The organism is Streptomyces sp. ICBB 8177 (genome assembly GCF_003144095.1).
Taxonomy (GTDB): domain Bacteria; phylum Actinomycetota; class Actinomycetes; order Streptomycetales; family Streptomycetaceae; genus Streptantibioticus_D.
Map to the genome: position 1 here is coordinate 246325 of NZ_NSKH01000024.1, position 56503 is coordinate 302827.

Annotated in this window: 47 protein-coding genes, 5 tRNA genes, 1 other RNA gene and 3 pseudogenes (1 of these 56 cut by a window edge); 31 read left to right on the forward strand and 25 right to left on the reverse strand. The window is 73.1% G+C overall.

The window, feature by feature from the left end; translation table 11 throughout:
• Window positions 1-56: 56 nt before the first annotated feature.
• The 4 genes from CK485_RS27370 to CK485_RS27385 form a co-directional block, all read right to left on the reverse strand.
• A complete protein-coding gene (locus tag CK485_RS27370; RefSeq protein ID WP_241968669.1) occupies window positions 57-848 on the reverse strand; it encodes a hypothetical protein in 792 nt (263 codons plus the stop codon).
• 360 nt (window positions 849-1208) lie between these two features.
• Window positions 1209-1568 carry a hypothetical protein gene (locus CK485_RS27375; RefSeq protein ID WP_109454610.1) on the reverse strand — a complete coding sequence of 120 codons (360 nt, stop codon included), beginning with the start codon at window positions 1566-1568 and terminating at the stop codon, window positions 1209-1211.
• 131 nt (window positions 1569-1699) lie between these two features.
• Window positions 1700-2542 carry a glycosyltransferase gene (locus CK485_RS27380; protein WP_109454611.1) on the reverse strand — a complete coding sequence of 281 codons (843 nt, stop codon included), beginning with the start codon at window positions 2540-2542 and terminating at the stop codon, window positions 1700-1702.
• A gap of 227 nt (window positions 2543-2769) precedes the next feature.
• Window positions 2770-3480 carry a TioE family transcriptional regulator gene (locus tag CK485_RS27385; protein WP_109454612.1) on the reverse strand — a complete coding sequence of 237 codons (711 nt, stop codon included), beginning with the start codon at window positions 3478-3480 and terminating at the stop codon, window positions 2770-2772.
• A 59-nt stretch (window positions 3481-3539) separates the two neighbouring features.
• Here CK485_RS27385 and CK485_RS27390 point away from each other — a divergent pair, with 59 nt between their 5' ends.
• Complete coding sequence (locus CK485_RS27390; protein WP_109454613.1) at window positions 3540-4748, forward strand: erythromycin esterase family protein; 1209 nt, start codon at window positions 3540-3542, stop codon at window positions 4746-4748.
• Between the two features lie 122 nt (window positions 4749-4870).
• Here CK485_RS27390 and CK485_RS27395 read toward each other — a convergent pair whose 3' ends face one another.
• On the reverse strand, window positions 4871-5452 hold the full coding sequence (locus CK485_RS27395; protein WP_109454614.1) for a TetR/AcrR family transcriptional regulator: 582 nt from the start codon (window positions 5450-5452) through the stop codon (window positions 4871-4873).
• An 84-nt stretch (window positions 5453-5536) separates the two neighbouring features.
• On the opposite strand from CK485_RS27395, the gene CK485_RS27400 reads away from it, so the two are divergent.
• The gene (locus CK485_RS27400; RefSeq protein WP_109454615.1) at window positions 5537-6418 is read left to right on the forward strand and encodes an SDR family oxidoreductase; all 882 of its coding nucleotides are present in this window, start codon (window positions 5537-5539) and stop codon (window positions 6416-6418) included.
• 158 nt (window positions 6419-6576) lie between these two features.
• Here the strand turns inward: CK485_RS27400 and CK485_RS27405 are convergent, their stop codons facing one another.
• From CK485_RS27405 to CK485_RS27420, 3 genes and pseudogenes are all read right to left on the reverse strand, one after another.
• Window positions 6577-8544, reverse strand: coding sequence for a hypothetical protein (locus CK485_RS27405; protein ID WP_109454616.1), 1968 nt, complete (start codon window positions 8542-8544; stop codon window positions 6577-6579).
• 1239 nt (window positions 8545-9783) lie between these two features.
• Window positions 9784-10261, reverse strand: a pseudogene (locus CK485_RS29920) (hypothetical protein); the annotation flags it as partial.
• A 352-nt stretch (window positions 10262-10613) separates the two neighbouring features.
• Window positions 10614-10701 (reverse strand) — tRNA-Ser (locus tag CK485_RS27420).
• 75 nt (window positions 10702-10776) lie between these two features.
• Here CK485_RS27420 and ffs point away from each other — a divergent pair.
• From ffs to CK485_RS27435, 3 genes are all read left to right on the forward strand, one after another.
• An RNA gene (gene ffs / locus CK485_RS27425) (signal recognition particle sRNA small type) lies at window positions 10777-10867 on the forward strand.
• A 401-nt stretch (window positions 10868-11268) separates the two neighbouring features.
• Entirely contained in the window at window positions 11269-11565 is a 297-nt protein-coding gene (locus tag CK485_RS27430; protein WP_109454617.1) for a type II toxin-antitoxin system VapB family antitoxin, read from the forward strand.
• A 165-nt stretch (window positions 11566-11730) separates the two neighbouring features.
• Complete coding sequence (locus CK485_RS27435) at window positions 11731-12393, forward strand: LytR C-terminal domain-containing protein (RefSeq protein WP_109454618.1); 663 nt, start codon at window positions 11731-11733, stop codon at window positions 12391-12393.
• A gap of 96 nt (window positions 12394-12489) precedes the next feature.
• Here CK485_RS27435 and upp read toward each other — a convergent pair whose 3' ends face one another.
• Window positions 12490-13125 carry a uracil phosphoribosyltransferase gene (gene upp / locus CK485_RS27440; protein ID WP_109454619.1) on the reverse strand — a complete coding sequence of 212 codons (636 nt, stop codon included), beginning with the start codon at window positions 13123-13125 and terminating at the stop codon, window positions 12490-12492.
• 163 nt (window positions 13126-13288) lie between these two features.
• Here upp and CK485_RS27445 point away from each other — a divergent pair, with 163 nt between their 5' ends.
• From CK485_RS27445 to CK485_RS27480, 8 genes are all read left to right on the forward strand, one after another.
• A complete protein-coding gene (locus tag CK485_RS27445) occupies window positions 13289-13480 on the forward strand; it encodes a hypothetical protein (RefSeq protein WP_109454620.1) in 192 nt (63 codons plus the stop codon).
• Window positions 13481-13925: 445 nt separating this feature from the next.
• Window positions 13926-14468 carry a hypothetical protein gene (locus CK485_RS27455; RefSeq protein ID WP_109454621.1) on the forward strand — a complete coding sequence of 181 codons (543 nt, stop codon included), beginning with the start codon at window positions 13926-13928 and terminating at the stop codon, window positions 14466-14468.
• Window positions 14465-14974: a tRNA adenosine(34) deaminase TadA gene (gene tadA, locus CK485_RS27460; protein WP_241968670.1), complete on the forward strand. Its 510-nt coding sequence runs from the start codon at window positions 14465-14467 to the stop codon at window positions 14972-14974. The genes CK485_RS27455 and tadA overlap by 4 nt, the downstream gene beginning before the upstream one ends.
• Window positions 14975-15044: 70 nt before the next feature.
• A tRNA-Ser gene (locus CK485_RS27465) sits at window positions 15045-15134 on the forward strand.
• 306 nt (window positions 15135-15440) lie between these two features.
• Window positions 15441-15605, forward strand: coding sequence for a hypothetical protein (locus tag CK485_RS29220; RefSeq protein ID WP_199239545.1), 165 nt, complete (start codon window positions 15441-15443; stop codon window positions 15603-15605).
• A 31-nt stretch (window positions 15606-15636) separates the two neighbouring features.
• Window positions 15637-15930, forward strand: a complete 294-nt coding sequence (locus CK485_RS27470) for a Dabb family protein (protein ID WP_109454623.1) — start codon at window positions 15637-15639, stop codon at window positions 15928-15930.
• 647 nt (window positions 15931-16577) lie between these two features.
• Complete coding sequence (locus CK485_RS27475) at window positions 16578-17645, forward strand: RNA polymerase sigma factor SigF (protein ID WP_109454624.1); 1068 nt, start codon at window positions 16578-16580, stop codon at window positions 17643-17645.
• A gap of 173 nt (window positions 17646-17818) precedes the next feature.
• A complete protein-coding gene (locus CK485_RS27480) occupies window positions 17819-18799 on the forward strand; it encodes an RNA polymerase sigma factor SigF (protein WP_199239546.1) in 981 nt (326 codons plus the stop codon).
• Between the two features lie 300 nt (window positions 18800-19099).
• On the opposite strand, the gene CK485_RS27485 is transcribed toward CK485_RS27480, so the two are convergent.
• Together CK485_RS27485 and CK485_RS27490 are read right to left on the reverse strand one after the other, a co-directional pair.
• Complete coding sequence (locus CK485_RS27485; RefSeq protein WP_109454625.1) at window positions 19100-19330, reverse strand: hypothetical protein; 231 nt, start codon at window positions 19328-19330, stop codon at window positions 19100-19102.
• A 53-nt stretch (window positions 19331-19383) separates the two neighbouring features.
• A pseudogene (locus CK485_RS27490) lies at window positions 19384-19644 on the reverse strand (hypothetical protein); the annotation flags it as partial.
• A 47-nt stretch (window positions 19645-19691) separates the two neighbouring features.
• On the opposite strand from CK485_RS27490, the gene CK485_RS27495 reads away from it, so the two are divergent.
• The 5 genes from CK485_RS27495 to CK485_RS27515 all read left to right on the forward strand — a co-directional run bounded on the left by CK485_RS27495 (window position 19692) and on the right by CK485_RS27515 (window position 25512).
• Window positions 19692-20627: an aldo/keto reductase gene (locus tag CK485_RS27495; RefSeq protein WP_109454626.1), complete on the forward strand. Its 936-nt coding sequence runs from the start codon at window positions 19692-19694 to the stop codon at window positions 20625-20627.
• A 169-nt stretch (window positions 20628-20796) separates the two neighbouring features.
• On the forward strand, window positions 20797-21264 hold the full coding sequence (locus CK485_RS27500) for a MarR family transcriptional regulator (RefSeq protein ID WP_109454794.1): 468 nt from the start codon (window positions 20797-20799) through the stop codon (window positions 21262-21264).
• Window positions 21265-21266: 2 nt separating this feature from the next.
• Window positions 21267-23738 (forward strand): MFS transporter, encoded by a 2472-nt coding sequence (locus CK485_RS27505; RefSeq protein ID WP_109454627.1) that lies wholly within the window; start codon window positions 21267-21269, stop codon window positions 23736-23738.
• A 309-nt stretch (window positions 23739-24047) separates the two neighbouring features.
• Entirely contained in the window at window positions 24048-24878 is an 831-nt protein-coding gene (locus CK485_RS27510; protein WP_109454628.1) for a YceI family protein, read from the forward strand.
• 166 nt (window positions 24879-25044) lie between these two features.
• Window positions 25045-25512 carry a PPOX class F420-dependent oxidoreductase gene (locus tag CK485_RS27515; protein WP_109454629.1) on the forward strand — a complete coding sequence of 156 codons (468 nt, stop codon included), beginning with the start codon at window positions 25045-25047 and terminating at the stop codon, window positions 25510-25512.
• Between the two features lie 6 nt (window positions 25513-25518).
• Here the strand turns inward: CK485_RS27515 and CK485_RS27520 are convergent, their stop codons facing one another.
• From CK485_RS27520 to CK485_RS27540, 5 genes are all read right to left on the reverse strand, one after another.
• On the reverse strand, window positions 25519-26292 hold the full coding sequence (locus CK485_RS27520; RefSeq protein ID WP_109454630.1) for a TetR/AcrR family transcriptional regulator: 774 nt from the start codon (window positions 26290-26292) through the stop codon (window positions 25519-25521).
• Window positions 26293-26433: 141 nt separating this feature from the next.
• The gene (locus tag CK485_RS27525; RefSeq protein WP_109454631.1) at window positions 26434-28596 is read right to left on the reverse strand and encodes a glycosyltransferase family 39 protein; all 2163 of its coding nucleotides are present in this window, start codon (window positions 28594-28596) and stop codon (window positions 26434-26436) included.
• On the reverse strand, window positions 28593-29897 hold the full coding sequence (locus CK485_RS27530; RefSeq protein ID WP_109454632.1) for a bifunctional glycosyltransferase family 2/GtrA family protein: 1305 nt from the start codon (window positions 29895-29897) through the stop codon (window positions 28593-28595). The genes CK485_RS27525 and CK485_RS27530 overlap by 4 nt, the downstream gene beginning before the upstream one ends.
• A 27-nt stretch (window positions 29898-29924) precedes the next feature.
• Window positions 29925-31448, reverse strand: coding sequence for a HAMP domain-containing sensor histidine kinase (locus CK485_RS27535; RefSeq protein WP_109454795.1), 1524 nt, complete (start codon window positions 31446-31448; stop codon window positions 29925-29927).
• A 72-nt stretch (window positions 31449-31520) separates the two neighbouring features.
• A complete protein-coding gene (locus CK485_RS27540; protein WP_275124698.1) occupies window positions 31521-32273 on the reverse strand; it encodes a response regulator transcription factor in 753 nt (250 codons plus the stop codon).
• 143 nt (window positions 32274-32416) lie between these two features.
• On the opposite strand from CK485_RS27540, the gene CK485_RS27545 reads away from it, so the two are divergent.
• Window positions 32417-33298, forward strand: coding sequence for a TIGR03620 family F420-dependent LLM class oxidoreductase (locus CK485_RS27545; RefSeq protein ID WP_109454634.1), 882 nt, complete (start codon window positions 32417-32419; stop codon window positions 33296-33298).
• Window positions 33299-33355: 57 nt separating this feature from the next.
• Here the strand turns inward: CK485_RS27545 and CK485_RS27550 are convergent.
• Window positions 33356-33429, reverse strand: a tRNA-Met gene (locus tag CK485_RS27550).
• Window positions 33430-33696: 267 nt separating this feature from the next.
• On the opposite strand from CK485_RS27550, the gene CK485_RS27555 reads away from it, so the two are divergent.
• The 5 genes from CK485_RS27555 to CK485_RS27575 all read left to right on the forward strand — a co-directional run bounded on the left by CK485_RS27555 (window position 33697) and on the right by CK485_RS27575 (window position 38912).
• The gene (locus CK485_RS27555; RefSeq protein WP_109454635.1) at window positions 33697-33897 is read left to right on the forward strand and encodes a hypothetical protein; all 201 of its coding nucleotides are present in this window, start codon (window positions 33697-33699) and stop codon (window positions 33895-33897) included.
• Between the two features lie 513 nt (window positions 33898-34410).
• Window positions 34411-34668, forward strand: a complete 258-nt coding sequence (locus CK485_RS27560; protein ID WP_109454636.1) for a hypothetical protein — start codon at window positions 34411-34413, stop codon at window positions 34666-34668.
• A gap of 493 nt (window positions 34669-35161) precedes the next feature.
• The gene (locus CK485_RS29925; RefSeq protein WP_241968643.1) at window positions 35162-36397 is read left to right on the forward strand and encodes a DUF1906 domain-containing protein; all 1236 of its coding nucleotides are present in this window, start codon (window positions 35162-35164) and stop codon (window positions 36395-36397) included.
• A 155-nt stretch (window positions 36398-36552) separates the two neighbouring features.
• Window positions 36553-37104, forward strand: coding sequence for a SigE family RNA polymerase sigma factor (locus CK485_RS27570; protein WP_109454637.1), 552 nt, complete (start codon window positions 36553-36555; stop codon window positions 37102-37104).
• Between the two features lie 161 nt (window positions 37105-37265).
• Window positions 37266-38912 (forward strand): long-chain fatty acid--CoA ligase, encoded by a 1647-nt coding sequence (locus CK485_RS27575; protein ID WP_109454638.1) that lies wholly within the window; start codon window positions 37266-37268, stop codon window positions 38910-38912.
• A 60-nt stretch (window positions 38913-38972) separates the two neighbouring features.
• Here the strand turns inward: CK485_RS27575 and CK485_RS27580 are convergent, their stop codons facing one another.
• Window positions 38973-42698, reverse strand: a complete 3726-nt coding sequence (locus CK485_RS27580) for a PAS domain-containing protein (RefSeq protein ID WP_109454639.1) — start codon at window positions 42696-42698, stop codon at window positions 38973-38975.
• 217 nt (window positions 42699-42915) lie between these two features.
• Entirely contained in the window at window positions 42916-43419 is a 504-nt protein-coding gene (locus tag CK485_RS27585; RefSeq protein WP_158288257.1) for an SSI family serine proteinase inhibitor, read from the reverse strand.
• Window positions 43420-43743: 324 nt separating this feature from the next.
• On the opposite strand from CK485_RS27585, the gene CK485_RS27590 reads away from it, so the two are divergent.
• Both CK485_RS27590 and CK485_RS27595 read left to right on the forward strand, forming a co-directional pair.
• Window positions 43744-43833, forward strand: a tRNA-Ser gene (locus CK485_RS27590).
• Window positions 43834-44064: 231 nt separating this feature from the next.
• Window positions 44065-44137: transfer RNA gene (locus CK485_RS27595), tRNA-Arg, on the forward strand.
• Window positions 44138-44227: 90 nt separating this feature from the next.
• Here CK485_RS27595 and CK485_RS27600 read toward each other — a convergent pair.
• Window positions 44228-44557 (reverse strand): annotated as a pseudogene (locus CK485_RS27600) (tyrosine-type recombinase/integrase); the annotation flags it as partial.
• A 130-nt stretch (window positions 44558-44687) separates the two neighbouring features.
• On the opposite strand from CK485_RS27600, the gene CK485_RS27605 reads away from it, so the two are divergent.
• Entirely contained in the window at window positions 44688-45026 is a 339-nt protein-coding gene (locus CK485_RS27605) for a hypothetical protein (RefSeq protein ID WP_109454641.1), read from the forward strand.
• A 2-nt stretch (window positions 45027-45028) separates the two neighbouring features.
• On the opposite strand, the gene CK485_RS29930 is transcribed toward CK485_RS27605, so the two are convergent.
• Together CK485_RS29930 and CK485_RS27610 are read right to left on the reverse strand one after the other, a co-directional pair.
• Window positions 45029-45214, reverse strand: coding sequence for a hypothetical protein (locus tag CK485_RS29930; protein ID WP_241968644.1), 186 nt, complete (start codon window positions 45212-45214; stop codon window positions 45029-45031).
• Complete coding sequence (locus CK485_RS27610; protein WP_241968645.1) at window positions 45211-46356, reverse strand: MFS transporter; 1146 nt, start codon at window positions 46354-46356, stop codon at window positions 45211-45213. The genes CK485_RS29930 and CK485_RS27610 overlap by 4 nt, the downstream gene beginning before the upstream one ends.
• A gap of 144 nt (window positions 46357-46500) precedes the next feature.
• Between CK485_RS27610 and CK485_RS27615 the strand changes: the two genes are divergently transcribed.
• Entirely contained in the window at window positions 46501-48369 is a 1869-nt protein-coding gene (locus CK485_RS27615; RefSeq protein WP_109454642.1) for an NHL domain-containing thioredoxin family protein, read from the forward strand.
• Between the two features lie 243 nt (window positions 48370-48612).
• On the opposite strand, the gene CK485_RS27620 is transcribed toward CK485_RS27615, so the two are convergent.
• On the reverse strand, window positions 48613-49896 hold the full coding sequence (locus CK485_RS27620; RefSeq protein ID WP_109454797.1) for a M18 family aminopeptidase: 1284 nt from the start codon (window positions 49894-49896) through the stop codon (window positions 48613-48615).
• 204 nt (window positions 49897-50100) lie between these two features.
• Window positions 50101-51927, reverse strand: a complete 1827-nt coding sequence (locus CK485_RS27625) for an acyl-CoA dehydrogenase (protein WP_109454643.1) — start codon at window positions 51925-51927, stop codon at window positions 50101-50103.
• Between the two features lie 184 nt (window positions 51928-52111).
• Here CK485_RS27625 and CK485_RS27630 point away from each other — a divergent pair, with 184 nt between their 5' ends.
• Complete coding sequence (locus CK485_RS27630; protein ID WP_241968671.1) at window positions 52112-52540, forward strand: SseB family protein; 429 nt, start codon at window positions 52112-52114, stop codon at window positions 52538-52540.
• Between the two features lie 136 nt (window positions 52541-52676).
• On the forward strand, window positions 52677-53636 hold the full coding sequence (locus tag CK485_RS27635) for a pirin family protein (RefSeq protein ID WP_109454645.1): 960 nt from the start codon (window positions 52677-52679) through the stop codon (window positions 53634-53636).
• A 31-nt stretch (window positions 53637-53667) separates the two neighbouring features.
• Here CK485_RS27635 and CK485_RS27640 read toward each other — a convergent pair whose 3' ends face one another.
• On the reverse strand, window positions 53668-55944 hold the full coding sequence (locus CK485_RS27640) for a SpoIIE family protein phosphatase (RefSeq protein ID WP_109454646.1): 2277 nt from the start codon (window positions 55942-55944) through the stop codon (window positions 53668-53670).
• 202 nt (window positions 55945-56146) lie between these two features.
• On the opposite strand from CK485_RS27640, the gene aspS reads away from it, so the two are divergent.
• A protein-coding gene (gene aspS / locus CK485_RS27645; RefSeq protein WP_109454647.1) for an aspartate--tRNA ligase crosses the window boundary here: on the forward strand, window positions 56147-56503 show its start. It continues 1422 nt past the right edge of the window; the window shows 357 of its 1779 coding nt (coding positions 1-357); it begins with the start codon at window positions 56147-56149; its stop codon lies off the right edge, out of view.

The window sequence follows — 56503 nt, forward strand, 5'->3', positions numbered from 1 at the left end:
GCGCCGGGCGGGCCGGGGGGCCGGGCGAGGGCGCAGGACCGGCGGGTTGGCGCTCATCACGCCACCTCGGGCCGCGCCACGTCGGCGCGGGAGACGGCGAGGTGGACCACGAACGCGACGATCGCCACGGCCCAGGCGAGGCTCACCGGCCCGGTGCCCCAGCCCAGCCCGCCGCGTGAGGTGGACACCGCCATCCAGTCGGCGAACGAGGCGCCCAGCGGCCGGGTGACGACGTAGGCGGACCAGAAGGCGGCGACCGGGCCCAGCCCGAGCCGCCGGTGCGCGAGCGCGGGCACCGCGATGACGGCGGCGAACAGGACGCCGGAGGACAGGTAGCCCAGGTGCAGCGTGGTGGCGGTCAGGTCACCGGTGGCGGTGCCGAGCGCGAAGGTGGTGACGACGGTGGCCCAGTAGAACGCCTCCCGGCGCGGGGTGCGCACGCTGTGGACGGACAACGTGCGCTCGCTGGCGTACCACAGCGCCAGGACACCGACGAGCACGAGGGCGAACCCGCAGGTCGACGCCGCGTACGGGACGCCGAGGGCGACGTGCAGGGTGTCGGCGGCCATGGTGCCGAAGACGCTGACCATGACGACGGCCGTCCAGTACACCGCCGCGATGTAGCGCCGCACGCGGAACTGCACCGCGAGCGCGACGGCGAACGCCACGCCCCCGATGCCGACGGCGAGCACGGGATCCATGTGCTGGGCGAGGAAGTCGGAGGTGGCCTCCCCCATGCCGGTGGTCAGCACCTTGGTCACCCAGAAGGCGACGGTCACCTCGGGCACCTTGCTGAGCGCCCCGGCGGCCACGGCGCCACCACCCCGCAGCCGCGGTTCCTCCACCACCCGAGCACCCACGGTCCGCACCACCCTTTCCCACGACACATGGCACACGACAGTGGTGGGAGTCTGCCGACCCCGGCCTAACACCCGCGTAACGCGACATGAGCACGCCACGGGGGCGGCCTCCTTCAGGCGCGGGACGGGGATCGCCCTCAGCTCCCGTCCTCCGACTCCTCGACGATGGGCCGCAGGGCCTGTCGCACCGCGTCGAGTGCGCCCTCGGAGTCCCTGGTGACGGCCGTGCGGCCCGGGCCCGTTCCGCCCACCGCGAGCGGGGCGGCGTGGCGTCATCCCGTCATCGGTGGCGGTGCGTGCGGGGGGCGGTGAACGTCGGGGGGCGTCAGCGGTTGGGAAGGGGTCACTTCACGAGCTGCCGCCGGAGTCATGGGCGATCTTCTGAGCGGCGAACGGCATGTTCGGCCCCTGCCTCCTGGTGTGCCACCACTCCATGACGTTTTCCCTGACCATGAGGGCGAACCACTCGAGCGCGGCACGCGGCGCCCCGTCGAGGGCCGACCGGTGGTCGGCCTCTTCGAAGGACAACGTCACCTTCCACGTCTCGTCACCCTTGGCCCGCGAGACGACCACGACCCCGACCAGCACGAGTCGTCCGTTCCTGAAGTCGAACTCGATCTCACGAAAGCTGATCCTCGGATCCCCGAGGGTTCCTCCGAAGGGCTCTTCAAGGACGTCCCGCAACTCGGATGAGACTCCGATCGCCATGAGGGCCGCCTGGCGATCAGGTGCCGTACCGGAAGGTCGCGGTGACCGGCCAACTCCGGCCCGCACACGCGGGAGAGGCGGTCCGCACACCGAGGCCGGGGCTCCCGCCCGCGCGGCTGGCGCCGGTCTTCTCACCGCTCCCGCAGGGCCGATCGCCTCATGCCAGGGGAATCCTGGTCGGGGATCCGGCTCAGCGGCGTGAATGCGGCGGTGCCGGAGCGCACGAGGGCTTCCGTGCCCGTCCACATCCGCAGGGCCTCCGCGCGCTCCCTGATCAGCGACATCCGCGCTTCCCACTCCGTCCCGCCCGTGTGATCGGGGTGCGCGGTGATCTGACCGCCGTGCTTGCGGTACAGCAGTCCCGTCTCGCCGATGAACCAGCCGTCCGCCAGCGAGTCCAGACCCATCAGCAGCCCCGTGTCGCCCGAGGCGGGCAGCGCCATCCACCCGCCCAGCAACGCCATCAGCGAGCGCCGCACGCACAACGTCGCCGGGTGCACCTGCGGGCGCCGGCGTTCCTTCCAGAAGCGGAAGGCGCTGCCTCGACGCAGCCGCCCGGGGTGCGGATCGCTCCCCTCGAACGAGACCGTGCTGCCGTCCTCGAGGAGGTCGACCACACGGCTGGTGGTCCAGCCCACCGACGGGTGCTCCCGGAGTACCGCGACATCGCGGGCCAGCGCTCCCGGGGTCAGGCGGTCGTCCGCGTCCAGCGTCTTCACGTACGAGCCGGCCGACCGCGCGAACGCCATCGTGCGCGCCACGTGCGGGCCACCGGCCCGCGACGCAGAGATCCGGATGCGCCCGTCGTCGGTGGGAAGCCGGACGGCCGCGCCCACGCCCGCGCCGTCCTCCTGGACACACCATTCCCACGACCACCCCTCGGGCAACTCCTGGGCGAGCAGGGAGGCGTAGGCCTCGGGAAGGAAGCGCACCGCGTCCGCGTGTACGGGCGTCACGACCGATATGACGTTCATGCAGACCTTTCGTGGCTGGTTCGGCGCCGCCGCCCCGATGCGAACCCACCCACGGCTCGGGGTGACCGCGGGAGACCGGACGGCGCGAGGGTCCCCTAGATCATCCAGGCCGAGGGGATCACATCGCACGGCAATAACGCCCAGCCGGCCGGCAGCCCCCGAAGCGGCCGCGGAGCGATCCCGGGAGCGTCCGCGCCGGCCCGCACCACCTCCGGGCCGGCGTTTCCTCACTCCAACTCGCGCAAATAGGCTTCCAGTTCCGCGGCTCCCGCCAGCATCGCCCGCCCCCGGGCGGCCAGCCGTGCCCGCCAGTCGTTCAGCGCGGACCCCAGCGGCTCCAGGCCTCCGGCCGCGCGCACCTGGGCGATCAGCGGGGCGATCCGCCCCAACGGGTAACCACCGCGCCTGAGTTGGTGGGCCAGCATCGCGTCCCTTACGTCGGACGCGTCGTAGACGCGGTAACCGGTCGCGGGGTCGCGGCGCGGGGTGAGCAGGCCCGCGCGTTCCCACTTGCGGAGCGTCGCGGGACGGATCCCCAGTCTTGCGGACAGCGGACCGATGAACGTGCGGCCGGGGTCCGGCGTCGCGGGCTCCAGGCCGCGGAGGGCGTGCTCCACGGCCCGGAGGGTCCCGCGGTCCTCCAGCAACTGCGCGTGGCTCTCGTCGATCAGGCGGAACGCCTCGTCGGCCTCGCCCTCGTTCACCGCCCGCATGACCGCCGTCGCCGCCCGGTGGCCGTGGCCCGGCAGCAGGGCGAGGAACGCCCGCAGCGCCGCCGCGTGCAGCGGCGTGTAGGTGCGGTAACCGTGGGATGTGCGCTCCGAGGCCGGAAGGATGCCGGACTCCTCGTAGTTCCTGACCGCCTGCGTGGACAGGCCGTGCCCGCGTGCCAGGTCGACCGGCCTGAGGCGACCGCCCCTTTGAGACTTTCGCTGCATGTACCCGCTGATGTCGTGTGGAAGCTTCCACCGGAAGTTCAACGATACCGTTGACGGGCATGGCGAACGACATCAAGCACACCCTTCACTCCGTCGAGGCCTCCGCCGTCATGGGACTGCTTCCGGCCCGTCCGCGGCTGCTCGCGCTCGGCGAGCCGACCCACGGCGAGGACGCGCTGCTCCGCCTGCGCAACGAACTCTTCCGGGAACTGGTCGAGAAGGAGGGCTACCACACCATCGCGATCGAGACCGACTGCATGAGGGGCCTGGCCGTGGACGAGTACGTCACCTCGGGCACGGGCGGCGGCACCCTGGACGACGTCATGGAACGGGGCTTCAGCCACGACTGGGGCGCCCACGCGGCCAACCGCGAACTCGTGTGCTGGATGCGCGAGTACAACGACGGCCGACCCGCCGCCGAACGGCTCCACTTCGCCGGGTTCGACGGCCCGTTGGAGTTCACCGGCGCCGCGAGCCCCCGGCAGGCTCTCACCGCGCTCCACGGCTACCTCGCGGCGCATGTGGACGCCGGCCTGCTGCCCTGCACCGCGGAAACGCTCGACGCCGTGACCGGAGCCGACGAACGGTGGACCGACCCCGCCGCGATGACGGACCCGGCGCGGTCCGTGGGGCGATCGGCGCAGGCCCGTGAACTGCGGTCGCTCGCTGACGACTTGACGGCGCTGCTCGAAACGCAGGCGCCCCACCTGTGCGCGACGACGTCACCGGACGACGTGGACCGCGCCCGCCTGTACGGGCGCACCGCGACCGGCCTGCTGCGCTACCACCACGGGATGGCCGACACCTCACCATCCCGCATGAGCCGGCTGGGCGCGCTGCGGGACCTGATGATGGCCGGCAACCTCCTCGCCCTCGCCGAACGGGGACCGGTGCTGGCCCACGCCCACAACGCCCACCTCCAGCGGGAGAAGAGCACGGTGCGGATGTGGGAAGAGAGGGTGGAGTGGTGGGGCGCCGGCGCGCTGGTCAGCGGCCGACTCGGCGCGGACTACGCGTTCGTGGCCACAGCCCTCGGCACGATCCGGCACCGGGGCGTGGACGTCCCGCCCCCGGACACCGTCGAGGGCCTGCTGTACGCGCTCGCGGAGGACCGCTGCGTCGTGGACGTCCAGCGGCTGGCCGCCGCCCTCACCACCGCACCGCCCGCACCGCGCGTGTCGCCCTGGTTCGGCTACGCACCCCTCGACCCGGCCCACCTGGCCGGCAGCGACGGCCTGGTGTTCGTCAAGGACGTCCCGCTGGTCTGAACGCCACGCGGGGCGACTCTCCCCACCCGGCTGAAGGCCCCGGCCATCGAGCTCGGGTTCCAGTGGTCGGGGCGTTCACCGCACCGGACTTCCCGACGGTGTCGTCAACTGGGGCTGCCCGGTCAGTGCAACTGCGCGGCCGCCGCGCGCAGTTCCTCGAACGCGGCGCGCGTGTGGGGCGCCAGTTCGCCCGGGTCCTCGTCGCGGGCGGGGTCGGCCCAGCGGGCGTAGCCGAGCTTGAACGCGAGCACGCCCAGCTCCGCGGCCACCTGGGCCGTGGGTTCCGCGACGCCGCGCCGCCTCAGGGCGTCGACCATCGCCGCGGCCATGCCGATGCTCTTCAGTGCCTCGCGATTGCGCAGTTCCTCGTTCGCCTCGATCGCCGCGCGCAGCAGCGGCCCGAGGTCGCGGTTGAACGACGTCATCTCACCCGACGCGCGCTCCAGGCCGGCCGCGACGGCCGTCATCGGCGACGCGTCCGCCGGAGCGTCGGCGATGCCCTCCGCCAGCAGGCGGCTGAGGACCTCCTGCCCGGCCGTGAGGATCTCCCGCTTGTCCGCGAAGTGGCGGAAGAACGTGCTGCGGGTCAGCCCGGCCCGCTCCGAGATCTGGGCGACCGTCGTGTCGTCGTAGCCCTGCTCGGCGAACAGGCCGAGCGCCGCCACGACCAGGCGCCGACGGGCATCCGGCTTCCATCTGGGCATACGACCAGCCTATCCGATGCGACATGTGTCCCATCGCGGTGTACGGTGATGAGACACATGTCGCATCAGTATGGGGAGTCCGTCATGCGCGTCTTCATCACCGGCGGAACGGGCCTGATCGGCTCGGCCGTCGTCGCCGAACTGCTCACCGCGGGACATTCCGTCACCGCCCTCGCCCGTTCCGACACCTCCGCCGCACACGCCAGGGCCGCCGGCGCCGACGTGCTGCGCGGCGGCCTCGCCGACCTCGCGGTCCTGCGCACCGGCGCGGAGCAGGCGGACGGCGTCATCCACCTCGCCTTCAGCAACGACTTCAGCTCACCCGAGTCGCTCGCGCGCGGCATCGAGGAAGAGGGCGCCGCGCTGGCAGCGGTCGGCGAGGTCCTCGCCGGCACGGACCGGCCGCTCGTCACCGTGTCGGGCACGCCCTGGGTCGCGGGGCGCGCGTCGACCGAGGCCGACCCGCTGCCGACCGAGGGTCCCGTCGCGGGCCGCAGCCGTTCCGTGACCCGTACGCTCGAACTCGCCGCGCGGGGCGTGCGCACCTGCGCCGTACGGATGCCGCGCACGGTCCACAACGAGGGCCGTGGCGGGTTCGCCGGGCTGCTCACCGACATCGCCCGCCGCACCGGCACCGCCGGCTACCCCGGCGACGGCACGCAGCGCTGGCCCGCCGTCCACGCGCTCGACGCCGCCGTGCTGTTCCGGCTCGCCCTGGAGAAGGCTCCGGCCGGAAGCGCGTGGCACGCCGTCGCCGACGAGGGGGACGCGGTGCGCGACATCGCCGCGGTCATCGGGCGGCGGCTCGGGCTGCCCGTCGCGTCGGTCCCGACGGAGAGCTTCGGCGCCCTCGGCCCGGTCTTCGCGGCCGACCAGCCCGCGTCCAGCGCCCACACACGCGCCGCGCTCGACTGGAAGCCGACCCACCCGAGCCTGCTGGAGGACCTGGAGAAGATCGAGCCCTGAGCGGCCGCGACGGGGGTCTGCCGACAGGACGTCGGTTGAACCGGGTGAGCGCTCCTCCCCGCCGGCCTCCAAGGCGTGCCGGTCATGCCGAACGGCCCGGCGCGTGGGTGCGCGCCGGGCCGTTCAGCGATTCAGCGTCTCCGGTGGGAGAACACGGTTCAGTTGGTGATGTTCAGGTACTGCCAGGCACCGTTGTTGGTCGCGTTGACGTCGTCGCCGGACGAGCCCTGCACGTAGACGACGCGGATCCGGGCCTTGATGTTGGCCTGGCCCGCCGCGCCGAGGTTGATCTTCGCGTCCCCGGAGGGCGGAAGCGCGAAGTACTGGGAGTTCGTCGTCCGCCAGCTGCCCCCGGAGTAGACCTGGAAGTCCACGCGCTCCTTTCGGCCCGGGTAGTACATCATCGTGGTGTTGAAGACGGCGTCGCTGTTCTTGTGGAACCACGCGTACTCGGTGGAGCCGATCTTCGCGTTGCGGTACTGGCCGGACAGGCTGCCGGACTCCCACACGCGGGTGTAGACGGTGGACGTCACGGTGCGCGGCGCGGTGCGGTCGTCACCGGCGTAGACGGCGCTGAGGGTGGTGTTGCGGGTCAGCCGCAGGGACACCGACAGATTGCCGCTGGAGTTGACCGTGCCGGACTTCAGCTCCGTGTTCGGCTTGTCACCGCCGTACGGGTTGGCCCAGATCTGCACGACCTTGTTCTTGTACTCCGACCCCAGGTGCGCGGTGAACGTCACCGTGGTGCCGTAGCCGTACTGCTGGTTGTTGTCGTTGAGCGTCAGCGACGGCGTGGTGCGCGAGACGGCCACCTTCGCGGACGTGCTCACAGCGGCCAGCGCGCCGCTGCCCGCGTACGACACCGTGTAGGTGACGGTGCCGCCGGCGGGCGGGGTGTCCGTGAAGGAGTACGTGCCGTCCGAGTTGACGGTCACCGGGGCCAGCGCCTTGCCCTGCGGGCTGTCCAGGTCGGTGCGGGTGACCGCCAGTCGGGTCCCGGCGGGCAGGGCGGTGGCCGCCGAGAGCTTGCCCTTGACGGTCAGGGCCTTGCCGCGCGTGGCGGAGGAGGGCGCGGAGGCGGTCAGGGTCGGGACGGTCTTCGTCGGGTCGGTGAGCACGCGCAGGGTGAACGGGCCGCCCTCCTGGCCCTCCAGCGCGTAGATCCGCGACTCGTCCGGCGCCCAGGCCAGGGACGGGGTGACCGGCGAGGCGGCGTAGGAGCGCAGCGGCACGGACGCGGCCGGCCGGTAGACCGAGATCTCGCCGCCGGCGACCTGCGCGACCGTGCCGTCCGGCGCGACGGCGGCGGACTGCCCCTGCGGGTAGCTGCCGTCGGGGGTGAACTTCCCGTTCGCGTAGGCGTCCCGGTTCGTGCCGTTGATCAGGACCTGCGTGCCGCCGGGCACCAGCTGGATGTCGTCGATGCCGTTGTTGAGCGAGTAGTCGCCGAAGTGGAACGCGACCACCTTCGGGGTGCCGCTGGAGACGTCGAGGACGCCCTCGGAGTCCGTGGACATGCCGCTGTCGGCCATCGCGATCACGCCGGGCTCGGCCGGGTTGGTGCTCATCAGGGCCGGATTCCAGAACCCCTGGTTCGGGTACGGGTCCGTGAACTGGCCCATCGTCACGGCCGTCGGGTCCGACGGGTCCTTGGCCGGGTCGACAGACCCGAGGTTGCTGTCCCACTGGTCGCCGTAGGTGAACCACACCTTGCCACCGGAGAACGCCACGTACTGCGGTCCCTTGGTGGTGGGAACGACGTACCGAGCGGTCACCGTCAGGGTCTTGGCGTCGATGGCCACGATCTCGTTGCCGCCGAACGCCGCGGCGTAGACCGTGGAGCCGTCGTCGGAGACGGCCAGCGAGGTCACGCCGGTGATGCCGGGCACCGTGCCGATGAGGTTGCCCGAGGTGTCGGCCGCCTCGACGCTGTTGTTGGCCTCGTCGCCCACGAAGACCCGGCCCAGCGGCGCGTCGACCGCCAGACCGCCGTCCCGCGTGACCGTCACCGCGCTCGCCGCCGAGGCCGTGCCCGCGGCCGAGGCGGTCAGGACCGACGCGCCCATCGCGACCGCCACCATGGCAGCGGAGACCGTGCGTCTGCGCGCCCGTGTTGTGTTCTTCATGCTGTTGTCGAAACCCCCACATGGAATCCCGGTCTCCCGCCGGGAATCAGGGCTCCCACCTGCTCCGATCCGCGCCCGCCTCTTCGTCATGGCGTGGTCGCGATCCCCCCGGAACGGTGGTTGCTGACCGCAGCGTAGAACACGCCACGGACAGCGGACACACCGATATGCCACTGGAGCGGCGCCGCTCGTTCTCCCGGTGCGGAACACGGCGGCGAGGCGACGCGGCAGCGGTGAGGAACCGCCGCTGAAGGGGGAGGAGGAGGTCGAGCTCAGCCAAGGACGAGGGCGGGCGCGGGGGCGAGGGCGGGGGTCACGCAGCAGCGGGGTACTGGATTGCCCGGCGTCGGACGGGGCTGCGAAGCTCGGCCGCATGTTCTCACGCCGTCATCACCGCACGTCCTCCGCCCAGCCCGCCCGACCCGCCTTCGAAACCGCCGAATGAGCGCTCCGCTCGGCGAGATCGTCGTGGTGGCCGGGCGGGCCGCGCGGGCGGCGGGCTTCGACGACCTGCGCGACGCGGCGACCCGCGGTCATCGAGGCCCCGGAGGACGGGCGCGCCCTCTACGACTTCGGCTACGCGTGCATCGAGCGGGGCGTCGGCTACCTCGCGATCCCGGCGCTGCGCGAGGTCGTGCTGGGCCTGCCGGCGGTGCCCTTCGAACCGGAGCGCGAGGCCACACTCGTCGTGGCCTACGACCTGAAGGAGTTGCTGGAGCCGGAGACGCGCGACGCGGGCGTTGAGGCGCTGCGGGCGCTCCAGGACCGCACCCCCGGCCAGATCCTCCACGAGCACGCCAGTTGCTGGACGGACACCCCGCCGGTCACCGCCGACTCGGTGGGCCTGCTGGCGCAGGCGGTCACTCCGCCGTGGGGCGAGCGGCTGCGGCCCCGCCCCGACCGCTCCGGTGTGGACCGGCTTCCGGTCGACCCCCGCCCTGAGGCGGAGTTGGCCGCGGAGATCGTCATGGCGAGCGCCGAGTCCGACCCCGGTGACGGCGCCACCCCGCCCGACCCGGACGCGACGTTCACGGCCTTCGCCGCCGCCGTGGCCGGCACCTGGCTCCAGGGCCCCCGCGCCCGCGTCCACGCTGTGGGCCCGGTGCCCAGCTCCGCTTCAACTGACCGGGCCCACCCCGAGACGACGAAGGCCCGCACCGGTTTCCCGGTGCGGGCCTTTGCCTGCGGCGGATACGGGATGCTGACTCGTGAGGGATCGCCCCCAGCACGCTTTCCAACTCTCGTGATGGTGACGGTGTCCGGGGTGGTCACCCGACCAGTGTCATGTGCCGCAAGTGCGTCCAGTGAGGCGCACAACACCTCCCACCAGCCGTCCGACAGCTCCGGGGGCTTCGCTCACGATGGCGCGTCCGACAGGAGCCCCCGGCAGAAGCTCAGTTTCATCGGCCCGCCACGTCACCGACTCGTCCGTGTCTCGCCAGACCACACACCCGGGCCACGCGGGCTTGGCAATGCCTTCCGGAGGCGCGGCACTGTCCGTGCCGTTCCACCCCTGAGCGGGGATCTTGTCGAACAAGCGCCGCTCGATCCGTACCCAGGTGTCGCGGACTGTTCCGGCCCCCACGGATCGGTGCTTGCGCACCACCGTGTCCGGGAGCAAGCGCGCTTGCAAAGACCGCTCGACTCGATCAAGAACCTCGTCAACAGGCTCTACCCGTAGATCAACAGCCTTGCCCGTGGAAACCGGGAGCGTCATGAACGCGACCGTAGCAGCGGTACAGCGTGAGGTACCCGGCGCCGAGGCACGGGCGGCAATGGCCGGCGAGAAGCGCGCGATGCCGGGTGATCAGCTCCAACACCGGCAACCCGTCCGGGGGGGCGACCACCTCTCCTCGGCAGATTGCACATCTCTGGTCGGCTTCAGCACAAACGATCTTGGGTGTCTTCTCCGGGCCAGCCATAAACGGCACCCTCCCAGAGCGTTCGGCCGGGCGCGGCCGAGTCGGCCGGGCTCCTCCGGCCCCTGGGCACAGCAACTGCAACCCTCAACGTCGAAGGGCCCCACCGCTCGCGGTGGGGCCCTTCGACGTTGTGCCCGGTGAGAGCACTGGCGGAGGATACGAGATTCGAACTCGTGAGGGGTTGCCCCCAACACGCTTTCCAAGCGTGCGCCCTAGGCCACTAGGCGAATCCTCCGCCGCACACATTACAAGACCGCGGGGGGTGGTTGCGAACTCGATCCCGGGGCCGGGGATCGGGTAGGCTGGGCGCAGCCCCTCACGTGGCGCTATCTCGCTGAACTCCCCCAGGGCCGGAAGGCAGCAAGGGTAGGTGGGCTCTGGCGGGTGCGTGGGGGGTCTTCGCGTCTTTCGGCGCCTCACGAGCCTGGCGGGCCCTCCCGCGACGGAAGTGCCCGCGGCGACGTGCGCCGGCTCTCCGTCCGGCCACTTGCCGCCGACCCGCGCGGAGGTGTGACGAAGGCGACACCGTCGTCAGCGTTCCCCCGAGGCAAACGCCGGCGAGCCCCGGCACCTTCCGACTCGGACCACGAAATCCCGTCAGGACCGAACCCGTCGCGCCGCCGCGCCCCGTACCTACCATTTCAAGCCATATCCGACGCCTCGGCCGGAGTGTCCCCGCCGCGGTGTCAAGGGCTCTACGGGCGCGTACGGGGGCGGAAAGGGGTGCCGAGGGGTCCCCCATCGTGGGCGGGGGCCTTCGGCTGGGCTGCGGCCGCACAGCCTTGGCCGGTAGGCTTTCCGTGTGATCTTCAAGCGCATCGGCAGCAGTCGGCCGTATCCCGACCACGGCCGTACGAGCACCCGCGAATGGGCGGACGTCGCGCCGCGCCCGGTACGCCTCGACCAACTGGTGACCACCAAGGGCCAGCTCGACCTGGAGACACTGCTGGCCGAGGACTCCACGTTCTACGGAGACCTGTTCGCCCACGTCGTGAAGTGGCAGGGCGACCTCTATCTGGAGGACGGCCTGCACCGGGCGGTCCGCGCCGCGCTCCAGCAGCGCCAGGTGCTGCACGCCCGCGTGCTGGAGATGGACTGAGGCGGCAGGCACCCGGCCCGGGCACGGCCGCCTACCCGCCCGGGCGCCCGCACGCCTGCCCCAACTGGTCCGACCGGCGTGTTCGTTGCCTCTTTCGGGTCGGGCGCTAGGCCATTCGTTGATCATCTAGTAGGCCTTGGCCGGATACCGCACTACGCTGCGGCTATGAGCATGCTCACTCCCCCCGGCATGGGCGGGAAGTACCGCGTCACGGGCAAGCACTACCCGCGGATGCGGCGCCCCCGCGGTCATCGGCGACTCGTGCTGTCGGTCGTCTCCGCCGTCGTGGTGCTCGGGCTGATCGGCTGGGGGACGGTGCAGCTCATCCACGTCTTCGGCGGCACCTCGCACGACGCCGCCCAGGGCGGACGCTGCTCCGCCAGGCGCGGTCACGACGTGAGCACGCGTGCGGGCGGTGCTCCGGCAGACGCGCCCGTGCCCAAGCCGTCCACCATCACCGTCAACGTCTACAACGCGACGCCGCGCACCGGTCTCGCCAAGTCGACCGCCGACGAGCTGAAGAAGCGCGGCTTCGTCATCGGCAAGGTCGGCAACGCGTCGGCGCAGTACAACCAGAAGGTGCCGGGCCCGGCCATACTGCTCGGCGGCCCGCAGGCGCAGGCGGCGCTCAAGGTGCTGGGCACGCAGCTGTCGGGCTCCAGCATGAAGACGGACCCCTCGCGTGCCGGGGCGTCCAACGTCGATCTGATCATCGGTTCGGGCTTCGGCTCGCTGACCCCGCAGCAGAACGCCGGCGCCGCCCTGGCCGCGCTCAGCCATCCGGCCCCGGCGGCCTCCGCCTCCGGCGCCGGCAAGAAGGGCTGCTGAGCCCGGCGCGCGCCGCTGAGCCCGCCCCGAACGGCGAACGGGTCCGGCCGCCACGATCACCGTGGTGGCCGGACCCGTCATCCGTCGAAGGGGCCGCTAGCCCGCCGTTCCGTACATCCGGTCGCCCGCGTCGCCCAGGCCCGGAACGATGTAGCCGTTCTCGTTGAGCCGCTCGTCGACCGACGCGGTCACCACCGTGACCGGGGCGCCGCTCAGCTCGCGTTCCATCACCTCGACGCCCTCCGGCGCCGCCAGCAGGCAGATCGCGGTCACGTCGTCGGCGCCGCGCTCGATCAGGGTGTTGATCGCGGCCACCAGCGTGCCGCCGGTCGCCAGCATCGGGTCGAGCACGTAGACCTGGCGGCCGGACAGGTCCTCCGGCATGCGCGTGGCGTACGTGGACGCCTTCAGCGTGTCCTCGTCGCGGACCATGCCCAGGAAGCCGACCTCGGCGGTCGGCAGTAGCCTGACCATGCCGTCCAGCATGCCGAGACCGGCCCGCAGGATCGGCACGACCAGCGGACGCGGGTGCGACAGGCGTACGCCGGTGGTGCGCTGCACCGGGGTCGTGATGTCGACCTGCTCGGTGCGCACGTCGCGGGTGGCCTCGTACGCGAGCAGGGTGACCAGCTCGTCGGCGAGCCGCCGGAAGGTGGGCGAGTCGGTGCGCTCGTCGCGCAGCGTCGTGAGTTTGTGCGCCACCAGCGGGTGGTCGACGACATGGATCCGCATGCCCCCGACATTAACGGAGGTTCCCCGGTCCCCGGCCCGCCCCCGGCCACACCGCGAAACCGGCCGGCACGGCCCCCTGCCCGCTCTGCCTCCCCGCATCATCCGCCGGTGCGGGGGAAGGAGTGACGTACGCCGAACGTAACCGTGCGTAGAGGTGGTAGCCATGGCCGAGCGCCCAGCCCAGCCCGACGAGTCCTCGACCCCGTCCGCACGGGACGCGGAGCGCCGCCGCAGGCGCGCCCTCTTCCTGCGCGAGCTGAACGAGGCCAAGGAACTGCGGGCGCGGGTGCAGCCCCGGCGGGCCAGGGCGGCGCGGATGCGGGAGCAGATGCGGATGCGCACCTTCCGCTGGTAGGACGGGCTCACTGCCGCTGGGCCCTCTACCGCTGGGCTTGCTGCCGCTGGGCTCGTTGCCCCTGGGCTCACTACCGCTGGGCTCGTTGCCCCTGGGCCGCTGCCGCGGGCAGGACGCGGAGCTTCCGCCGGCAAGACGGGCCGCCTCCGCTCGCAGGACCGGTCGCCTCCGCTGGTGGCGCAGGGGCTGCCGCGACGCCGGGGAACCAGCGGTGCAACCCACCCGCCTCACGGACCGTTCCGCCCGTCACCGTACGTAACGCTGTTGGCGGCACCGGTAGCGCTCCTGGCGGTGCGCCAGCCCAAAAAACCCGAAAAAACGTGCACAGCCTGGCACGACGCAGTGCGGAAGAGCCGCCGCAGAGCTTAGGTTTCTGCCACGATGCCGAGTGGGCGGGGCGCATCCCCGTCCGTCCCGGAACACTAAGACCAGTGGGAGAGTCACGGTGTATTTCGCCGCACTGCTCGCGCGCACCGAGGACGGGTGGGAAGCGAGCGACACGGAGCTTGACGATGTGGAGACCCTCGCGGACCTGGCCGATCTGGCCCGGGAGGCGACGGCCGACGACGAGACGGTGCTCGTACTGATCGAGCAGGAGGACGCCTGGTTCGGCGTCGTCCGGGTGGACGGCGAGGACGACCCCCGTATCTATGTGTCGGACGCTTCCGCCGCGGCCCGCAGCTCGTACGGGGAGATCCTGCTCACCGACGAACTGCTGGGGCGCGACCCCGACGACGAACTGGAGGACCTCGACGCCCTCGACCTGGACGGCACCGAGGACGGCGAGGGCGAGACCGGGGAGGACGACGCTCCGCAGGACATCGAGCCGATCCCCTCGGGCCCGGTCGGCGAGGCCACGCTGCTGGCCGACTTCGGGGTGAGCGAGCAGGACCTGCGCTCGCTCAGCGGGGACGGCGTGCCCGGCGAGGCGCTCGGCGAGATCGCGGAGGCCCTCGGCTGCGGCGAACTGCTGGAGGCGGTCCGCTGAGCCCTGACCCGTCCCGCCCCGACGACAGGCCGGCCGGCGACCCGCTGCGCGAGCCGTGGGTCCCGGCCATGCGGCACGCCCTGGACGAGGCGGCGCTCGCCCCTCGCACCGGGGACGTGCCGGTGGGCGCGGTCGTGCTGGCGCCCGACGGCACGGTGATCGGGCGCGGCCACAACGAACGCGAGGCGACCGGCGACCCGACCGCCCACGCCGAGGTGCTGGCGATCCGCGAGGCGGCCCGCGCGGTCGGCGAGTGGCGGCTGACCGGCTGCACGCTCGTCGTCACGCTGGAGCCGTGCACGATGTGCGCGGGCGCGATCGTGCTGTCCCGGCTGGACCGGGTGGTCTACGGCGCCCGCGACGAGAAGGCGGGCGCGGCCGGCTCCCTGTGGGACGTCGTCCGCGACCGCCGCCTCAACCACCGCCCCGAGGTGATCACGGGCGTCCTGGAACCGGAGTGCGCACGCGAGCTGACCGCGTTCTTCCGCGGGCCGCGGACGGCCTGAAGACGGTCCCGCGGCACCGGATCCGTATCCGATTTCGATGCGGGGCCCGGCGTCCGCTAAGCTCTCTCCCGGTAGCGTGTCCGAGCGGCCTAAGGAGCACGCCTCGAAAGCGTGTGAGGGGGCAACTCCTCCGTGGGTTCAAATCCCACCGCTACCGCCATTGAACCGCCCGCGTCCCCCGGGATGCGGGCGGTTTCGTCATACGAGGGCCCCTGCGGCCAGGTCCGCGTACGCGCGCCGCACCCCGCCCCGCCCGCACGCCACTTCACCGCACCGCCTTCGCGGCCCCGCCGCCGCGTCGCGGCCCCACCGCCACGTCGGCGTTCCGCCCGCGCGGCAGGTCACCGCTTCGCCAAATCGCAACGCAACTGCACCCCTTGGCCCTGACATCACCGTGGTTAGACTCACCGCACTGGAGCGCGGGGGGCGGTCCGGAGTTCGAAGACGGTCGGGGAGGCGGACGGACATGGCTCAGGCAAGGAAGATCATGATGTACATCGTCGTGATCTTCGTCCTGTACACGATCATCACCTCCCCCGCGCGGGCCGCGCAGCTGGTCCAGATAGGCTTCGAGGGCATATCCAGCGCCGCGAAAGGCATCGGGCAGTTCATGAGCCAGCTGGTGAAGTAGCCCGCCCCTGACGTCCCCCCGGGAGCACGCGATGATCCGTCACCTCGTCCTGTTCAAGCTCAACGACGGCGTCTCGCGCGACGAGGAGCGCGTCACCGAGGGCGTACGCGCCTTCGAGGCCCTGGGCGGGCAGATCCCGGAGCTGGCCTCCTGGGAGTGCGCCTGGAACATCACCGACCGCCCGATCGCCTACGACTACGCCATCAACTGCACGGTGGCCGACCGCGACGCGCTGGTCCGCTACCTGGAGCACCCGGCCCACCAGGCGGGCGTCGCCCTGTGGCAGCAGTTCGCCACGTGGGTGATCGCGGACTACGAGATCTGATCCCACCGGCACACGAGCCGGAGCCGGGCCGGGGCCCCTGACTACGCGAGCCGGAGCCGACCGGGGTCCCTGACAACGCGGGCGGACCCCGAGCCGGGGTCCCCTGACAACGCGGGCCGGGGCCCCGAGCCGGGTCCCGAACGACGCGGGCACCGCCCTGATCAGGGTCCCCGAGCAGCGCGGGCCGTACCCGAGCCGTACCCCTGACGGCGCGGGCCGACCAACCACCCCGGAGCCCGAACCCGGACAGCCCAGGCCGGCCCCCGCAGAACTCCCGTCGACACGAGGCCGGCGCCCGGCACCACCAACCGCCCGGCTCCAGGCCGCCCGGCACCAACCACCCGGCACTGCCTCCCGGACGCGGGCCGTCCTGCCCGCGCCGCCCTTCCGCGTTCGCCCGCCAGGGTCATCACCCCGTCCGCACGCACACGCCCCGCGTACGGCCCTGCCGCGTGCCTCGCGCGCGCTCCGCGCCCGCCCCTCCCGGTCCCTCGCGGCCGGGCCCGGCTCCCCTCCCGTCCCGCTCCGGTCAACTGACCGTCAACACGGCTCTTTACGGTGCTTGCACACAGTGCACATGTCTTGTGATGCTATGACCGCTTTGACCGCTTTTGACGGGTAGTCGATCAATCGGTGAGGGGTGGTGTATGTCGTTGACGGCCCGCTTCGCGCCCCCTTCCGCGCCCGCGCAGTCCGCCGCGCCCCCCGCGCCCCCTTCGGCCTCCGCGCCCCCCTCCACGTCGGCAACGCCCTCCGCCCCGGCAGCGGCCCCGGCGCAGACCCCGGCCCAGGCCTCGGCCTCGGACGCGACGCCGTCCATGACGCCTTCGGCGCCGCCGCCGGCCGCGGACGTCCCCGGCCCCGCGGCCACCTCCCGCGGCTCCACCCCGCCCAGGACCACCCCCTTCCCGCCGCGCGCCTCCGACTCGCCCGCGGACTCCGCGCGCCGCAGCCGGGCCGCCGACGCGCGGGCGCTGACGCAGGTGCTCTTCGAGGAGTTGTCGGGGCTGGAGCCGGGCACGCCGGAGCACGCCCGCGTACGCGCCGCGCTCATCGAGATCAACCTGCCGCTGGTGCGCTACGCCGCCGCCCGCTTCCGCAGCCGCAACGAGCCGATGGAAGACGTCGTACAGGTCGGCACGATCGGGCTGATCAACGCCATCGACCGGTTCGATCCGCAGCGCGGGGTGCAGTTCCCGACGTTCGCGATGCCGACCGTCGTGGGGGAGATCAAACGTTACTTCAGGGACAACGTGCGCACCGTCCACGTCCCCCGGCGCCTGCACGAGCTGTGGGTCCAGGTGAGCGGGGCGATCGAGGACCTGACGGTGCTGCACGGCCGCTCGCCGACGACCGGCGAGATCGCCGAGCGCCTGAAGCTCACCGAGGAAGAGGTGCTGGCCTGCCTGGAGGCGGGGCGGGCCTACCACGCGACCTCGCTGGAGGCCGCGCAGGAGGGCGACGGCGCGCCCGGGCTGCTGGACCGCCTCGGCTACGAGGACCCGGAGCTGGCGGGCGTGGAGCACCGCGAACTGGTGCGCCATCTGCTCGTGCAACTGCCCGAACGCGAGCGCCGGATCCTCCTGTTGCGGTACTTCGGCAACCTGACGCAGTCGCAGATCAGCGCCGAACTGGGGGTGTCGCAGATGCACGTCTCCCGGTTGCTGTCGCGCAGCTTCGCACGCCTGAGGTCCGCAAACCAGATCGAGGCGTAACCCACGGGAGCGACACCCGTTCGCCATCTCCGGTGCAAATAAGTCGACTTGGCGCTACAGCGTGTTGCCGACATGTGACATTCTGCGGATACCGCGTTTGTGGCGGCCCGGCCTGACGGTATTCAGGTGAAGGAACGTCACGCGCGACCCGTCCGCGACCTCGAGGGGGTGGCATGTCCGTAGAAGTGGGCAGTCCGAAGGAGCTTCAGTTCGACGCGCCCGCCGACACCGGCCACGGTGTGGACACCGGCGTGGGCCCCGGCAGCGGCAACGTCGTGGACTCCGGCACCGGCCATGGCGCGGTCGCCGACACCGGCCCCGCCGTGGACATCGGCCCCGCCGCGGACGTCGCCACCGGCGACGGTGTGGACGCGGGCGTGGACACCGGCGAGGCCATCAACACGCGCACGCTGTCCCGTTCGCTGTTCCTGCGGCTCGCCGAGCTGCCGGACCACAGCCCCGAGCGCGGCTACGTGCGCGACACCCTCATCGAGCTCAACCTCCCCCTGGTGCGCTACGCGGCCGCCCGCTTCCGCAGTCGCAACGAGCCGATGGAGGACATCGTCCAGGTCGGCACGATCGGGCTGATCAAGGCGATCGACCGGTTCGACTGCAACCGCGGGGTGGAGTTCCCGACCTTCGCGATGCCCACGGTGGTCGGCGAGATCAAGCGCTTCTTCCGTGACACCTCCTGGTCGGTGCGGGTGCCGCGCAGGCTCCAGGAACTGCGGCTGGCGCTCACCAAGACCAGCGACGAGCTGTCGCAGCGCCTCGACCGCTCCCCCACCGTCTCCGAACTCGCCGCCGCCCTCGGGGTGTCGGAGGAGGACGTGGTGGACGGCCTCGCGGTGGGCAACGCGTACACCGCCAGCTCCCTGGACTCCCCGCCGCCGGAGGACGAGTCCAACGAGGGCTCGCTCGCGGACCGGCTGGGCTACGAGGACACCGCGCTGGAGGGCGTGGAGTACCGCGAGTCGCTCAAGCCGCTGCTGGCCCAACTCCCGCCCCGGGAACGGCGGATCATCATGCTGCGGTTCTTCGCCAACATGACGCAGTCGCAGATCGGCGAGGAGGTCGGCATCTCGCAGATGCACGTCTCCCGGCTGCTCACGCGGACGCTGGCGCAGCTGCGGGAGGGTCTGACCGCCGAGTGACGGACGGGCGGGAGACGCGGACATCCGGCCGCCGGGCGCGCACCCCACCGCCCCGGCGGCCCGCGTCCCGCATGACAACGGATATGCGGGAGTGCCGCGTTGACCGTCCGGCGCCTTCGGACCGCGCCGGCCGTCACGGCCAGTGAGCGCGACGCGAAGCGCGCGCCCCCGCACGCGCCCGCCGGAACGCCCTCGCGCGCGCCCCGCCTCCGCGCACGCCTGAACGGGCCAGGAGCCGTCCCGCTCCGGGCCCGAGCTTCCGTGCGCGCCGTACGACCGAACGAAGCGGAACGATCCGCCCTACGCGACCGCGTAGACGATCGCCGCGATGATCACGATGGCGGCGACGACCGCCACGATGAGGCCGGTGCGCGAACCGCCGCGGTTCGACGAGCCGTAGGTGGTCGCCGGGCCGCCGGCGGCGGGCCGCTGCCGCGCCGGAGCCGCGCCCTCGTCCACGAAGGCGCGGAACATCTGCGTGCTGCCCGCCGGGTCGTGGTTCTGCTCGGGGGGAGTCTGGTAGTCAGCCATGAGGCAGGACCCTAGCGAAGAGCCCCCGCGCAAGACCAGGAGCCCCGGGCCGGTCAGCCGTTGACGTCGATCACACGAACCGGCTGTCCGGTCCAGCGCCCCGGTTCCGCCGTGGCGGCGAGGGCACTGTCGGGGCGGTCCGGCGCGGGCATTGCCGCGTGGCGGGTGTGGGCGACCGCCCAGGAGTTCTCCCTCGCGACGGCCAGGGCCGCTGGGAGGTCGAGGCCGATGACGACCATCGCGGGGAGACAGGCAATGTGCTCAGCGGTGCCGGGCCTCGCCCTGTCGGCCTCCACCAGCGCGCAGGCCGGGGCGCACGGCACGCGGAATACCAGGCGCCCCGGGGGCGCTGGTCAAGGGCATGGTACGTATCGGCAGTTCGCAACTCGACGTCTTCCCGCTCTGCCTGGGCGGCAACGTGTTCGGCTGGACCGCTGACGAGCGGGAGTCGTTCGCGGTGCTCGACGCCTACGTGGCGGCGGGAGGCAACTTCATCGACACCGCGGACGTGTACTCGGCCTGGGTGCCCGGCAACTCCGGCGGCGAGTCGGAGGCGATCATCGGCCGCTGGCTGGCCTCGCGGGGCAACCGCGACCGGCTGGTCATCGCCACCAAGGCCGGCCAGCACCCCGACTTCCCCGGGCTGTCCGCGGCGAACGTCAAGGGGGCGGTGGAGCAGTCGCTGCGGCGCCTGCGCACCGACCACATCGACCTCTACTACACGCACCGCGACGACCCCTCGGTCCCGGTCGAGGAGTTCCTCGGGGCGCTGGACGCCCTGGTGAAGGAGGGCAAGGTCCGCGAGATCGCGGCGTCCAACATCGGTGCCGAGCGCCTGTCCGAGGCGCTGGCCGCCTCCGAGCGCGAGGGGCTGGCCCGTTACGTGGCGCTCCAGCCGCACTACAACCTCGTGGAGCGCGGTGAGTACGAGGGCCCGCTGATGGACGTGGCCGCCGGGCACGGCCTCGGCTGCCTGCCGTACTACGCGCTGGCCTCCGGCTTCCTGACCGGCAAGTACCGGCCGGGCGGCACGTCGGACAGTTCCCGGGCCGGGAAGGCGGAGTCCTATCTGAAGGACGAGCGCAACCTGCGGGTGCTGGCGGCGCTGGACGAGGTGGCCGCGGCGCACGAGGCCGAGGTCGCCACGGTCGCGCTGGCGTGGCTGGCCACCCGGCCGACGGTGGTGGCGCCGATCGCCAGCGCGCGCACGGTCGCGCAACTGCCCGCGCTGACCGCTGTGGCGGACCTCACACTCACCCCGGAGCAGGTCGCCTCGCTCGACGCCGCGTCGGCGTGAGCCCGTACGGCGGGGCCGCTTCCCTTCCCGCGCAAGGGAGTTGGGGCGGCCCCGCCCCGGGCTCGGCCCCGCCTCCATCAACCCTTCACCCACTCCCCCCACCGATTCATTTGCCTGTTGCAACTAAGTGTGGTTAAGGTTGCTCAAGGCAACTACCACGGGGGTGCTGATGGCGACGCGGGAACAGTGCGCGGAGCTGGTGCAGCAGCTCGGTGCGCTGGGCGCCGTCAGCCGCGGCGTCGGGCGGGCCCTGCCCGCCGAGTGCCCGCAGGCGGCCGTCATCGTGCTGTCGCTGCTCGCCCGGTACGGACAGATGCGCGCCAGCGACCTGGCCGACCGCCTCGACGTCGACATGTCGGTGACCAGCAGGCACGTCACGTACCTGGCCGCCCGTGGCTGGATCGAACGGCACCCCGACCCACAGGACAGGAGATCGCGACTGCTGCGCCTCACCCCGCTCGGTGAACAGGTCCTGCGCCAGGCGTCGGACCGCATCGCCGAGGTGTTCGCCGAGTTCCTCGGGGACTGGACGGACGAGGAAGTGGGGCAGCTGGCCGCGCTCATGGCACGACTGCGCGCGAGTTTCGACGGCGGCGGGCCACGAGCGGGTCTGCGCGGCCGCGCCCACGAAGGATGACGATGAGCACCACCACACCGACCGGTGTGCGCCGGCACGTCCCCGCGCACGCCGCGCGCCCCGGGCAGCCCGCCCACGGGTCCCAGGGCCACCACGCACCGGGACCCGGCGGGCAGCAGCCCGCGATGTCGCACCGGCAGATCATGGAGGCGCTGTCCGGGCTGATGCTCGGGCTGTTCGTGGCGATCCTGTCGTCCACGATCGTCTCCACCGCGCTGCCCACGATCCTCTCGGACATCGGCGGCGGCCAGGAGGCGTACACCTGGATCATCACCTCGGCGCTGCTCGCGGTCACCGCGACCACCCCGCTGTGGGGCAAGATGTCGGACCTGGTGAGCAAGAAGCTCCTGGTCCAGCTCGCCCTGGTGCTCTACATCGTCGCCTCGGTCATCGCCGGTCTGTCGCAGAACACCGCCACCCTCATCACCGCCCGCGTGCTCCAGGGCATCGGCGCCGGCGGCCTGTCGGCGCTGTCGCAGGTCATCATGGCCGCGATGATCGCCCCGCGCGAACGCGGCCGCTACAGCGGCTACCTGGGCGCGACCTTCGCGGTGGCCACGGTCGGCGGCCCGCTGGTCGGCGGCGTCATCACCGACACCAGCTGGCTCGGGTGGCGCTGGTGCTTCCTGGTGGTCGTGCCGTTCGCGCTGATCGCGCTGGTGGTGCTCCAGAAGACCATCCACCTGCCGGTCACCAAGCGGAAGGTGAAGATCGACTGGGCGGGCGCGTTCCTCGTGACCGCCGCCGTGTGCCTGCTGATGGTGTGGGTGACGCTCGCCGGGGACAAGTACGACTGGATGTCCTGGCAGACCTGCGTGATGGTGCCCGGCTCGGTCGTGCTCGGGCTGCTCTTCCTGCTGGTGGAGTCGAAGGCCGCGGAACCCATCATCCCGATGCGGCTGTTCCGCAACGCCACCATCTCGCTGACCTCGCTGGCCAGTGTCTTCGTCGGCGTCGCGATGTTCGCCGGGACCTACTTCCTGTCCCAGTACTTCCAGCTGGGCCGCGACAAGTCCGCGTCGATGTCCGGCGTGATGACCATCCCGATGGTCGCCGGCCTGTTCGTCGCCTCCACCTTCTCCGGCCAGATCATCACCCGCACCGGGCGCTGGAAGGCGTTCCTGGTCGCCGGTGGCGTGATCCTCACCGGCGGCGCGGCGACGCTCGGGCTGATGCGGTACGACACCCCGTACTGGCAGGTCGCGGTCTACACCGCGCTGCTGGGCGTCGGCATCGGCCTGCTGATGCAGAACCTCGTGCTCGCCGTGCAGAACCAGGTGGCGCCCAAGGACCTGGGCTCGGCCAGCTCCCTGGTGACGTTCTTCCGTACCCTCGGCGGCGCGATCGGCGTCGCCGCCCTGGGCGCGGCGCTGTCCAACCGCATCACGCACTACATGCGCGACGGCTTCGCGGCACTGGGCATCCCCATGCCGTCCACCGGTGGCGGCGAGGCGAACCTGCCCGATCTCAAGACGCTGCCCGCGCCGGTCCGTACGATCACCGAGAGCTCCTACGGGCACGGCATCGCGGATGTCTTCCTGTACGCGGCGCCGTTCGCCTTCGTCGCGTTCCTGCTGGTCCTCTTCATCAAGGAGGTGCCGCTTCGGACGGCCAACGGACTCCAGCAGCACACCGGAACCCCGGCCCAGCCGGCCACCGCGTACAACCCGGCGGACCCCACCCCGCCGGCGCAGGAGGTTTGCATGAACGGCAGCACCATCAACGGCTCGGTCCGCGGCCCCGAAGGCGTGGGCGTCGGATCGGCGCACCTGACGCTGATCTCGCTCCAGGGACGGCAGTTGGGCCGCGCGCAGGCGGCGCCGGACGGCTCCTACTCACTCCAGGTGCCGGAGCCCGGCACGTACGTGCTGATCGCGGCGGCTGACGGGCACCGTCCTCAGGCCTCGACCGTGGTGGCCGGTGACGGCCCGCTGGGCTTCGACATCACGCTGTCCGGCAGCAGCGGCCTGGCCGGCGCGGTGCGCGCCGCGGTGGACGGGCAGCCGGTGGAGGGCGCGATGGTGGTCGTCACCGACGTGCGCGGCGAGGTGCTGGCGACCGGCAAGACCGGCGCGACGGGCGACTTCGGCTTCGACGAACTGCCCGCGGGCAGCTTCACGGTGGCGGTCAACGCCTCCGGGTACCGCCCGGTCGCCCAGCAGGTCGAGGTGGGCGCCCAGGGCGTCACCCGGATCGAGGTCCAACTGGCCTCCGGCTCCCGCCTCCAGGGGACGGTCCGCGCCGGTGCGGACCGGGTGCCGCTGCCGGACGCGCGGGTCACGCTGGTGGACGCGAACGGCGACGTGGTCGCCACCGCCACCACCGGTGAGGACGGCCGTTACGCCTTCACCGACCTGGACGCCGGGGAGTACACCCTGATCGCGTCGGGTTACCCGCCGGCGGCGTCGCCGCTGCGGGTGGACGGCCGGGGCGCGGACGGTGTCGACCTCGCGCTCGGCCACCCGGAGGAGTGACTCCCGGGCGGTCAGGCCTCGTTCACAGCCCCCGCAGGGCTTTGGCACGGGGCCGCCGGGATCTCGTGACAGGGCCGCGGGGCCTTGTCGGCGCAGGCACAGACACAGACACAGGGCCTTGTCCGCAGGGGCACAAGGACCACAGCGCGCAGGGCCGCAAGGCCTTGCCAGAGCGACTGGACCGCGCGTACAGCGGAGAAGCGCGGGCCAGTTATCGGGGGAGACGCGGGTTCCGGCGGTGGCCGGAGCAGGGGACGGCCGAGGCCGCCGCCCGGAACCCGTGACCGACGAACGTATGGGGAGCGGTGGATGACCAGTGAAGGCGGCCTGCGGGCCCGAGTGAGGACCAAGGACGGCTGGGCGGTGCGGCACGCGGTGCTGACCGTCACCGACATGACGGGCAGTCAGGTACTGCGGGCGACCGCGGACGACGACGGCGCGGTGCGCGGGGACGCGTTGCCGCCCGGCGCGTACACCGTGATCGTCACGGCGGTCGGCTACCAGCCCGCGGCGTCCACCGCGATCGTCGGCGCCTCCGGGCGGGCGGACCTGGGCAACCTGGTGCTGGCCAGGTCCGGCGGCGTGGAGCTGCCGCCGCCGGGGCCATGGACGATCGACCCGGCGCACTCCTCGGTGGGCGCGGTCGCCCAGCACCTGGGGATCTCCAGCGTGCGCGGGCACTTCACCGGCTTCAGCGGCCGGATCGAGATCGCGGAGCGCGCCGAGGAGTCGACGGTGACCGCCGCGATCGAGACGGCCAGCATCGACACCGGCAACAAGATGCGCGACGACCACCTGCGCTCGCCCGACTTCCTGGACGTCGACGCGTTCCCGCAGATCGTCTACCGCAGCACCGGGCCGGTCACCCCGGCGGGCCCCGACCGCTGGACGGTGCACGGCGAGCTGACGATGCGCTCGCACACCCGCCCGGTCGACCTTGACCTGACGTACCTGGGCACCGGACCCGACCCGTGGGGCGGGGTGCGGGCGGCGTTCCGCGCCACGGCGGAGCTACGGCGCGAGGACTTCGCGATGACGTACAACCAGGTGCTCCAGGCGGGCATCGCGGCGATCGGCACGACGCTGCGGGTCGAGCTGGACATCCAGGCCGTCCAGGGTGACGCGCTGCCGATGGCGTGAACGGGGGGCGCGCGGGCGCGCGTTGACCGAGGGGGGCGGCGCGCGCTCGGACTGGACGACGGCGGCGACGCTCGCGCGTTGAACAACGGAGGCGGCGCGCCGGGCTGGACGGCCGCGGGCGCGCGCCGCCCTCGTCCCTGGTGGCACGGCTCGTAAGGTGGCAGGCATGTCTCCCAACATCGCCACCAACACCCGTGTCACCCGCGAGGGTTTGCTGGAGTTCCTCGCCGAGCGGCACCGCGCGATCGTGCTCACCACCCGTGCGGACGGCCGCCCGCAGGGCTCGCCCGTCACCTGCGGCGTCGACGGCTCCGGCCGCCTGGTCGTCTCCACCTACCCCGACCGCGCCAAGGCCAACAACGCCCGGCGCGACCCGCGGGTGACGGTGATCGTGCTGTCCGACGAGTGGAACGGCCCGTGGGTGCAGATCGACGGGCGGGCCGAGGTGATCGACCCGCCCGAGTCGGTCGAGCCGCTGGTCGACTACTACCGGTCGATCGCGGGCGAGCACCCGGACTGGGACGAGTACCGGGCGGCCATGGTGCGGCAGGGCAAGTCGCTGCTGCGGATCACCCCGGAGCGCTGGGGCCCGGTCGCCACCGGCGGCTTCCCGGCCCGCCTCGCGGACTCCTGACGGACCTCAGTCGTCGGCGGACTCGCGCAGCGCGTCGATGCCCGCGATGAGCACGTCCAGCGCGAAGGCGAAGTCCCGCTCGCGCAGTTCGTCGCGGCGCCCGGTGGTACGGCGGGCGATCATGCCGGTCAGGCCGCCGAGTTCGGGCTTGTCACGGGTGGCGTCGAAGACCTCGCGCAGCAGCGCGTCCTCGTCCGTCCCGGCGGCCCGGCAGCGTTCGGCCCACCGGCCCTCGACGGTGCCGAAGCCGTACGCGAACTGGTGGACGGCGGCCAGCGCGCCGGGCACCCGGTCCTCCGGCAGCCCGGCGCGCCGGATCACCCGGTACGCGGCCGTGGCGAACGCGGTCGCCTTGGGCCCGGCGTTGAGGTACTCGCCCGAGAGCCGGGGCGCCCAGGGGTGGGCGACGAGCATGGTGCGGTAGCCGGTGGCGAGGCGCCGCAACTGCTCGCGCCAGTCGGACGGTTCGCCGGCCTCGTCGGGCACGGGGATCTCGCCGTTGATCTCGTCGAGGGCGATCTCCAGCAGGTCGTCCTTGTTGTCGACGTACCAGTAGACGGACATCGGGGTCACGCCGAGTTCGGCGGCGAGGCGCCGCATCGAGAACCTCGCCAGCCCTTCGGCGTCCAGCAGCCGGATGGAGGCGCGTACGACGCGGTCCAGGTCGAGCCCGGCGCCGTTGCCGGAACCGGCCTCCGGCTCCCGGCGGCGCCTGGCCCCCGCGCGATCGCTCAGCCAGTAGCTGGCCTGCGGCTTGGCTGCGCGGGGGCCGGTCGGCATGGCGGTGTCTCCTCGGGGGCGGGCGGTCGAGGCGGGCGGTGCGGCGGTCACCGGGCTGCTGTTCACGCCGGCAGTACGGATCGCGCCCACGCCTCCGCTCAACGGTGGCGTTCCGCTCCCGAGCTTAAGTCCGCGACCCGGTCACGAGGATCGCGGCGCCGTCAGGTCGTACAGCGTGGTGCCGCCTGCCGTCTTCGCGGTGAAGTGGGCCTCGACCCAGGCGCTGATCTCGGACGCCGTGCTGGTGGTGACGCCCATCGCCGCGCCGAATCCGCCGCCGCCCGCCGACGCGCCTCCCTTCGCGGTGGTCCCGGCCGCCTCGGTGCCGGGCGGTTCCGTGCCGCTTCCGATGAAGTAGTGGATTGCGCGCTCGCTCACCAGCTTCTCGAACTCGGCCAGCGTGGGGGCCGGGTCGGAGCCGTTGAAGCCGCCGATCGCCATCACCGGGTCCTGGGTGGCCAGTTGGTAGCTCGCCTGGTTCTGCGAGCCGATCGCCGCCGCGACCCAGGTGTAGGACGTGGCGTCCTTCGACAGCGCCGCCTTCGTCGCGGCACTGACCTTCGTGCCGTCGAGCAGGCCGCCCATGCCCCCGCCGCCCATGCCGCCCGTCTTCCCGCCTGCGCCCGGGAGTTGACCGCGCCCGGCCTGAGCGCCGCCTCCGCCGGGGAAGCCGCCCGCGAACCCGCCGCCTCCCGGCATGCCACCCCACGCCGCCGTACCCGCACCGCCCCCGCCGGGGAAGCCGCCCGCGTGACCTCCGCCCCGCGCGCCCCCGCCCGGGAAGCCCATGCCACCCGGTCCGCCCGCCTGCGCGGGGCCCGCCGACGGCAGGGAGCCGGTGTGGCCGCTGGTCACCGTGTCCACCGCGTATGCCGCCGGTCCCGCCAGCGTGGCCACCAGCCCACCCGTCACCGCCGTGACCGTCAGCACCCGCATCGCGATCCGGCCGGTGAACGCCAGCCCCAGCGCCGCCGCGAACCCCAGCAGCAGCACCGCCCAGCGCAGCCACGGCAGCCAGTCAGGGGTGCGGCCCAGCAGTGCGAAGGCCCACCACGCGCTCACCGCGACCGCCAGCGCCAGCGTCCCTGCCGCCCACGGCGAACGGCGCCGCCGCCACAGCGCGACCGCGCCCATGCCGACGACCGCGCCGATGTAGGGGGCGAGCGCGATGTTGTAGTACGGGTGGAAGATGCCGGCCATGTAACTGAAGACCGCGGCCGTGGTGAGCAGCGCGCCGCCCCACAGCAGGAACGCCTGCCGTTCGGTGTCGGTGCGCTTGGCCCGCCAGGTCAGCACGACGCCCGCGACGAGCAGGATGAGGGCCGCGGGCAGCAGCCACGAGATCTGGCCGCCCATGTCGGTGCCGAACAGCCGGGTGATGCCGGTCGAGCCCCACATGCCGCTCCCGTTGCCGCCGCCGGGCCCCGCGCCGCCTCCGCCCCCTCCGCCGACGCTGCCGGTCTCGTCGCCGTCGATGCGCCCGAACCCGTTGTAGCCGAAGGTGAGTTCCAGGAAGCTGTCGTGCTGCGAGCCACCGACGTACGGCCGGTCGGCGGCGGGCGTCAGCTGGACGATCGCCACCCACCAGCCCCCGGTGACCACCATCACCGCCGTCGCGAGCGCCAGTTGCCACGTCCGGCGCCTCAGGCGCACCGGCGCGAGCACCGCGTACACCAGCGCCAGCGCGGGCAGCACCAGGAACGCCTGAAGCGTCTTGACCAGGAACGCGAATCCCACGAACCCCCCCGCCCACAACAGCCACTTGGTGCGGCCGGCCTCCAGGGCACGCTGCGTCGCGTAGATGGCGCACACCATGAGCAGCGCCAGCAGCGCGTCCGGGTTGTTGAAGCGGAACATCAGCGTCGCGACCGGGGTGAGCGCCAGCACCCCGCCCGCGATCAGTCCTGCGGCGGGCCCGAAACGCCGTCGCACCGCCGCGTACAGCACAGCGACGGTCGCCACGCCCATCAGCGCCTGCGGGACCAGGATCGCCCAGGAGTTCAGCCCGAACAGCCGCACCGACAGCTCCATCGGCCACAGCGAGGCCGGGGGCTTGTCGACGGTGATGAAGTTCGCGGCGTCGGAGGAGCCGAAGAAGAACGCCTTCCAGCTCTTGCTGCCCGCCTGGACGGCCGCCGAGTAGAAGGAGTTGGCCCAGCCGGAGGAGGAGAGGTTGACCAGGTACAGCAGCGCGGTCGCCGCCAGCAGCCCGAGGAACGCGGGCCGCTCCCACCGGGGCCGGGCGACCGCGTCGGCGGCCTCGGCGCGCGCGGGGGTGGCGAAGGGGTGAGTGAGGGCGGTCACCGGACGCCCCCCAGGGCCGGGGCCGTCGCTTCCTCGTCACCGCGGTCGGGGAAGACCCACACCCGCAGCAGCAGGAAACGCACCACCGTCGCGGCGAGGTTGGCGGCGACGAGGACGGCCAGTTCGGCGCCGTGCGTGGCGTGCCCGTCGGCGGCGCGCAGCGCGGCCAGCGAGCCCGAGGTCATCAGCAGGCTGACGCCGAACACCACCAGGCCCTGCGCCTGCTGGCGCATCGCCCGCCGCCTGCCGCGCACCCCGAAGGTGAAGCGGCGGTTGGCCGCGGTGTTCGCGAGGGTGCACAGCAACAGGGCGAACCCGTTGGCGAGTTGGGCTCCCGTGCCGAGCCGGAAGAGCCAGAAGAGCGCCAGGTTGGCGGCCGTGGAGAGCGCGCCGATGACCGCGAAGCCCGCCAACTGCCGTACCAGGCCCGGCGCCAGGCCCTCGACGCGGTCGCGCGGATCGTCGCCGAACGGCCTGCGCAGCCGCTCCAGCGGCAGCGCCCCGCTCGCCAGCGCCCGGCCGACCCGCCACACGCCCTTGAGGTCCTCGGTGGCGGTGCGCACGATGTCGACGCTGGAGTGGGGGTCGTCCACCCAGTCGACGGGCACCTCGTGGATGCGCAGCGACGCGCGTTCGGCCAGCACCAGCATCTCGGTGTCGAAGAACCAGCCGGTGTCCTCGACCAGCGGCAGCAGCCGCCGCGCCACGTCCGAGCGGATCGCCTTGAACCCGCACTGCGCGTCGGAGAAGCGGGCCGACAGGCTGCCGCGCAGGATCAGGTTGTAGGCCCGCGAGATCAGCTCCCGCTTGGGCCCGCGCACCACCCGCGAACCGCCCGCCAGCCGCGACCCGATGGCCAGGTCGGAGTGGCCGGAGATCAGCGGGGCGACCAGCGGCAGCAGCGCGTTGAGGTCGGTGGACAGGTCCACGTCCATGTACGCCAGCACCGGCGCGTCGGACGCCGACCACACCTCGCGCAGCGCCCGCCCGCGTCCCTTGCGTTCCAGCCGTACGGCGGTCACCTGCGGGAACTCGCGCTCCAGCGCCAGCGCCACCAGCGGTGTGCGGTCGGTGCTCGCGTTGTCCGCGACGGTGATCCGGAAGTCGTACGGGAACGTCGAGTCGAGGTAGGCGTGCAGGCGGCGCACGCAGGGTTCGAGGTCGGTCTCCTCGTTGTACACGGGGATCACGACATCCAGCACGGTGGTGCGCCGGGGGTCGCCGACGGGCACGGCGTCACGGGCCGGCAGCCCGCCGCTCGCGGCCGGGTCCCCGTAGGGCGCAAGGGTCAAGGTCCTCATGCCGACCGACGCTCCCCGGCCGCGCTGTCACGAGGGTGTGGTGAGCCTGGGGATGGCCTGTGAGTCGCGGGGGCCCGCCGCGTCCGCCGCGGGCAGCGTCACGCGGAAGACCGTGCTGCCCGGTTCGCTGGTGACCTCGATGGTGCCGGAGTGCGCCTGGACCACGGCGCGCGCGATCGCCAGGCCCAGCCCGCTGCCGCCGCCCGCCGAACGGGAGCGGGAGGCGTCGCCGCGCGCGAAGCGTTCGAAGACCTCGCGCAGCAGGCCGGGCGGGATGCCGGGGCCGGTGTCCTCGACCTCGATCCGCACGCCGTCCGGCCGCGTCGCGACCCGCGCGGTCACCGTCGTGCCGGGCGGGGTGTGGGTGCGGGCGTTGGCCAGCAGGTTGGCCAGCACCTGGTGCAGCCGGGCGGCGTCGCCGCGTACGACCACCGGGTCGTCGGGCAGGTCGAGCCGCCAGCGGTGATCCGGGCCTGCGGCGCGCGCGTCGCTGACCGCGTCCACCACGAGCGGCGAGACGTCCAGCGGCTCCCGGCTGAGCGGGCGGCCCGCGTCGAGCCGGGCGAGCAGCAGCAGGTCCTCCACCAGCGCGGTCATCCGGGCCGCCTCGGACTCGATACGGCCGAGCGCGTGCCGGGTGGACGGGCCGATCTCCTCGGTGCCGCGCCGGGTCAGCTCCGCGTAGCCGCGGATCGAGGCGAGCGGGGTGCGCAGTTCGTGGCTGGCGTCGGCGACGAACTGCCGCACCCGCGTCTCGCTCGCCTGCCGCGCCGCGAGCGCGGAACCGACGTGGCCCAGCAGCCTGTTGAGCGCCCCGCCGACCTGGCCGACCTCGGTGCGCGGATCGGTGTCGGCGTCGGGGACGCGTTCCAGCGGGGCCACCTCGCCCCGGTCCAGGCGCAGTTCGGAGACCCGGGCCGCGGTGGCGGCCACCCGGCGCAGCGGGCGCAGGGCGTAGCGGATCATCACCACCCCGGCGAGCCCGGCGGCGGCCAGCCCGGCGGCGGTCACCAGCACGATGACGACGACCAGGCGGTCCACGACGCCCTCGACGTCCGCCGCGGGCTGCCCGACCGCGAGCGCCGTGCCGTCCTGGCTGACCACGTAGGCGACGCGGTACGTGCCCAGGCCCGGGATGTCCAGGGTGTGCGGGTGCCCGTCCTCCTTCAGACCGTCGAACGCGGCTAGTTGGGCGGACGTCAGCGGCCGGCCGCCGATCGCGTGGGTCCGCGCGGAGGTGCGGCGGCTCACCTCGCCCTGGACCGCGTGCCCCCGGTCGTCCAGCACCGCGCCGACGGTGCCGGTGGTCTGGCCGCCGCCCACCACGAAGTCCAGCGGGTCACCGGGCGGCTGCGCGCCGGGCGGCATGCCCCGCGGCGGCGTGTGCTGGGCACGCGCCGCCACGTCCTGCACCGTGCCGTCCAGCCGGTCGTACAGGTACTGCCGCAGCGAGACCGTGGTGACGACGCCGACCACCGCGCAGACCACGGCGATCAGCGCGACGGAGGACGCCAGCAGACGGGCCCGCAGCGACCAGCGGCGCCGGCGCAACGCGGGCCCGGGCCAACGGCGCCCGCGCCACACGAGAACGGACCAGCGGCGCCCGCGCGACGCGGGCACGGATCAGCCGACTTCCGCGGGCTTGATCAGGTAGCCGGCGCCGCGACGGGTGTGGATCATGGGTGCGCGGCCCGCGTCGATCTTGCGCCGCAGGTAGGAGATGTACAGCTCGACCACGTTGGCCTGGCCGCCGAAGTCGTAGGACCACACGCGGTCGAGGATCTGCGCCTTGCTGAGCACCCGGCGCGGGTTGCGCATCAGGTACCGCAGGAGTTCGAACTCGGTGGCCGTCAGGTGGATCGACTTGCCGTCGCGGCTCACCTCGTGGCTGTCCTCGTCCAGCGTGAGGTCGCCGACGACCAGCAGCGACTCGGTGCGCACCGCGGCCGCCCCGGACCTGCGCAGCAGTCCGCGCAGCCGGGCCACGACCTCCTCCAGGGAGAACGGCTTGGTGACGTAGTCGTCACCGCCCGCGGTCAGCCCGGCTATGCGGTCCTCCACCGCGTCCTTGGCGGTCAGGAAGAGCACCGGCACGTCCGACAGGTCGCGGCGCAGCTGGGAGAGCACCTCCAGGCCGTCCACGTCCGGAAGCATGATGTCGAGCACCACGGCGTCCGGCTTGAAGTCGCGTGCGGCCCGCATGGCGGCGGCGCCGTCGGACTCGGTGCGCACCTCCCAGCCCTCGTACTTCAGGGCCATGGAGAGCAGGTCGGCCAGGGCCGTCTCGTCGTCGACGACCAGGACGCGGACGGGGGAGCCGTCGGGCCGGAGCAACTCGGTGCGTCCGCCCGGCGCGGGGGTGGGAATCGCAGGCATGACGAACACCATCGGGTGTCCCGATAAGAGCATTCTTTCGCCAGTCTGTGAGTTGTCTGAGAAGTCTGTGCAGGAATAACGGTTCGGGGGACCCGGTTGCCCGAAACGGACATCGAGCAGCGGAACGAGGAACGGGGAGACTCATGGGAATCGGCCGGTACGGGATCTGGAGCCCGGCGCTGCGCACCGACGGCGGCACGCCGGACACCGAGGTCGCCGAGGTCACGGAGGCGGTCCGTGACCTGGAGCGGCTCGGCTACGACGCGGTGTGGGTGGGCGGCAGCAGCTCGGTCGGGGACGCCGCCGCGCTGGTCGAGGCGACCTCGGCCCTGACGGTCGCGACCGGCATCCTCAGCATCTGGCAGCACGACGCGCGCTCGGTCGCCGCGGCGCACACGGAGCTGACCGCGAAGCACCCGGGGCGCTTCCTGCTCGGCCTGGGCGTCAGCCACGCGCCGCTGGCCGGCGACGCCTACCGCAAGCCGTACTCCGCGATGGTGCGCTACCTCGACGAGCTGGACGCCGCCGGGGTGCCCGAAGGCGAGCGGGTGCTGGCCGCGCTGGGCCCGAAGATGCTCAAGCTGGCGAGCGACCGCGCCGCCGGGGCGCACCCGTACCTGGTCACCCCCGAGCACACCGCGAAGGCGCGGGCCGCGCTCGGCCCCGACGCGCTGCTGGCACCGGAGGTGAAGGTCGTCCTGGACGCCGATCCGGTACGCGCCCGGGCCGCCGCCCGCGCCCACCTCGCGCGCTACCTCGCGCTGCCGAACTACACCGCCAACCTGGAGCGGCTGGGCTTCACCGCGCGGGACTTCGAGGACGGCGGCAGCGACGCCCTGGTCGACGCGCTGTTCGCCTGGGGCGGGCCGCAGGCGGTACGCGAGCGGACCGACGCGTTCTTCTCGGCGGGCGCCGGCCACCTCGCGCTCCAGGTGGTCCCGCCCGCCGACGCCGACCCCGCCGCCCTGCCGCGCGAGGGCTGGCGTGAGCTGGCGGACGTGCTGGGGCTGCGGGGGGCCGCGTAACGGGCACGGAAACGCCAGAGGCCCGGCGCTGGGAAAGCGCCGGGCCTCTGGTCTTCGTAGCGGGGACAGGATTTGAACCTGCGACCTCTGGGTTATGAGCCCAGCGAGCTACCGAGCTGCTCCACCCCGCGTCGGTGAACACCATCCTACGGCATCCCGGCGACCACTCCGCACCGGGTTTTCCGCGGGCCCCGGAGGGCGCTCACGGAGCGCGACGGGCGCGTGGGCGGCGCGCGGCGGCGCGCGCGGTCCCGCGTACCGCTCCGGCGCACGTGAACAGATCAACGGGATATGCCCGTCGGCCTACCGGCGGGCGCGATGCCCTGTCATCATTCACCCTCAGGAGGCAGACGTGACCTGTCCGATGTGCGGCTCGGCGGATGGCAGGCAGCTGAACAATGGAAACTGGCAGTGCAACGAATGCTCAGCGGTCACAGCAGGCCAGGGCCGCATGGGAGAGCCTGGATCCTGAGACCCGTGAGCGCGTCGCGTTCCTGTCGCCCGAGGAGTTCACCGTCTCGGACGGTGAGGAGTCCGCGCGGCAGTGGCAGCGGTTCGTGGACGTCCTGGACCGCGCGGAGCGCCACGAGGCGCTGTGAGGCGCCGTGTTGAGGTCGAGGGTCGCCCAACTCCCGGCACAGCGCCCCGTACCCGCCCGCACCTCATGACGACCTGATCACGGCTGTTGTGCCGGCCTGGCACGTTGACCACCAACGCGTCGGTGCCGTGCGCGCGTTCCTGCGACATCAACGGCTACACGTCCTGCGTGAGCCTCACCGACCCGCCGAAGTCCGCGACGAGCGGCGCGGCCCACGCCGTCTCGACCACCACGATCCAGGCCCTCGAGCACAGCAGCGACCCGGTCAACCAGCCCTGTACGCGGGGTGGTTGGAGGACCTCGCACGTGCCCGGCGGCGGCTCCGGCGTGGGCAAAGGGAAGAGGAAACGGGTTTATCGACAGATCGTCACGCTTGCGAGGTAAATGGGCCGGGGAAGGTGGTTTCGCCGGACGGCGTGGGCAAGTCTGATCCCGCGACGCCGCGAAACCAGCGGGGACGGCAGGCCAACCGCCCCGCGTACACCCTGACTTCCAGTTCCTGGGAGGAACGCACATGACCAGCATCCGAACCGCCCGAGTCCTCGCCGCCGTGGCAGCGCTGCCCCTCGCGGCGGCACTGTTCACCGGCACGGCAGTGGCGGACAACGGATCCTTCGCCGACCACGGTTCGATCGCGAGCGTGAACAGCACCCAGCAGGTCGCGACGGGCGCCGGCGCCACCAACCAGAGCAACACCGCCAGCGTGAACGGCTCCGGCTTCACCCACATCGACCAGAACAACGTGAAGGTCGACTTCACCCACCTGTGGTGACGGCACCGGTGGGCGGGGCCGGGGAACCCCGCCCACCGAGGGGGACCGCGCGCTGATCGGGCGCGCACCGCACGAAAGGGGAGGGACCGCCGGGGAGGGGATGTCGGCGGTGATGCCGGGGCGACGGGGAACGGGGACACCCGGCGATCCGGCAGAGGGGAAAACGGGGGGTCGGGCAGCGGGGGCTGCCCACCGGGCGGCGGCATCCACGCGGGTGCCGCCGCCCGGCTTTTTGTCCACAACCTGTGGACAACGTGGGACGGGAGGCGCGGGGCGGGCCCCGGCGCCCACGAGCGGATCAAGGTCTACCAGGGCCGGACCCTCGGCACGGGCACGGGCAGACCGAACAGAGCAAAACGCCACAAACCCATGTAAGCCGGAACGATCGTATGACTGGCCACCGCACCCGAATGGGCGGAGCAGACGGCTGAAACCGGCGTGTTGGCTGGCGTGCCTCCGTCGAATGCGGCGTACCGGACCTTTCACTCGCCGCATGCGCGATAACAACCGGATGATCCGACTGGCGCTCGCCGTACTGGCGGGAGTCGCCTGCCTGATCGCGGGCGTCGTCCCGGCCGCGAACGCCGTCCCGGCACACGGAACCGCCCCGGACCTCGGCACCGACACCAACGCCGCGCCGGACTCCGGTGCGCCGGTGGCCGCCTGGACCGGCTTCGGCCCCGCGCCGTGGCTGTCCGGCGACACGGCCACCGCGGCCGTGGCGAGCGGGGCCCGCTGGTTCGGCGGCACCGCGGCCCGCACCGCCTCCTACGACAGCCCCCACGGCCCCGGCGCCTTCTCCGGCGGCCGGTTCCACGGCCCGGGCCACGCCGGCCCCCGGCACTGGGGCGGCTTCCACGGCTACGGCGGAGGCGGCGGCTACGGATACGGCGGATACCGCGGCGGCGGCACCACCGCCGACGCCACCACCGCCTCCGCCGCCGGCTCGGCGCACGGCACCGCGCCGAACGCCGCACCGCCCATCACCCTCGACCCCCGCGAGTTCGGCGCCGAGGTCTACACCGGCCGCGGCTTCGACACCTGCACCGCGCCCGACCTCGACACCATGCGCGCCTGGCGCTCCTCCTCCCCCTACGGCGCCGTCGGCGTCTACATCGGCGGCAACGCCCGCTCCTGCGCCCAGCCCCGGCTGACCCGCTCGTGGGTCAAGGCGGTCAGCGCGATGGGCTGGAAGCTCATCCCGATCTACGTCGGCTCGCAGTCCCCCTGCGTGACCGCGGCCCGCAAGCGCCAGTACGCGATCGATCCGGCCGACGCCAGGATCGAGGGCACCCGGCAGGCCGAGGACGCGGTGCGCGCCGCCACCGCGCTGGGCATGGCCGCCGAGAGCCCGGTCTACCTGGACGTCGAGGCGTACGACACCGACTCCGCGTCGTGCACCGACCCGGTGCTGGACTTCAGCGCCGCGTGGAGCGACACCCTGCGCGACCGCGGCTACCTGTCCGGCTTCTACAGCAGCGCCGACTCCGGCATCTCGCAGATCGAGGCCTCGCGGGCCGCCGGCTCCCAGGACGTCCCCGACGTGATGTGGTTCGCCCACTGGGACATCGCGCCCACCCTCTACGGGGAGCCCGCCCTCCCCTCCGGGTACTGGCGCCCGCACCGCAGGATCCACCAGTACACCGGCAACACCTCGCAGACGTACGACGGGTACACCCTCAACGTCGACCAGGACCTGGTCGACGCGCCCGTCGCGATCGTGCCCTGAGGGCGGGCCGCCGGGGGCAGGTCCCCTGGCCCGACCCTGAGCCGGGTCCACCTGCGGGAGGTGGGTGGACCCCGGCTCGTACGACTTGAGGGTGACCCCGCTTCGGGACCTGCGGCCGATCCCGGGGCGGGTGGGGCGCTCATAGCGTGGTGCACATGACCACGCCTGTGTGCCCCAGCGCTCAGCAGCAGCAGTTCACCGCCTATGTCCGGGCGAGGGGACCGGTGCTGCTGCGGACCGCCCGTTCACTGACCGCCAACCCCTGCGACGCCGAGGACCTGCTGCAGACGGCGCTGGCCAAGACCTATCTGGCGTGGGACCGGATCGCCGACCGCGGCGCGCTCGACGGCTACGTGCGGCGCACCCTGGTCAACACCCGCACCTCGCAGTGGCGCAAGCGCCGGGTGGACGAGTTCGCCTGCGAGGAACTGCCGGAGCCGGACGTCGCCCCCGCCCCCGACCCCGCCGAGCAGCAGGCGCAGCGCGACGCCCTGTGGAACGCGATCCGCAGACTGCCCGCCCGGCAGCGCGCGATGGTCGTCCTGCGGTACTACGAGGACATGACCGAGGTGCAGACCGCCGAGCTGATGGGCGTCTCGGTGGGCACCGTCAAGAGCGCGGTCTCCCGCGCCCTGGTCAAGCTGCGCACCGACCCGCACCTGGGCGACGACCTGACCTCCGCCGAGGCCGGCCCGATCGCCGCCTGAGCCGCCGGGCGGGACCACCGCCGAAGCCGCCCGGCGCCACCGCCGCGACCGCCCGCGGGCGGGCGCGCCGCCGGCCGCGCGCGCTAGTGACAGACCGGGCGGTATGCCAGCACAATCACGGGGTTACCCTCGCGTAAGGCCAGCGACTTTGGAGGCCCCCGGTGCTGAGCACGATGCAGGACGTACCGCTGCTGATCTCACGGATCCTGGCCCACGGCGCCACCGTGCACGGCCGCTCCACGGTCACCACCTGGACCGGCGAGGGAGAACCGCGCCGCCGCACCTTCGCCGAGGTCGGCGCGAGGACGGCCCAGCTCGCGCACGCGCTGCGCGAGGAACTCGGCGTCGCCGAGGGCGAGCCGGTCGGCACCCTGATGTGGAACAACGCCGAGCACCTGGAGGCGTACTTCGCCATCCCCTGCATGGGCGCGGTGCTGCACACCCTCAACCTGCGGCTGCCCGCCGACCAGCTGACCTGGATCGTCAACCACGCCGAGGACCGGGTGATCCTGGTCAACGGCACCCTGCTGCCGCTGCTCGCCCCGCTGCTGACGGCGCTGCGCACCGTCGAGCACGTCGTGGTCGTCGGCCCCGGCGACACCTCCGTGCTGGACGGCTGCCGCCCGGCCGTGCACGACTACGAGACGCTGCTCGCCGGCCGCCCCACCGCGTACGACTGGCCCGAGCTGGACGAGCGGCAGGCCGCCGCGATGTGCTACACCTCCGGCACCACCGGCGACCCCAAGGGCGTGGTCTTCAGCCACCGCTCGGTCTACCTGCACTCGATGCAGGTCAACATGGCCGAGTCGTTCGGGCTGACCGACCGCGAGACGTCGCTGCCGATCGTGCCGATGTTCCACGTCAACGCCTGGGGCATCCCGCACGCCGCGCTGATGAGCGGCGTCAGCCTGCTGATGACCGACCGCTTCCTCCAGCCCGCCGCGATCGCCGAGATGATCGAGGCCGAACGCCCCACCCACGCCGCCGCCGTCCCCACCATCTGGCAGGGCCTGCTCGCCGAACTCGCCCGGAGCAAGCGGGACGTCTCGTGCCTGCGCAGCGTCGTCATCGGCGGCTCGGCCTGCCCGCCCGCGCTGATGCGGGCCTTCGAGGAGGAGCACGGCGTGACGGTCGTGCAGGCCTGGGGCATGACGGAGATGTCGCCGCTCGGCACGGTCGCGCACCCCCCGGCTGGCGCGACGGACGAGGAGGCGTGGACGTACCGCGTCACGCAGGGCCGCTTCCCGGCCTCCGTCGAGGCCCGGCTCGTCGGACCGGCCGGGGAGGTCATGCCGTGGGACGGCGAGGCCACCGGTGAGCTGGAGGTGCGCGGGCCGTGGATCGCGGCGGCGTACTTCGGCGGCCAGGGCGCGCAGCCGCTGCGGCCCGAGGACAAGTTCGACGGCGGCTGGCTGCGCACCGGCGACGTCGGCTCGATCACCCCGGACGGCTACCTGACGCTGACCGACCGCGCCAAGGACGTCATCAAGTCGGGCGGCGAGTGGATCTCGTCGGTGGACCTGGAGAACCACCTCATGGCCCACCCGGCGGTGGCGGAGGCGGCGGTGGTCGCCGTCCCCGACGACAAGTGGGGCGAACGGCCGCTGGCCACCGTGGTCCTCAAGCCCGGCGCGAGCGCCGACTACGCCGAGCTGCGCGCGTTCCTCGCCGAACGCGTCGCCCGCTGGCAGGTCCCCGAGCGCTGGGCGGTCGTCGAGTCGGTGCCGAAGACGTCGGTGGGCAAGTTCGACAAGAAGGTGCTGCGCAGGCGGTACGCGCAGGGCGACCTGGACGTGACGCGGCTGTAGACGCGAGAGCCTGCCGCTGCCCCCGGCCGGCCGTGCGACCGGCCGGGCACCCGCCCGAACCTACGCCTCCGCGCCGATCTTGCTCAGCAGGTCGACGATGCGGCCCTGGACCTCGGGGCTGGTGGAGCGTTCCGCGAGGAACAGCACCGTCTCCCCCGAGCTGAGCCTCGGCAGCTCCGCCGCGTCGATGTCGACCGACGTGTAGACCACCAGCGGCGTACGCGTCAGCAGGCCGTTGGCGCGCAGCCAGTCCACGATGCCGACCCTGCGGCGCCTGATCAGCATCAGGTCCATCACCACCAGGTTCGGCCTCGACCGCGCGGCCAGCGCCGCCGCGGCCTCCTCGTCGGCGGCGTGCGCGACCTGCATCCCCCGCCGCTCCAGCGTCGCGGTGAACGCCGCCGCGATGTCCTGGTGGCTCTCGACCAGCAGGACGCGCGGCGGGTGCTGATCGCTGTCGCGCGGCGCCAGAGCCTTCAGCAGCACCGCGGGGTCGGCGCCGTACGCCGCCTCGCGGGTGGCCTGGCCGAGCCCCGCGGTCACCAGGACCGGCACCTCGGCGGCCACCGCCGCCGCCCGCAGCGACTGCAACGCGGTACGGGTGATCGGCCCGGTCAGCGGGTCGACGAAGAGCGCCGCCGGATACTCCGCGACCTGCGCGTCGACCTCCTCGCGCGACCGCACCGTCACCGGGCGGTACCCGCGGTCGGTGAGCGCCTGCCGGGTCGAGACGTCAGGCTCCGGCCAGACCAGCAGGCGCCGCGGCACGCTCGGCGCCTCGCCGGCGTCCTGCGCCGCGTCCTGGGGCGCCGGGCGGGCGGCGGTCGCCGGGGACGCGGTCACCTCGACCGCGCCGCCGGGACCGTCCAGCATCTCCGGGCCCTCGGCGCCCTCGGCCGGTGCTCCTATGGCGAACGCCTGCCCCTCGCCCTGGCTGTCGCTCGCCTGGAACGCGGGATTGCCGAGGGCCTGCGCGCCCTGAGCGGGCAGCGGCTGCGCCTGGCCCGCCGGGTCCTCCTGGGGCGGGGCCGTCCTGACGCCCTGGGAGGCGGTGTCCCCCGGGTGCTGACGGGCACCGGTCTCGTGCTGCTGGGGGTTGGCCAGCTTGCGGCGCCGGCCGGAACCCGTGGCGGGCTGCTGCGGCTGGGACTGCGGGGTGGCCGGGACCGGCGCGGGGGCGGGACCGGGCTGCGCGAACGGCGTGCCCTGACCCAGCGTTCGCACGCTGATGGCGTGGGCGTCGCCGTCGTGCGCGTCGTGCCCCGCGGGCTCGGGGCCGCCGTGCCCGCCGGGCCCACCCCGCTCGTCCCGCTCCCCGCGCTCGGCATGCTCGGCGTGTTCGACGTGCTCGACGGCGGGCGGCATGGCGCCGGGCACCTGCGGGGCGGTGGGCTGCTGCCCTGGGGGCGCGGCCGGGGCTTGCGCCTGGGTCGCCGTCGCGGCGGTGCGGCGGGCTCGGCGGCCGGTCGGTTCCGGCGCGGCGGCGGTCGGCTGCGCGGGCGCGACGGGCGCGGGCGGCAACGCGGCCTGCTCGCGCGGAAGCTGCGGCCGGCCCTGCGGCTGCGGCGTCGGTGCTTGCGGTTGCTGCTGTGCGGGCACGGCGCGACGGGCCCGCCGCCCCTGGGGAGCGGGCTGTCCGCCCGCGACGGGCTGCGGACCGGCCTGCTGATGCGGCAGTACGGGCTGCTGCTCGGGCAGGCCCGGCTGCCGCGGGCTCCCCGCCACCGCATCCGCCGCCGTCGCCACGGCCTGGCCCTCCGGCTGCCCGGCGGGCGGCAGCGCGTGCGCGGCGGGACGGGCGACCAGTTCGGGCTGCTGACCGTCCGTCAGCGCACGCCGTGCCCGGCGGCCGGTGGGCTGCTCACCCGTGCCGTCGGGCGCCGTCTCGCGTCCCGGCTCCGGCTCGGCCCTGCGCAGGGCACGGCGCCGGCCCGTCGGCTGCTCGCGCGTCTCACCCCCGGGCAGCGCCGGAACGGAACCGGGCGCCTGAACGGTGGCCTCGCCCGAGCCGTTCGCACCGGGGATCCGGGCCCCCGCGCCGTCGCTCTCGTCGGCGGGGCGGCGCGGACGCGGCGTGCGGCCGGCGTTCTCGTGCGCGGTGCGCGCCCCCGCCCCGGTCCGCTCGGGCTGCGGCTGCGGCCGTCCGGCCGGGAGCGCCGCACCGGCGTTGCCCTGCGTGCCCCGGGCCGGCTCGGAGGGCATCGGCATGACGGTGGTCTCGTTGTCGGAGTCGCGCCGCGGCCCCTGGCCCCCGGAGGTGTCGTCCGGGGAGGCGGAGGCGGAACCGGAGCGCGCGCCGGTCGCCTTGCGGCCGCCCGCCCCCGCGGACGCCTCAGGGTCCCCGGCCGGCACCTCCAGCACGTACGCGCTGCCGCCGCCCTGCCCCGGCACCTCGTGGGTCTGGAGCAGGCCGCCGTGCCGCTCCACGATGCCGCGGGTGATGGGCAGGTGGACCGCGCTGCCGCCGGACGCCGGGCCGCGCACCTCGATCCGTACGACGTCGCCGCGCTGGGCCGCGGCGACCACGATCGTGGAGTCGCCGCTGACGACCGCCGTGCGGCCCGAGGCGTCCACGCCCGCGACGTCGGCGATCAGATGGGAGATGGCCTGCGCGAGGCGGACCGGGTCGACCACGGCCTCGACCGGCGGCGCGTGCACGGCGTACTGCGCCCGCCCCGGGCCGATCAGCTCGATGGCGCCCTCGACACCGGCGGCCACCACCTCGTCCAGGCCCACCAGTTCGCGTTCCAGCTTCTCGGCGCCGGTGTCCAGGCGCTGGAAGCCCAGCACGTTGTCGATGAGCGAGGTCATCCGCGCGTAACCGGCGGACAGGTGGTGCAGGATCTGGTTGGCCTCGGGCCACAGCTGCCCGGCCGGGTCGTTGGCCAGCCCGCTCAGCTCGGTGCGCAACTCCTCCAGCGGCCCGCGCAGCGAGGAGTCGAGCATCTCGCGCAGCTGGGCGTGGCGGGCGGCGAGCGCGTTGACCCGGGTGCGGTCGGTGAACGACATCACCGCGCCGACCAGTTGCTCCCCCTCGCGCACGGGCGCGGTCACCAGGTCCACCGGGACCGCCCGGCCGTCCTTGGTCCACAGCACCTGCCCGCGCACCCGGTGCTTGCGCCCGGAACGCAGGGTGTCGGCGAGCGGGGTCTCCTCGTACGGCAGCGGGGAGCCGTCGGGCCGCGAGTGGTGGATCAGCGGGTGCAGCTCCTGACCGCCGAGGTCGCTGGCGCGGAAGCCCAGGATCTGCGCGGCGGACGGGTTGACCAGCACGACCTTGCCGTCGGTGTCCACGCCGACCACGCCCTCGCTGGCGGCGCGCAGGATCATCTCCGTCTGCCGCTGCTGGCGGGCGAGTTCGGCCTCGGTGTCCAGCGTGCCCGTCAGGTCCCGTACGACCAGCATGAGCAGTTCGTCCCCGGTGTACGGGGCGTGGTGGCTGTCGGCGTACGGGGTCCTGGCGTCCTCCAGGTTGGCGCTGGTGACCTCGACCGGGAACTCGGTGCCGTCGGTGCGCCGGGCGACCATCCGGGTCGGCTTGGTGCGCAGCCCTTCCTCGGGGTCCGGGCGGCGCATCGAGCCCGGGATGCGCTTGGAGTCGAACGCGGGCAGCAGGTCGAGCAGTCCGCGCCCGACGAGCGCGGTGCCGGGCGCCTCGAAGGTCTCCAGCGCTATCGCGTTGGCGTTGACGACCGTGCCGTTGGCGTTGACCAGGAGCAGCGCGTCCGGGAGGGCGTCGAGTATTGCCGCGAGGCGAGCAGCGCCTCGGGATGGCCTGCTGCTCACGAGACGCGTCCTCCCTGATACCGCACGTGCTTTGGGACTGTTGCCGGCGGCGCGCGGGTCAGCCGTCGCGTCCGGCTACCGCCGCCGGCCCATCTTGCCGTTCCCCCCGTGGCATGTCACTACAGTGCCATGTCCCTACAGGAGTGTACGGGGCGGACTCCCGGGCCCGGTGGCGGATGACGGAGTGCCGGGGAGAGGTTCTGTGACGACGCGCCGGTCACCGTACGGGTGTGCGGACGGTGACCGGCGCGGCGGCGGTGCCGCGCGCACGGCCGACCGGCGTCGTGCCGAACGGCGTGTCCGGCAGTACGGGGACCATGCGCTGCCAGCGGCTGGTCTGGCAGCCGTCGACCCGGTCGTACGTCTGGTCGACCGGGATGCCGCGCCAGACCCCGGTGATGTGCGCGGTCTGCGGGCCGCCGTAGAGCATCGAGCACATCTGCCCGCGCGGCGTGGGCCCGACCAGGCCGCCGAGCGCGTCGAGCCTGCGGCAGGCGTCGGTGGCCCTGCGATGGGAGCCGCCGGTGGGGTGGCAGCGCAGGGTGTAGTGGCTGACGCCGCCGTTGCCGTCGTCGTACGCGACGGTCAGGACGTCCTTGTGCGACTGCGGCGGCGCGCTCGCCCCGAACGCGGTGGCGGGCGCGGACGCGGACGCGACGACGGCGAGCGAGAACCCGGCGGCGAGGGCGAGCGCGAGGCGGGGGCGGGGGCGGGTCTTCACGGGGACCTCCGGTGGGGCGCGGGCGGTGGGGCTGGGGCGTGAGGGGGTGGTCACCCCCTCACTACCGCCCGCCGCCGCACAACGCACGGCAGGTAACCCGTTCGTGGGCGTGTCGGGAGCCGGAGGGCGAGGGTCGCGGGGGGAGGGGGCCGGAGTGGTCGGCCGGGGGGCTGCCGGGGCGGCGGGGCGGGGGGCGGCGGGGCGCCGTAACGCGTCCAATGCCTTTGCCGGAGAGGTCGGCGGCCTTGTACGGTGGTCAGCGATTGGTAACAGCCCGGTCGGCTGTGTCATCATCTGCACACGCCCCGCACGCGCGGGCGTGCTGGAGGCTTCGCCTAGTCTGGTCTATGGCGCCGCACTGCTAATGCGGTTTGGGTTAACCGCCCATCCCGGGTTCAAATCCCGGAGCCTCCGCAGCGAGAAGAGCCCCCGTCCAGGTGGACGGGGGCTCTCGCGTTCCCCGGCCCCAGTGACCCGCACCACTCCCCCGCGCCCCGACGCCGCCACGCCCCGGCCCACCGCCCCGCCCATCCACCATTTCCGCAGGTCAGAAGGGTCGACCCCAATGGATTTCGCCTCACGGCGACGTTCATGTAATGTTGTTCCCGCAACGCCGACCGGCAAGAAAAACCGCCGAGAAGCCAAGCACTCGTAGCTCAACGGATAGAGCATCTGACTACGGATCAGAAGGTTGCAGGTTCGAATCCTGCCGAGTGCACAGCAGATCAAAGCCCCCTCCGGGATCACCGGGAGGGGGCTTTGTCGTGCCGTACAGCAGCGAAGTACAGCAACAGGGTCGGAGACGGGGTCAGCCGGTCCCGCCCATCGCCTCGGACAGCTTGCCGAGCGCGTCCCGCACCTGGGCGTCACTCGCCTCCGCGTAGACCTCCATCGTCATGGCGATCTGCGAGTGCCGCAGGATGCGCTGCGCCACCTTCGGGTGGACCTTGAGCGCGACCAGGAGCGAGCTGCACGTGTGCCGGGTGTTCCGCAGCGGGATCACCCACAGTCCGGCCCGCCGGGCCCGCAGCGAGAACATCCGGCTCAGGTTGCCCGGCTCTATCGGCGTCCCGTACTTCGTCGTGAAGACCAGGCCGCGGGTGTCCTGCCACAGATCTCCGGCCGCCGTACGGTCGCCGGGGCGGTCCGCGTGACGATGGACTGCTCGAATCCCCACCCAGCCCCCCGTTTCCCCGGTCAACCACCCGTCGTACAGTTCCCGTTGGGCGCACGTGCCGTGTGCCCGGCCTAACCGGGGGGAGACGGCCATGGGGGAAGGCAGGCAGGTGCCCAACGTCAGCGACGAGCGGCTGTGCTGGCTCGCTGTGCGGGATCACGTCGACAGGCGCAGCCGCAAGCTCGGGTTCTTCGGGTGGTTCAGCGTGCTCGCCTCCGCGAGGGCCGGAGGGGGGCCCACCTCGACGGGGCTGGGCGGGGACGTGCGGCGTTCCGCGATGAGCGACCGGAAGATGGACTACGCCCTGGCCGTCGACGAGGCGGCGGAGCGGCTGTCGGCGGAGGAACGAAAACATCTGCGGACCACCGGGGAGGTCCCGCCCTGGTTCGTCGACGAGGTGGAACGGCGCGTCGCCGCGATGCGGGGCTGAGCTCACCCCCCGTACGCCAACACGCCCTCGCCCCACGGCAAGAACCCCGCGCTCGCCACGCACAACCCGCCCGCCACCGCCAGCGCTCCCCGTACGCCCAGTACACCCGCCAGCGCGCCGCCCGCCGCCATGAACGCGGCCTGCGTCGTGCGGCTGGTGACCGACCACGCGGTCGTCACCCGCGTCATGTGACCGTCCTCCGTCGCCTCCATGCGGTACGTGGCGAACGCGGGGTTGAACACGCCCGCCACCAGCAACAGCCCGAAGTCCGCGCCCACCACGGCCAGTACGCCCGCCGTCCCCGCGGCGCCAGCGGCAGCAGGAGCAGCCACGGCGTACGCGCGGCCCCGGCCATCAGCAGCACCCCGCGCTGTCCGTACCGCCGGACCAGCGCGGCGGACAGCCGCGACCCCAGCACCCCGCCCAGGCACGGCGCGCCCAGCGCCAGCCCGTACTGCCAGGCGCCGAGCCCCAGGTCGCACAGCATCAGCACGGCCATCAGCGGCGAGGCCATCATCACCGCGCCGCCGAACAGCATCGCGTTGCAGAACAACGCGCGCAGCACCCGGTGCCGCAGGACGTAGGTCCAGCCCGCGGCGATGTCACCCACGGACGTGGCCGGCCGCGTGGGCGGCGCGGGCTCGGGGCGGCGCAGGCGGCGCACCCCGAGCGCCGAGCCGAGGAAGGACGCCGCGTCCACGGCCGTCGTCGCCGTGGCGCCGAGCAGGCCGACCACCAGGCCGCCGAGCGGCGGGCCCGTGGTCTGCGTGATCCAGTTCGTGGTCGCGAACGGGGCGTTGACGCGCACCCGGTCCTCGCATGCCACGAGCGCCTTGAGGTGCGCGCCGCTCGCCGCCACGAACGTGATCCCGCCCGCCGACTGCACCACGCCGACCACGCACAGCTGCCCGTACGTCAGCACCCCGCACGCCGCCGCGACCGGGACGCTGCCCAGCGCGACGCAGCGCACGACGTCCGCCGCGATCATGACCGGCCGCTTGCGGCGGAACTCGACACGCGCCCCCAGCGGCAGCGCGACCGCCGCGCTGGCGACCGCGGACAGCGCGGCCAGCAAGGAGACCTGGAACGCGGTCGCGCGCAGCGCCAGCAGCGCGACGAGCGGCAGCGCGCCCATTCCGGCCGCGCTGCCCGCCGCGCTGACCGCGTAAGCGCCCCACAGCCGCGCGACATCACCGCGCAGGAGACCCGCGACGTCACCGCGCAGGCGCCTCGCGGCGTCACCGCGCCGCAGACTCGCCTCGTCATCGCGCGAGCAACTCGCGTCGTCGCCGCGCGAGCGACTCGCGTCGTCACCTCGCAGGCGTGGCATGGATTCCCCCGTTCCCCCCCCGTTCCCACCGTTCCCACCGTTCCCCCGGGGTCCTGGTGACGTGCGGCCCACCGACACCGCGTGGCGTTGCTCACAGGGCGGGGCGGGGACGGGGAGGTTACCGCGGGTGGCACCCTTGTGGGCATGAACGACGTCTCCCCCGGCACCCCCCGCCCGTCCCGCGCCCGCGTCCGCGCCCCCGAACTGACCGGCGCCGGCGGCTGGCTCAACACCGGCGGCAAGCAGCTGAGCCTCGGCGAGCTGCGCGGGTCCATCGTCGTTCTGGACTTCTGGACGTTCTGCTGCATCAACTGCCTGCACGTCCTGGACGAGCTGCGGGAGCTGGAGGAGCGGCACCGCGACACCGTGGTGATCGTCGGCGTCCACTCGCCGAAGTTCGTGCACGAGGCCGACCACGCCGCCGTCGTCGACGCGGTCGAGCGCTACGGCGTGCACCACCCCGTACTGGACGACCCGGAACTGGCCACCTGGAAGCAGTACGCGGTCCGCGCCTGGCCCACGCTCGTCGTCATCGACCCCGAGGGCTACGTCGTCGCCCAGCACGCGGGCGAGGGCCACGCGCACGCCATCGAGAAGCTGGTCGAGGAGCTGGAGGCGGAGCACGCCGCGAAGGGCACGCTGCGGCGCGGCGACGGCCCGTACGTGCCGCCGGAGCCGCAGCCGACCAGCCTTCGCTTCCCCGGCAAGGCGCTCGCGCTGCCCGGCGGCACCTTCCTGGTCTCCGACTCCACCCGGCACGCCCTCGTCGAGCTGGACGCGGACGGTGAGACCGTCGTGCGCAGGATCGGTTCGGGCACGCGCGGCTTCGCCGACGGCCCGGCGGACACCGCGTCCTTCAGCGAGCCGCAGGGACTGGCGATGCTGCCGGACGGCGCGGTGGTGGTCGCCGACACGGTCAACCACGCGTTGCGCCGGGTGGACCTCGCCACGGGTGAGGTGACGACGGTCGCCGGGACCGGCAGGCAGTGGTGGCAGGGCTCGCCGACGTCCGGCCCGGCCCGCGAGGTCGAGCTGTCCTCGCCGTGGGACGTGGCGTGGTGGGACGAGCGGGTGTGGATCGCGATGGCGGGCACCCACCAGCTGTGGACGTACGACCCGGCCGCCGCGACGGTCGCGGTGGCGGCGGGCACGACCAACGAGGGCCTGGTGGACGGTCCGGCGGACCAGGCGTGGTTCGCCCAGCCGTCGGGCCTCGCGGCGGCGGGGACGCGGCTGTGGGTCGCCGACTCCGAGACATCGGCGCTGCGGTACGTGGCGAAGGCGGACGACGGGTACGAGATCCGTACGGCGGTCGGCACCGGGCTGTTCGACTTCGGCCACCGGGACGGCGCGGCCGGACAGGCGCTGCTCCAGCACCCGTTGGGGGTGACCGCGCTGCCGGACGGGTCGGTCGCGGTGAGCGACACCTACAACCACGCGCTGCGCCGCTACGACCCGGCGTCCGACGAGGTGACGACGCTGGCGACGGACCTGCGCGAGCCGTCGGCCGCGGTGGTGGCCGAGGGCGACGTGGTCGTGGTCGAGTCCGCGCGGCACCGGCTGACCCGGCTGCGGCTGCCGGAGGAGGCGGTGCGGGTGGAGTCGGCCGCGCACCGCACCCGGCGGCCCGCGACGGACGTGGCGCCGGGGGCGCTGCGGCTGGACGTGGTCTTCAGCGCGCCGGCCGGGCAGAAGCTGGACGACCGCTACGGCCCGTCGACCCGGCTGCTGGTCAGTTCCACGCCGCCGGAACTGCTGGCCTCCGGCGAGGGCACGGGCACCGACCTGACGCGCGAGCTGACGCTGAACGCGGAGGTCGGCGAGGGCGTCCTGCACGTCTCCGCGATGGCCGCCTCCTGCGACGACCCGGCGGGGGGCACCTCCCAGTCGGAGACTGGGGGAGAGTACCCCGCGTGCCACGTCCACCAGCAGGACTGGGGTGTCCCGGTCCGGGTGGTGGAGGGCGGCGCGAGCAGGCTCCCGCTGGTGCTGGCGGGGATGGACGCTGAGTGAGCCTCTGATTCCGGAGGTCAGCACCGCGCGTGGCCGGAAGACCTGCCCCTGGATGACCGTGCGGGCGTGCTCGGGCGGCTCGTCTCACCGGAGCGTCCAGGTCAACTGCCCGACGTACAAGCAGTGTTGGGCCGCGGCAGCAACGACGCCGGCACGGTGCGCGGTTCGGCGGAGCCCATTGGAGCCTCCCCCGACCCGGTGAGCACCGCGATCGGGGGAGCAGACCGGGCTCCGCCCCTCGGCTCAGCTCTCCAGGAACGCGCGCAGCGCCCGCGCCAGCAGGAACGGGTCGTCGGCGCCGCACAGTTCGCGGGTGGAGTGCATGGACAGGATGGCGACGCCGATGTCCACGGTGGAGATGCCGTGCCGGGCGGCGGTGATCGGGCCGATCGTGGTGCCGCAGGGCATGGCGTTGTTGGAGACGAACGACTGCCACGGCACGCCGGCCCGGTCGCACGCCGCCGCGAACACCCCGCGTCCGGCGCCGTCGGTGGCGTACCGCTGGTTGACGTTGACCTTGAGGATCGGGCCGCCGTTGGGCATCGGGTGGTGGCCGGGGTCGTGCCGCTCGGCGTAGTTGGGGTGGACGGCGTGGCCGGTGTCGGAGGACAGGCAGACCGTGCCGGCCAGGGCGCGGGCCTTGTCCTCGTAACCGCCGCCGCGCGCGAAGACCGAGCGCTCCAGCACCGTGCCGAGCAGCGGTCCGTCGGCGCCGGTGGCGGCCTGGCTGCCGTTCTCCTCGTGGTCGAACGCGGCCAGCACCGGGATGTACGGCAGGTCGCCGGCCCCGGCGACGGAGGCCAGCGCGGCGGTGCCGGCGTGCACCGACAGCAGGTTGTCCAGCCGGGCGCAGGCGAGCAGTTCGCGGTCGCGGCCCAGGTAGGCGGGGGGCTGGACGTCGTGCGTCATCAGGTCCCAGCCGACGACCTCGTCCGCGTCGAGCCCGACCTCGTCGGCGAGGAAGCCGATCAGGGCGCCCTCCTCGACGTCGCCGAGGCCCCAGACCGGCTGGAGGTGGCGCTGGCGGTCCAGCGTCATGCCCTCGTTGACCTGGCGGTCGAGGTGGATGGCGAGCTGCGGCACGCGCAGCAGCGGCCGCTCCACGCTCACCAGCCGGGTGGAGCCGTCGCGCAACGCGAGCCGTCCCGCGATGCCCAGGTCGCGGTCGAGCCAGGAGTTGAGCAGCACGCCGCCGTAGATCTCGACGGCGACCTGGCGCCAGCCGTGGGCGCCGCTGTCGGGGTTGGGCTTGACCCGCAGGTTCGGCGAGTCGGTGTGCGCGCCGACGATGCGGAACGGGGTCTCGGGCCGGGCGCCTTCCGGCACGTACCAGGCGATGATCGCGCCACCGCGCAGCACGTACTTGCCGCCCGTCGACGCGTCCCAGGCGTCGGTCTCCTCGACCTGCCGGAACCCGGCCTTCTCCAGCCGTTCGGCCGCGCTCGCCACCGCGTGGTACGGCGTCGGGCTCGCGGAGACGAAGGCCATCAGGTCGTCGGTGTGGGCGCGGTCGAATCGAGGGGTCATGGTCCCCAGCATAGAAGTGGCGCAAGGGGCTCAGGACGCGGCGGCGGCCCGCCCCCGGCACGACGGCGAGGCGCCCCGCGCACAAGGCGGCGGCCCGCCCCCGGTGCGGGGACGGGCCGTCGTCGCGCGGTCGCGAAAGGTCTCACGAAGGTGCGCGTGCCGCTCCGGGACCGGGGCGGCGCGCTACGTGCGGACCGGGCGGCGTCAGAACGCCTCTTCGGGCAGCTCCATCAGCTCGTTGGTGACCGCCTCGGCCTGCGCGCGCTGGACGCCCACGCCCGGCAGGACGGTGTCGGCGAAGAACTTCGCGGCGGCCACCTTGCCGAGGTAGAACGCCTTGTCCTTCTCGCTCGCGGTGGCGAGCTTGTCGTTGGCGACGGCGGCGCCCTTGAGCAGCAGGTAGCCGACGACGACGTCACCGGAGGCCATCAGCAGGCGGGTGGAGTTCAGGCCCACCTTGTAGATGGACTTCACGTCCTGCTCGGTGGCGGCCAGGTCGGTGAGCATCTTGCCGACGATCGCCTCCAGGTCCACCGCGGCCTGCGCCAGCTTCTCGCGGGCACCGGCCAGCTCCTCGCCGCCGGCCGCGTCGGCCAGGAACTTCTTGATCTCCTCCGACAGCACGGTCAGCGCCTGGCCCTGGTCGCGGACGATCTTGCGGAAGAAGAAGTCCTGGCCCTGGATGGCGGTGGTGCCCTCGTAGAGGGTGTCGATCTTGGCGTCCCGGATGTACTGCTCGACCGGGTACTCCTGGAGGTAGCCGGAGCCGCCGAAGGTCTGGAGCGACTGCGCCAGCTGCTCGTAGGACTTCTCCGAGCCGTAGCCCTTGACGATGGGCAGCAGCAGGTCGTTGAGGCGGTGCGAGGCGGAGGCGTCCTCGCCGGCGGCCTCCTTGAGCAGGATGTCGTCCTGCACGGTCGCGGTGTAGAGGACCAGCGCGCGCATGCCCTCGGCGTACGCCTTCTGCGTCATCAGCGAGCGGCGCACGTCGGGGTGGTGGGTGATGGTGACGCGGGGGGCGGCCTTGTCCATGAACTGGGCGAGGTCGGCGCCCTGGACGCGCTCCTTGGCGTACTCCAGCGCGTTGAGGTAGCCGGTGGACAGGGTGGCGATGGCCTTCGTGCCGACCATCATGCGGGCGAACTCGATGATCTTGAACATCTGGCGGATGCCGTCGTGCTTCTCGCCCAGCAGCCAGCCCTTGGCCGGGTGGTTGGCGCCGAAGGTCATCTCGCAGGTGTTGGAGGCCTTCAGGCCCATCTTGTGCTCGACGTTGGTGGCGTAGACGCCGTTGCGCTCGCCGAGCTCGCCGGTCTCCCAGTCGAAGTCGTACTTCGGCACGATGAACAGGCTCAGGCCCTTGGTGCCGGGGCCGTGGCCCTCGGGGCGGGCCAGCACGAAGTGGATGATGTTCTCGGCCATGTCGTGCTCACCGGAGGTGATGAAGCGCTTCACGCCCTCGATGTGCCAGCTGCCGTCCTCCTGCTGGACGGCCTTGGTGCGGCCGGCGCCGACGTCGGAGCCCGCGTCGGGCTCGGTGAGCACCATGGTGGAGCCCCACAGCTTGTCGGTCATCCGCTGCGCGATCTTGTGCTGCTCCTCGGTGCCCTCCTCGTACAGCACGCCCGCGAAGGCCGGGCCGGAGGCGTACATCCACACCGCCGGGTTCGAGCCGAGGATGGTCTCGGCGAAGCCCCACAGCAGGGAGCGCGGCGCGGTGGTGCCGCCGATCTCCTCCGGGATGCCCAGGCGCCACCACTCGGCGTCCATGTAGGCGGAGAAGGACTTCTTGAAGCTGTCGGGGACCGGCGCGGTGTTGGTCTCGGGGTCGAACACCGGCGGGTTGCGGTCGGCGTCGGCGTAGGAGTCGGCGAGCTCGTTCTCCGACAGCCGGGCGATCTCGGCCAGGACGCTCTTGGCGGTGTCCACGTCCATCTCGGCGAACGGGCCCGTGCCGTAGATCTTCTCGCGGCCGAGGACCTCGAACAGGTTGAACTCGATGTCGCGCAGGTTCGACTTGTAGTGGCCCATCTCGAAGGCTCCGTTGCTAGAGGGGCGTGACCCCATTACTGGCTGGTACCGACTAACTGTTCCCATGATGCTACCGGCCGGTAATAAAAGGCAACCCCTATGGGCCGCTATGACACTCGTTACGCTGTAGCGCGTGTACGGCTACGACCAGACCGCCGCGGGCGGCTCCGCCCCGCCCACCGGGATGCCCGGAATGCAGGGGGCGCCCGGCGCCGGGGGCTACGGCCCCCAGCCGCCGCTGTACCCCGAGCCCTCGCCGCCGTCGCTGGCCGACGCGGTGCGGGCGTTCACCACCGGGTCGATGTCCGCCGAGGACTTCCAGTCGATCTTCTCGACCTCGAAGGTCTACTGCCCGCGCGGCGACAACCCCGGCTTCCTCGCCCTGCACAACACCCAGCAGCCGGTGATCCCGATGTTCACCTCGCTCAAGGAGCTGAGGCGGTACGCCGGCAAGGAGTCGAAGTACTTCGTGATCACCGGAGCCGAGGTGCTGGACCTGCTGCCGACCGGGTACGGCTTCGTCCTCGACATGGAGGGCGACCACCGGATGGTCTTCGACGCCAAGGCGGTCGAGCAGATGGTCGACTTCGCGATGCGCAGGATGTACGGCTGAGCGCCGCGCCCACCTCCTCGCCCTGACCCGTCCCGCGGTTCCCTCGCGTGCGCCATGAGAGGGAACGGAATACGCACGCCTTGTTGGTCGTTCACTTTTCAACTAAGTTGGACGCCGAACGATCGAGGAGGTCGTCATGCCCGCCGTGACCGTAGAGAACCCGCTGACGCTGCCGCGCGTGGCGGCGCCCGCCGAGGCCACCGCCCGCCCGGTGCTGGGGGTCGGGACCGCGCCGAGCGGCTTCGAGGGCGAGGGCTTCCCCGTCCGCCGGGCGTTCGCCGGCATCGACCACCAGCACCTCGACCCGTTCATCATGATGGACCAGATGGGCGAGGTGGAGTACGCGCCGGGCGAGGCCAAGGGCACCCCCTGGCACCCGCACCGCGGCTTCGAGACCGTCACCTACCTGATCGACGGCACCTTCGTGCACCAGGACTCGCACGGAGGCGGCGGTGTGATCAACGGCGGCGACACCCAGTGGATGACCGCGGGCAGCGGACTGCTGCACATCGAGGCACCTCCGGAGGAGCTGGTCGTCAGCGGCGGCGTCTTCCACGGCCTCCAGCTGTGGGTGAACCTGCCGCGCGAGCACAAGATGATGCCGCCGCGCTACCAGGACATCGACGGCGGCCGGGTCAAGCTGCTGACCTCGTCGGACGGCGGCGCGCTGCTGCGGCTGATCGCCGGCGACATCGACGGCCACCAGGGCCCCGGCATCACCCACACCCCGATCACGATGATCCACGCCACCCTCAATCCCGGCGCCGAGCTGACGCTGCCGTGGCGGGCGGACTTCAACGCCCTCGCCTACGCGCTGGCCGGACGCGGCAGCGCGGGCACCGCCGGGCGGTCGCTGCGCACCGGGCAGACCGCGGTGTTCGGCGCGGGCGACGCGCTGACGCTGCGGGCCGACGCGACGCAGGAGTCGCGCAGCCCGAACTTCGAGGTGGTCCTGCTGGGCGGGCTGCCGATCCGGGAGCCGATGTTCCACTACGGGCCCTTCGTGATGAACTCGCACGCCGAGCTGGCGCAGGCGTTCGAGGACTTCCAGGCGGGCCGCCTCGGCACGATCCCGGCGGAGCCCGGGGAGAACTGAGGGCGGCGCCGGGCGGGTTCCCCGGACGGGCTCAGCCCAGGTCGGGCGGCGCGGGCGTCAGGGCCGCGCCGCCCGGCCCGTCCGCGCCGTCCGCCCAGGCCGCCCCGTCCTCGCCATCCGTCCGGGCCGTCCCGTCCTCGCCGGGGTCCGGCGTCCCGTTGCCGTCGTGCTCGTACAGCTCGAACCAGATGCACTTGCCCTGCCCCCTGGGCCGCACCCCCCACGCGTCGGCCAGGACGTCCATCATCACCAGGCCACGGCCGGAGGACGCCAGCTCGCCGGGCGTCCTGACGTGCGGCATCTCGTCGCTGGCGTCGGCCACCTCGATCCGCAGGCGGCGGCAGAGCGGGCGGCCCAGCACCTCCAGCGTCATCAGCGCCTCCCCGTCGGTGTGCACCAGCACGTTGGTGATCGCCTCGGACGCCAGCAGCACCGCGGCGTCCACCTGCTCCGGGTCGTGCCAGTCGTGCAGCACGGTGCGCACCTCGTCGCGCGCGCCCTTGATCTGCCGGGGCTCGTCCTGGGCGATGGTCAGCACCGTGCGCCGCGGCGGGAACGCGAGCCCGTCCTCCGCTTCGCCGCGCCGCAGGAGCAGCAGCGCCACGTCGTCCTCCCGGCGGTCGGCGAGCGGTCCCGTGGTGTGGTGCGAGGGCGGGCCGTGCACCGCGGCGACCAGAGCGTCGGCGAGCGCCTCCAGGTTGTCGGTGGGGCCCGCGTACAGCACGTCGATGACCCGCTGCCAGCCGCTGTCCAGGTCGTGGCCACCGGTCTCCAGCAGCCCGTCGGTGCACACCAGCAGCACCTCGCCCGCGTCCAGCGCGATGCTGGTCGTCGGGTAGTCGGCGTCCGGGTCGACGCCCAGGGGCAGTCCGCCGGGGGTGTGCCGGATGATCGTGGTCCCGTCGCCGAGCCGGATCGCCGGGTCGGGGTGGCCGGCGCGGGCGATGTCGAGCATGCCGGTGGCCGGGTCGACCTCCAGGTACAGGCAGGTCGCGAAACGCTGGTCGTCCAGGTCGCCGCTCTCCAGGCGGCCGCCGTCCCGCTCGGCGCGGTCCCGCTCGGCCCGCTCCCGTTCGTCGCCCGCGGTGAGGCCGGCCAGGAAGCGGGAGGCGCGCGAGAGCACGGCGTCCGGCCGGTGGCCCTCGGAGGCGTACGCCCGCAGCGCGATGCGCAGCTGACCCATCAGTCCGGCCGCCCGCACGTCGTGGCCCTGCACGTCCCCGATGACCAGCGCGGTGCGGCCGGACGGCAGGTCGATCACGTCGTACCAGTCGCCGCCGATCTGCAGGCCCCCGCCGGTCGGCACGTAGCGGGCGGCCAGCGTCATCCCGGCGATGTCCCGTTTGTGGGTGGGCATCATCGTGCGCTGGAGCCCGTCGGACAGCTCGCGCTCGGACTCCTGGAGGTGGGCCCGCGACAGCGCCTGCGCGAGCATTCGGGCCACCGTGGTGAGCACCGAGCGCTCGTCGGGGGTGAACTCGACCGGGTCGCGGAACGCGGCCAGCCACGCGCCGATCGTCCGCCCCGCGACCACCAGCGGCAGGAACGCCCAGGAGGAGCGGTGGAGCGGCTCGATCAGCGGCCAGGTGGCCGGGAAGCGCTCCTTGTACGTCTCGGGGCTCGGCAGGTAGATCGCCCGGCCGGTGCGGGTGACCAGGGCGGCCGGGTAGTCGGTGCCGATCGGCATCTCCAGGAACGGCTGCTCGTCGCCCTGCCGGTGCCCGTGGTGGCCGATGATCCGCAGCCGCTCGCCCTCCCGGGCGAAGACCGCGAGCCCGTCCGGCGAGAACCCCGGCATCGACAGCGAGGCGGCGACCCGCAGCACCTCGGCGGTGGAGTCCGCCTCGGCCAGCGCCCGGCCGGCGTCCAGCAGGAAGGCCTCCCGGGAGCGCCGCTCGGCGTCGGTGGCACGGCGGAAGCGGCCCCGCTCCGGCATCTCGAACAGGGTGCCCACCGCGAGCGTCGGCTCGCGGCCGGAGTCGTCGCGCAGCCAGCGCAGCCGGGTGTGCAGCATCCGCAGCACCTTGCCGTCGTCCCCGATGACCCGCAGCCGGGCCTCGGCGACGCTGCCCTCGGCGAGCCCGAGGGAGACGGCGGAGTTGAGGTCGACGTAGTCCTCGGCGTTGAGCCGGCCGCGGATCACGGACGAGTGAACGGTGCACGGGCCGGGCGGCAGGCCCAGCAGTTCGGCGGCCAGCTCGTCCAGGGCGACGGTGCCGGCGGAGTTGTCCCAACGCCAAAGTCCGGTGCCGACGGCCGCCAGCACGTCCTGGGCCCCGAGCGGCGGGGTGGCGCCCTCCGTGTGCATCGTTCCCTACTTCAATGAGGCTTCGCCCAGTATGTACTGGTACGCGGTGATCGCGCACGCGGTGCCGGGCCGTCTCCGTGGTGGCCGGGCGACGCCGGGCGCCGGGAACGGCCGCGTGGGGCGCGGGGCCGGGCGGTACCCTTGCGGGAGTTCCGCGAGTGGCCGCACCGCTCGGCCCGCGACCCCACGACTTGGATGGACGATGCATCGGTACCGGTCCCACACCTGCGGTGAGCTTCGCGCCGCCGACGTCGACACTGAGGTACGGCTGTCGGGCTGGCTGCACAACCGGCGCAACCTGGGCGGCATCCTCTTCATCGACCTGCGGGACCACTACGGCGTCGTCCAGCTGATCGCCCACCCGGGCACCCCCGCCTACGAGGCGCTGGACCGGCAGTCCAAGGAGTCGGTGCTGCGCGTGGACGGCCGCGTGGTCGCCCGCAGCGCCGAGAACGTCAACCCGGAGCTGCCGACCGGCGAGATCGAGGTCGAGGTCACCGCGGTCGAGGTGCTGGGCGCCGCCGACCCGCTGCCCTTCCCGGTCTTCCCCGAGGACAAC

What these genes read in the sequence shown, in the direction of transcription:
- CK485_RS27375 (WP_109454610.1), bottom strand. Translation starts at nt 1,568, where the DNA reads ATGGCGATCGGAGTCTCATCCGAGTTGCGGGACGTCCTTGAAGAGCCC.
- CK485_RS27380 (WP_109454611.1), bottom strand. Translation starts at nt 2,542, where the DNA reads ATGAACGTCATATCGGTCGTGACGCCCGTACACGCGGACGCGGTGCGC.
- CK485_RS27385 (WP_109454612.1), bottom strand. Translation starts at nt 3,480, where the DNA reads ATGCAGCGAAAGTCTCAAAGGGGCGGTCGCCTCAGGCCGGTCGACCTG.
- CK485_RS27390 (WP_109454613.1), top strand. Translation starts at nt 3,540, where the DNA reads ATGGCGAACGACATCAAGCACACCCTTCACTCCGTCGAGGCCTCCGCC.
- CK485_RS27395 (WP_109454614.1), bottom strand. Translation starts at nt 5,452, where the DNA reads ATGCCCAGATGGAAGCCGGATGCCCGTCGGCGCCTGGTCGTGGCGGCG.
- CK485_RS27400 (WP_109454615.1), top strand. Translation starts at nt 5,537, where the DNA reads ATGCGCGTCTTCATCACCGGCGGAACGGGCCTGATCGGCTCGGCCGTC.
- CK485_RS27405 (WP_109454616.1), bottom strand. Translation starts at nt 8,544, where the DNA reads ATGAAGAACACAACACGGGCGCGCAGACGCACGGTCTCCGCTGCCATG.
- CK485_RS27435 (WP_109454618.1), top strand. Translation starts at nt 11,731, where the DNA reads ATGAGCATGCTCACTCCCCCCGGCATGGGCGGGAAGTACCGCGTCACG.
- upp (WP_109454619.1), bottom strand. Translation starts at nt 13,125, where the DNA reads ATGCGGATCCATGTCGTCGACCACCCGCTGGTGGCGCACAAACTCACG.
- CK485_RS27445 (WP_109454620.1), top strand. Translation starts at nt 13,289, where the DNA reads ATGGCCGAGCGCCCAGCCCAGCCCGACGAGTCCTCGACCCCGTCCGCA.
- CK485_RS29220 (WP_199239545.1), top strand. Translation starts at nt 15,441, where the DNA reads ATGGCTCAGGCAAGGAAGATCATGATGTACATCGTCGTGATCTTCGTC.
- CK485_RS27470 (WP_109454623.1), top strand. Translation starts at nt 15,637, where the DNA reads ATGATCCGTCACCTCGTCCTGTTCAAGCTCAACGACGGCGTCTCGCGC.
- CK485_RS27475 (WP_109454624.1), top strand. Translation starts at nt 16,578, where the DNA reads ATGTCGTTGACGGCCCGCTTCGCGCCCCCTTCCGCGCCCGCGCAGTCC.
- CK485_RS27480 (WP_199239546.1), top strand. Translation starts at nt 17,819, where the DNA reads ATGTCCGTAGAAGTGGGCAGTCCGAAGGAGCTTCAGTTCGACGCGCCC.
- CK485_RS27485 (WP_109454625.1), bottom strand. Translation starts at nt 19,330, where the DNA reads ATGGCTGACTACCAGACTCCCCCCGAGCAGAACCACGACCCGGCGGGC.
- CK485_RS27495 (WP_109454626.1), top strand. Translation starts at nt 19,692, where the DNA reads ATGGTACGTATCGGCAGTTCGCAACTCGACGTCTTCCCGCTCTGCCTG.
- CK485_RS27500 (WP_109454794.1), top strand. Translation starts at nt 20,797, where the DNA reads ATGGCGACGCGGGAACAGTGCGCGGAGCTGGTGCAGCAGCTCGGTGCG.
- CK485_RS27505 (WP_109454627.1), top strand. Translation starts at nt 21,267, where the DNA reads ATGAGCACCACCACACCGACCGGTGTGCGCCGGCACGTCCCCGCGCAC.
- CK485_RS27510 (WP_109454628.1), top strand. Translation starts at nt 24,048, where the DNA reads ATGACCAGTGAAGGCGGCCTGCGGGCCCGAGTGAGGACCAAGGACGGC.
- CK485_RS27515 (WP_109454629.1), top strand. Translation starts at nt 25,045, where the DNA reads ATGTCTCCCAACATCGCCACCAACACCCGTGTCACCCGCGAGGGTTTG.
- CK485_RS27520 (WP_109454630.1), bottom strand. Translation starts at nt 26,292, where the DNA reads ATGCCGACCGGCCCCCGCGCAGCCAAGCCGCAGGCCAGCTACTGGCTG.
- CK485_RS27530 (WP_109454632.1), bottom strand. Translation starts at nt 29,897, where the DNA reads ATGAGGACCTTGACCCTTGCGCCCTACGGGGACCCGGCCGCGAGCGGC.
- CK485_RS27540 (WP_275124698.1), bottom strand. Translation starts at nt 32,273, where the DNA reads ATGCCTGCGATTCCCACCCCCGCGCCGGGCGGACGCACCGAGTTGCTC.
- CK485_RS27545 (WP_109454634.1), top strand. Translation starts at nt 32,417, where the DNA reads ATGGGAATCGGCCGGTACGGGATCTGGAGCCCGGCGCTGCGCACCGAC.
- CK485_RS27555 (WP_109454635.1), top strand. Translation starts at nt 33,697, where the DNA reads ATGGAAACTGGCAGTGCAACGAATGCTCAGCGGTCACAGCAGGCCAGG.
- CK485_RS27560 (WP_109454636.1), top strand. Translation starts at nt 34,411, where the DNA reads ATGACCAGCATCCGAACCGCCCGAGTCCTCGCCGCCGTGGCAGCGCTG.
- CK485_RS29925 (WP_241968643.1), top strand. Translation starts at nt 35,162, where the DNA reads ATGCGCGATAACAACCGGATGATCCGACTGGCGCTCGCCGTACTGGCG.
- CK485_RS27570 (WP_109454637.1), top strand. Translation starts at nt 36,553, where the DNA reads ATGACCACGCCTGTGTGCCCCAGCGCTCAGCAGCAGCAGTTCACCGCC.
- CK485_RS27605 (WP_109454641.1), top strand. Translation starts at nt 44,688, where the DNA reads ATGGGGGAAGGCAGGCAGGTGCCCAACGTCAGCGACGAGCGGCTGTGC.
- CK485_RS29930 (WP_241968644.1), bottom strand. Translation starts at nt 45,214, where the DNA reads ATGACGCGGGTGACGACCGCGTGGTCGGTCACCAGCCGCACGACGCAG.
- CK485_RS27610 (WP_241968645.1), bottom strand. Translation starts at nt 46,356, where the DNA reads ATGCCACGCCTGCGAGGTGACGACGCGAGTCGCTCGCGCGGCGACGAC.
- CK485_RS27615 (WP_109454642.1), top strand. Translation starts at nt 46,501, where the DNA reads ATGAACGACGTCTCCCCCGGCACCCCCCGCCCGTCCCGCGCCCGCGTC.
- CK485_RS27620 (WP_109454797.1), bottom strand. Translation starts at nt 49,896, where the DNA reads ATGACCCCTCGATTCGACCGCGCCCACACCGACGACCTGATGGCCTTC.
- CK485_RS27625 (WP_109454643.1), bottom strand. Translation starts at nt 51,927, where the DNA reads ATGGGCCACTACAAGTCGAACCTGCGCGACATCGAGTTCAACCTGTTC.
- CK485_RS27630 (WP_241968671.1), top strand. Translation starts at nt 52,112, where the DNA reads ATGCCCGGAATGCAGGGGGCGCCCGGCGCCGGGGGCTACGGCCCCCAG.
- CK485_RS27635 (WP_109454645.1), top strand. Translation starts at nt 52,677, where the DNA reads ATGCCCGCCGTGACCGTAGAGAACCCGCTGACGCTGCCGCGCGTGGCG.
- CK485_RS27640 (WP_109454646.1), bottom strand. Translation starts at nt 55,944, where the DNA reads ATGCACACGGAGGGCGCCACCCCGCCGCTCGGGGCCCAGGACGTGCTG.